A 57,671-nucleotide genomic window follows, 5' to 3' on the forward strand; every position below is an offset into this window, starting at 1 on the left:
CATCCCAAGTAAGCGAGAGTTTAACATTGAAAATTAGATATTGTTAATGTTGTTCTAGTCTCATTTTGTATCATAAAAGAGAAGTGAAACTGGAACTTTTACCATCATTGTTAACATCCAATTAAACATTCACGGGTAAATAGAACATATAAGATATTCTTCTCCAGTTGAAAATTAGGGAAATCCCTATAAAAGCAAGAAAAATTACTATATCAAACAATAGGGATTGCCCTATATTTAAAGCGTTCACATAATATTCAAGAAGATATAAATTTATCGCAATAAATAATATCTTATAATTGTAATTGAACGAAGTTAGGCAGATAATGAAAGTACAAAGTTAATAAGTGGAGGGAACTTAATATGTTAACTGAATCAGAAATTCAAACAATTAAAGATACAGTACCATTATTACAAGATAAAGGAACTGAGATCACTTCAATATTTTACCCTAAAATGTTCAACAACCACCCAGAACTTCTCAATATGTTTAACCAAACGAACCAGAAAAAAGGTATGCAATCAACTGCACTTGCTCAAGCAGTATTAGCTGCAGCGATGAATATCGAGAACTTAGGTGCAATTGCTCCAGCGATCATGCCTGTTGCATATAAACACTGTGCACTTCAAGTATATCCTGAACATTATCCAATTGTTGGTGAGAACTTACTCGCTGCAATCCAAGATGTAACAGGACTTTCTGAAGACGACCCAGTAATTCAAACTTGGGCGAAAGCTTACGGCGAAATTGCAGATGTATTCATCAAACTTGAAAAAGAAGTTTATGACCAAATGATGTGGATGGGCTTCAAACCATTCAAGATTACTAAAATTACTCAAGAAACACCAGACATTAAAGCATTTACTGTAGAAACAAATGACTATGATTTAAGTCAATACAAACCTGGTCAATATATCACTGTTGACGTAACAAGCGACAAACTTCCTTACCGCGCTAAACGTCACTACTCAATCGTAAGCGGTGACGAACATTACCTTACATTCGGTGTACGTCGCGACGTTGTTGATGGTCACGAAGGTGAAGTTTCTACAATCTTACACGATGAGTTATCTGAAGGTGACACAATCAACTTATCAGCGCCTGTAGGTGGATTCTTACTCAATAACTTAGAACAACCACAACTCTTCATCGGTTCAGGTGTCGGTATCACACCACTCGTTTCTATGTTTGATGCTGCATCTAAAGAAGGTAGCCAATCTCAAATGATTCAAGTTGCACCATCTGAAGATCAAGTACCATTCAAAGAAATGATTGAAGAGATTACACAACGTGATAACGCAAACTTACACTTACACCTTAAAGATTCTGAAGGCTATTTAGAAAAAGATGAATTAACTCAATATCTATCTGAAAGCCCAGAAATCTACATTTGTGGTGGTACTTCATTCTTAAACTCAATTATGGAAGCTCTTAAAGAACTTGAATACGACATGTCTAAAGTACACTACGAAGTATTCGTTCCACGTTTAAGTGTTGAAGTTTAATCACAAGTTATAACCGCTCAAATTTATTGAAATCACTTAGCACTAGCAGTGTACATGCTGAAATTAAATAAGCATCTCGAGTATGAGATATACGAGGAGAATGAGAAATCGTTATGGTTGCTCATTCTTCTCTTTTTTTATGAATGTTGAAGTCATTGTTATGGGAAAAATACCTAATTGAAATTGTAAACGTTTTATAAAGCATATATCTTGTGGAATCGACTCGTGTTCGTCATCATATATTTATATATCAACTTCTTAGGGTATAATATAGCGTCCGTGTATCAAGAAGCGGACGTGAACTAAAAGTGTAAAAGAAACCATAAACATAAAAATTGCATAAGTTTATGGTGAACGAGTAGAATGAAAAAGTTGGTTTTTTACTAGATAAGAAAGAAAAACAGATATATTAAAAGCTAAGACGTCTACGTAGACAATCTTATCTAAATAAACATGTATAACAAAAATGATTGAAAGTCTTAGCTTCGTTTTGAGAAAAAGTTAAGAAGAAAGAAGGGTTATATGTGGCGGACAATTCAACTTCAAGTATGAAACAGAACATCCCATTGTTTATCGTCTTACTTTCAGGGGCGTTTATCACAATCTTAAACCAAACGCTCCTCGGTACAGCACTCCCGCCAATCATGAAAGATTTAAAGGTAGATGAGAACACGGCCCAATGGCTACAATCTATCTTCATGCTCGTCAATGGTATTATGATTCCAGTCACAGCGTTCTTAATTGAGCGTTTCACATCACGACAACTCTTCCTATCAGCAATGGCCATCTTTGCGGTAGGTACAGTCTTCTGTGCTGTGGCACCTGAATTTACAACGATACTTATCGGTCGTATCTTACAAGCGGCTGGTGCCGGTATCATGATGCCACTCATGCAAACATTACTCTTTATGTTGTTCCCTAAAGATAAACGCGGAACAGCGATGGGCTTATTCGGTCTTATCATCGCCTTTGCGCCAGCGATTGGTCCAACATTATCAGGTATTCTTGTAGAACATCTTACTTGGAGAAGTATCTTCTACATTATCTTACCAATCGCAGTGATCAACATTATCACAGCATATTTCTTATTACGTAACGTGACTGAGTTGAAACATCCAAAACTCGACAAACTCTCAGTTGTGTTATCTACACTCGGTTTCGGTGGCTTGTTATATAGCTTCAGTAGTGTCAGTGGTGCAGGTTGGCTCAGCGTTCAATTTATCCTGCCACTTATCGTTGGTGTGGTTGCACTTTACATCTTCATCACACGTCAGCTCAAGCTCAAACAACCGATGTTGGAATTCCGCGTCTTTCAACATAGCATCTTCACGCTAGGTACGATCATGAGTATGATTGTGTTTGGTGTCATGATTTCAACGAACGTCATTCTGCCACTTTATATGCAGAACATGTTACAGTTCAGTGCGCTTGAATCGGGTCTCGCTCTTTTACCAGGTGCCGTGATTATGGGTGCGATGAACCCACTCACAGGTTATATGTTTGATAAGTTTGGTGGAAAATGGCTCGCAAGAGTTGGATTATTTATCTTATTCGCTTCAAGTATGGCTTTTATTAACTTAGATAGTCATACAAGCTTTACTTATCTTGCAACGATGAATGCGGTTCGAATGATTTCTATCGCAATGGTTATGATGCCGATGACTACACTATCTATCAACCAGTTACCGAATGAACTCATTCCACACGGTACAGCGATGAATAACACCTTCAGACAAATGGCTGGTGCGATTGGTACAGCTGTCTTTATTACGATTATGTCAGTCGGTGCAGATCCATCACGTGGTATGGACGGCGTTATCCACGGTGTTAACATGTCCTTCCTTGCGTCAGTCGTCTTAGCAGGAATTGCTTTCTTAATGTCATTTAAGTTAAAAGATGAGAATGACGATGGAAAACGCACACGTCGTAAATATGCCAATTAATGGTAAGTGAGGGAAGTCTGCCCGCAGTATAAAAGTGATTAATTGAGCAGTGAGAAGCTCATTAAATTCAATAATTAAAGTGAAGAAAAGTCGCTCTAGCAACTTCATGTTGGAGCGACTTTTTAATATTGAAAGATAATGCATATGCTTTGAAGATGCTACTTAGATTTAAAACCATGAATAATAATACTTAAGCACTAAATTGAACTTTCTAGTAATCCTAAGATTATGTGTTGGTAAAAGATAATACATTCAGTGATGAATAGTATTTCTACCAAGCATTACTCCCATGGTTCATCATAGCGAAAAGAGAAATGAACGTGTATCATATGAATTAAGAATTATGATGAAAAGTCGAGTTCAAAGGAGTTCATCTCATGAAGATATTAATCATTGAAGATGACTTGGTCATCGCTGAAAGTTTACAAGCTGAATTAAATAAATGGCACTACGAGGTTGATATTGCACGAGATTTCAGTGCGATTATGGAAGAATTTGAACAAAGTAATCCACATCTTATCTTATTAGATATTAAATTACCGTCATTCAACGGTTTCCATTGGTGCCAGGAAATACGACGTCACTCTAATGTGCCAATTATCTTTATTAGCTCGCGTACGGATAATATGGATCAGATTATGGCAATTCAAATGGGTGGCGATGATTTTATTGAGAAGCCCTTTGATATGTCATTGACGGTAGCTAAGATTCAAGCTCTGATGCGACGGACGTACAACTTTACAGTAGACCACAATCGTCTTGAAGTTCAGAACTGTCAGCTATTGATTGATGAAGCGAAGGTCAGCTATCAAGGGCAATCTGAGAAACTATCCTTTACTGAGTTACAAATTATGCAGTCATTATTTCAAAATGAAGGAAAGTATGTGAGTAAGACAGATTTAATTGAAAAATGTTGGGAATCTGAACATTTTATCGATGATAATACGCTAGCGGTTAATATGACGCGTATTCGCAAGAAACTACAGAATATTGGCTTGCCTCATTTTATTGAAACGAAGAAAAATGTTGGCTATCGGGTAAATTAAGAGGTGAAAGAGAATGAATTTCTTAAAAACCATCAGTAATGAAGCACTGATTATTTTACTCATATTAGTGTTATTCTTATTCACATTCTTTGTCTTTTCATTACCTATGACGCCGTTTCTGTTAGCTTTAGCGATTATCGTCTTTGTCTTCGCAATTTATGTATTTTACCGTTATATCAGCTATGAAAAGCATCAAAGTCTTGAGGAAGAAGTAGAAAAGTTAGAACAAAGTCTGCATAATGTACGAAATGAACAAATTGAATATAAGAAGGAAGTAGAAGCTTACTTTCTGACGTGGGTGCATCAAATGAAGACGCCAATCACTGCGTCTAAGCTTCTGCTCGCTAGAAACGAAAAGGGCATGGTGAATCAACTGAGACAAGAAATACTTCAAATTGACAACTATTCCAACTTGGCGCTAAGCTATTTGAAATTATTGAATCATAATACGGATATGGTGCTCGCACCTGTCACGATTGATGAGTTGATTCGTCCGCTTATTAAAAAATATTCAATTCAATTTATCGAGAATCAAACGAAGATTCATTATGAGAAATCGACTGCTAAAGTAATCACTGATGCACGTTGGTGTTCTATTATGATTGAGCAACTCTTGAATAATGCTTTAAAATATGCGCGAGGACGAGATATTTGGATTAATTACAATGAGAACGAGCAGAAACTTGAAATAAGAGACAATGGTATTGGGATTAGTCGTGCAGATTTACCGAAAATCTTCGACCAAGGTTATTCAGGATACAATGGCCGTTTGCATGAGAAATCAAGCGGTATAGGATTGTTTATTGTGAAGCGGATTTCTAAGCACCTGAATCACTTTGTGGAGGTGGAATCTGAACTAGGTAAGGGTTCACGATTTACTATTCAATTTCCTAATAGCGGCACAAAACGAGGATAACAAGAAAGAAGCGACTACACTTATAAGAAAGAGAGAGAAGTGTAGTCGCTAGATAAAATAATTTATGGAATTTTGTGAGTCCAAAGGAACGAACTGGTCTCCCTTGTCAAAAATATTGTGTGTTAGAGATTGATTTCGAACATCTTAGAAGTGCACTTAGCCATTAATCTTAAACTTGTTGTTAAAAAATATTAATAATAATGCAATGTCAAAACAGATTTATAAAAAAAGTAAATGTGCAAACTTTTTGATAACTAAAACGTGAGTTTCGAATTTATATAATAGCTAATAAGGATAAATATTCGGCTCCCATAAACTAGTCTCATTTCCTTTAATTTAGAAAAGGTAAAGTTTGTAGTCACACAAAAATTCTGACTTTAATTTAAGTTCTTCTTCCTTTGGACACTCTTATCATATAACATTTTTGTGATTCCGGATATAGTCAATTTTATACTATTTTTATATTTCTATCTCATACTACTTAAATAATATAAAAGGTTTTGCTAAATTAGTTAAAATTTGAATGGTTAAAATAAGATAAATGGAGTTGGACAAGAATACTTGAAATTGTCATTAAAATTTTAACGCTTTCAAATAGCATCTTTAATTTTACAATTTTACTGACTATGACTTCCTAATTTCCAACTTTTCACCAAAAAAATCACCCCACAAGCGATCGAACTTGTAGAGTGATTTCAACTACTCAACTATCTTATTTTAACGTCTCAATTTCCACTACAATATTAATACACATCACGTTGATAACGCTGCTCTTTACGCATTTGTGTGACATACTTCTCGGCATCTTTCTCAGAGAAATGCCCTTCTTTCTGTAATACCTCAATCAATGCATCATGTACACCTGTAGCCATTTGGTCTTTATCGCCACAAACGAAGAGTGCTGCACCATTGATAATCCAGTTATAAATCGTTTCGCTATTCTCCAATAAACGATGCTGAACATAAACTTTCTCATCTGTATCACGTGAAAAGGCTAAATCTAATTTGCTCAAATAGCCTTCCTTATTCCAAGTTTCTAATTCTTCTTGATAAAGATAATCTGTTGCTTTGTATTGATTGCCAAAGATAAGCCAACTATCTTTTTTCAACTGTCGTTCTTCTGCCTCTTGTAAATAAGCACGATAAGGTGCAATTCCTGTACCCGCACCAATCATAATGATCGGTGTATCATCTTCAAACGGGAATTTGAAGTTCGGATTTTTACGGAAATAAATTGGAATGTGATCGCCAGGTTGTAAACGATCGGCAATTTGTACCGAACATACACCTTCTCTAGAGCGACCATGTGCTTCATAACGCACCGCACTCACTGTGATATGAACCTCGTTCGGCGTCTTCCGGTTACTGCTAGAAATAGAATACTCACGTGGCGGAAGTTTACGTAACAATTGTTGTAACATCTCAGGCACCAATTGTTGGGGCGGATAATCCGTGAGTAAGTCAATTAAATCTCTTCCATAAGCATACGATTTCGCCCAACCGTCATCTAATAAGTGCTCTGATAAATCTGGATTATCAAATATATCTCCGGCAGTCGTAAGCAGAGTAGGTGTTAATTTCGTGATTTCGAAATGATAAAGCAAGGCTTCTCTAAGCGTAGCCGTTTCACCTTCGTGATTCACTGGTACTTCAACATCTTGATCCCAACCGAGTTGCTCAATCAGTTCGTCTACGAGTTCAGGATTGTTGGCTGGAATAATAGTTAAGATATCGCCAGGTTCGTATTGAGTTTGATTCCCGTCAATTTGCAACTCGAGATGGTGTACTTCCTTGTTAGAGCCGGGCTGTGTAAGCACTTCATTATTGAGAACGGTAGATTGGAATGGATTAGCTTTCGTATATTGTTCAGACGGTGTAGCAACATCTCCACGAGTAACTGAATCTTCTGGCGCTTGAGTGATGACACAAGCTGAACCATTGGGGTCGTGTACAGCTTCATTCGTTGTGGACGTTGAAGTCGCGCCATTTTCTACGCTAGTCGTCGTTTCAGTTGTGGCCTGCGCCTTTGATTTACCAACACTTTGATTATCAGTGGACTCGTCCGTAACATTCTCATCAGTTTCCGCATCAGTAGCTGTCTTATCGCTATCTACAGGATCAATCGCGTTGAGTACTTCAAGCATTTTATCCATCCACTGTTCTGCCGTTTCTTCAAAGTCGAAATCGCAATCCACACGAGGAGCGATGCGGTTACCGCCTAACTCTCCAAGAATGTGGTCGAAATCTTTACCTGCCTGACAGAAATTATCGAAGTCCTGATCACCTAATGCGAGCACTGCAAAGTCTACAGCTTCCATGCTTGGCGCATCATCGCCGTGCAAGTATTCGTAAGTGTCCAACGCATTGATTGGTGGCTCGCCTACACCTTGCGTAGAACAGATGACGAATAAGGGGGAAGTCTGCGGGAGGTCTTCCGTAGTAAATTCGTCCATCTCATAGAGTTCAGTATTAAAGTCATGGGCTTGTAATTTCTCTTCAAAGTCCTCCGCTACACACTCTGCGTTCCCTGTTTCTGTACCGAAGAGGATGGTAATCTTCTCAGGTCGCTCTGAAAGTGAGCTGTGACGCTCACTTGCGCCTTCGCTCGTTTCTGCTACCTCTTCTTTTGCATCCTCGTTTGAGGCCATATTCGTTTCGTTGGCCGTTTCAGTTTGCGCCTGTTGTTGCGCTGCATGGTCTTCTTCCACTTGGTCTTTCTCAGATTGACTCAAGAGATAGCCACTTAACCAATTCTCTTGTTCAGGCGTGAGTGTAGGTAATATTTTATTTAAAAGTGTGAGTTGTTCTTCACTAAAGGGACTATTTGTTGAATTGAGTTGCAATCCATATCACCTCTCATTGCTATTGTAATCCTATGATTGAGTGGGTTAAACTAATTCGTTCGCGTCAAATTGTAAATCGTTATATGTACTATCAGTATACATGATTTAGTGATTGAGTTGGTTAGGTTAAAAGGAGCTGGAGTATCGTTGAGAAGTTTTATGCTGAGCCTAACTCGCTCATTTTTATAAAATGCAAACCCGCTCCTCTTAACCCACATCATAGACAAAGGCTTAGACGCGTTGGTACACACGTTTAAGCCTCGTCTCGTATTACTATTCTTTAATCGCAAAGGCGCGGACTGGGAAGCCTGGTGCATCTTTCGGTTTTGGACTAATCGTGTAAATGATAGCACCACGCGTAGGGAGTTGATCTAAGTTCGTTAACAGTTCGACTTGGAACGTATCTTGCCCAAGTACATAACGTTCCCCAACGATATCGCCATTGCGAGCAGTGTCGACAGAAGCGTCTGTATCAAACGTTTCATGGCCGATTGCTTTGACACCGCGTTCTTCAAGGAGGAACTTCAACGCATCAAGTCCCCAACCAGGCAAGTGTTGGTTACCGTCCTCATCTTTATTCTCAAACGCTTCAGTATCTGGCCAACGCTTAGACCAATCTGTACGTAAAGCTACGAACGTACCACTTTCGATCGCACCGTGTTTAGACTCCCATTCGAGCAAATGGTCACGCGTGAGCACGAAATCGGCATTCTCTTCTGCTTCTTTAGCGTAATCTAACACGATAAGCGGCAAGACAAGTTCTTGTAAATCAAGATCGTTTAAATAGCGTTTATTCTCGACGAAGTGAATAGGGGCATCGATGTGTGTGCCGTACTGAGTGACGATATTCCAACGTTGCACGAAGAATCCGTGTTCTGGCACTGTGAATAGCGTTGATACTTCTGCCTTTTCAAAGTCACTGAAACGAGGAATATCCTCATCAAAGGTATGGGTTAAATCGACCCACGTCGCTGATTTCAGTTGCTCAAGTTGTTTCCAAAGTGGATAGCTCATGTGTATCACCTTTCTTTTTATTAAAATGCGTCAATAATTACTGATAGGGCATTTCTTACCTAATCGTTGAATGTAGAGATGGTGAGGATTCATGAAACGTGTTAACTATCGTAAATCCTCATCAAACTTGGAGAGTGTATTCACTCTATCTCAATCAAGACGTCTCCTCTAAATTATCTTCACGTAAATGACGTACTGCCTCTACTAGCACACTCAAAGCGTCTTTCACTTCTTCTTCTTTACGTGTCTTCAAGCCACAGTCCGGGTTCACCCAGAACAATGAGCGGTCAATATTCTGCAAAGCACGCGTAATCGCCGACGTAATTTCACTTTCTGTAGGAATACGTGGACTATGAATGTCATATACGCCAAGTCCAATTCCTAAATCATACGTAATGTCTTCAAAGTCTTTGATTAAATCTCCATGACTACGTGATGTTTCAATAGAAATCACATCTGCATCTAGCTCACGGATAGCATGAATAATTTGTCCAAACTGAGAATAGCACATATGCGTATGAATTTGTGTCGCATCCGCCACTGAAGACGTTGCTAAACGGAAGGAATGGACAGCTTTCTGTAGGTAATCTTCATGATATTCAGATCGGAGCGGTAAACCTTCACGCAAAGCAGGTTCATCGACTTGTATAATACGTATACCCGCTTCTTCCAATGCGAGCACTTCCTCATTTATAGCGAGTGCAATTTGATCTTGTACACGTGAACGAGGAATGTCTACACGTTCAAATGACCAATTCAAGATCGTCACAGGCCCTGTTAACATACCTTTGACCGGGTGAGCCGTGAGACTTTGCGCATACTTCGTTTCAGCCACCGTAATCGGCTCTGTCCATTTCACATCACCATAGATGATAGGTGGTTTCACAGCACGAGAACCGTAAGATTGCACCCAACCGTATTTCGTCACGAGGAAGCCTTGAAGTCGTTCACCAAAGTATTCCACCATGTCATTACGTTCGAACTCACCGTGGACGAAGACGTCGAGTCCGATATCTTCTTGAATGCGAATCCAGCGCGCGATTTCTTGTTCTAAGAACGTACGATATTCTGTGTCGGAAATGCGCTGATTCTTCCAATCTGCCCGTTGTTTACGTACCTCAGTGGATTGAGGGAATGAGCCAATCGTTGTCGTAGGTAAATCCGGCAACTGTAAGTGTTCTTGTTGTGCGACGCGGCGTGTTTCAAATGGAGATTGTCGTGTCGTGCGTACAGCATCGAAATCGTATTCAGCATTTTTGAAATCTTGTTGGTTAAAGCGTTCATAACGCGCTTGTAATGTGTTGAATTTGTCAGCATCGTTATCATTGAAGAGGCGTTTTAAAGCGTCTAATTCATCGAGCTTCTCCGTCGCAAAGCTTAAACCTTCTACGATAGCTTCTTCGAGTTGTTCATCATCGAGTGATACAGGAACGTGTAAAAGGGAAGATGACGGCTGAATTACGAGTTCGTCTGTATAATCTAGTAACGTCTCAATCAAGTGCTTTTTATCCTCTAAATCTGCAGTCCACACGTTGCGACCGTCAATAATTCCAGCATAAATGGCTTTCTCCTTATCGAGATAACCAGACTGAATTTGCGCTAAGTTGTAGCCATTATCGTGTACAAAGTCTAGACCATAACCTTTCACTGGTAAGGTGTTCAGAAATTCGATGTTCGCGCGTTCAAAGTATGTTTGAATGACGAGTTTGTCGCCTAACCCCGCTTCAGCAAAGTCATCATAGGCACGTTTCGTTATCGCCTCATATTTGGCACTATCGTCTGTCACGAGAATAGGTTCATCGATTTGAATATAAGATGCACCTGCTTCAACAAGCTCTGTTAATACTTGTCGGTACAACGGAAGTAACGTTTCCACTTTCTCTTCAAACGATTGCGTACCGCCTTTCGATAAAGCCACAAATGTAATAGGACCGAGAATCACAGGATGTGCCTCGACGTTAAGAGATTGCGCAAATTCGTACCTTTCAAGCAATGTATTGTGCGTCACTTGCGGCTCGACGTTGTCCCACTCTGGAACGATGTAGTGATAGTTCGTGTTAAACCACTTAATCAAAGCGCTTGCGACGTGTTCTTTATTACCACGCGCGATATCAAAGAGTAAATCCGTATCGACAGGGCGCCCTTGGAAACGTTCAGGAATAATATTGAAGAGTAGAGATGTATCTAACACGTGATCATAGAGTGAGAAGTCTCCTACAGGAATACTGTCGAGATGATAGTGTTTCTGCAGTAAGAGATTCTCTTTGTGTAATGCATTGAGCTGTTCGTGAAGTTCATCGAGCGAAATACGTTGTGCCCAGTAACTTTCAATGGCTTTCTTCCATTCTCTCTTTCTACCTAGTCTTGGAAATCCTAAATTTGATGTTGTAATTGTCATGATAATGCCTCCTGTTTCGTTGAAGTGATAGTTTGTGAATAGTGTGCGAGTTCAATGGTCAAGTCCACGCGTTGAAATGGTGTGATGAGATATAGGCCATTAAAGTAGCGATGTACAGTCTCAATCAATGCTTTCGAGAGTTTGAGACTTAGTGCTTTCGTCTGTGCTGCGTCATCTTTTACCGCTTCAAACTGCTCCAAGATGTCGTCGGAGAGTGTGATGCCTGGGACTTCATTGTGTAAAAATAACGCATTGTTGTAGCTCGTTATCGGCATGATACCGATGTAGAACGGTGTCTCTAAATGTTGCGTTGCTTCATAAATTTCTTGAATCTTAGCGCTACTGTAAACGGGTTGCGTAATAAAGTAATGTGTCCCGTGCTTGATCTTCTGTTCCGCCCTTTTAACGGCGTGGTCTAAGCGACGGACGTTAGGGTCAAAGGCACCAGCGATGTTAAAATGCGTGCGTTGCTTCAACTCTGCCCCGTCTGTATTGATGCCTTGGTTAAAACGTAGAGCCATCTCAGTGAGCCCTCTCGAATTCACATCATACACGTTAGTAGCGCCGGGAAGATTTCCGATACGTGCAGGATCGCCGGTAATCGTCAATATTTCGGTGATATCGAGTAAAGATAGACCGAGAAGATGAGACTGTAAGCCGATTAAATTGCGGTCCCGACAAGCGATGTGCACTAAAGGCTCTAGGTTGTATTGCTGTTTGATGATGCTTGCCGCTGCGATGTTGCTGATACGCACAGTGGCGAGCGAATTATCAGCTAAAGTAATGGCGTCGATGCCAAGTTGATCGAGCTGTTCGACATTGTCGAAGAAAGTGGACGTATCCAGATGCTTCGGTGTGTCTAATTCGACGATGATTGATGGTCGTTGTTTAACGATGGACGTCAGATTCTTCTTACGTGTAGGTGCCAGTTGATTGCGTTCGCGTTTCTTAATCGGTATGACATTTTTACGTGTGACCGGCGACAAATCTTTGACCGCTTGCTTGATATAGCGCACATGTTCAGGTGTCGTACCGCAGCATCCTCCAATAAGACGGACGCCTTCGTTGATGAGTTTTTGAGCCATTTTACCGAAATAAGCAGCATTATCGCTATAACGTATTTCTTGGTTCTCAATATCGAGCAGACTCGCGTTCGGATAACACGAGAGATAAGCGTCTTGCGGCAGGTCGATGTGAGAGAAAGACTGCTGCATGTGATGTGGACCGTGATGACAGTTAAGTCCCACGATATTCGTACCACATTCGACGACGTGCTGAATCGCTCGGTTAATTTCAGTGCTATCTTTCAGATAATGCGTGTTGGAAGCAGTGAGTTGCGCGATAATCGGACGGTCGGTCATCTCTCGGGCAAGCTTGACGACAGCAGTCAGTTCCTCTAAGTCGTAGTACGTTTCAAAGAGTAGCGCATCGACACCAGACTGGATTAAGGTCTCGATTTGGAGCTCAGTATGATAGAGAATCGTCGACAAGCTTAAATCTTCCTGCGTTACACTGCGAAAGCCTCCGACAGTACCGAGGATAATCGTTTCAGGTTGAGCTGCACGTTGAGCAATCGCTACCGCAGCTTGATGGATGTGTTTCACTTTGTGCTCCAAGCCGAATGCTTTCAACTTCTCAAAGTTTGCGCCGTACGTGTTGGTTTGGATGACGTCCGCCCCCGCTTCAATGTAAGAACGGTGAATCGCTTCGATCTTCTCAGGGTGAGTGAGGTTGTAAGCTTCTGGGCAGGTATCCAACCCTTCTGTGAAGAGGATCGTGCCCATTGCGCCATCACCGACGAGTACTTGTGTCTGTAGTTTGTGTAATAGTTTAGTCATCACATCCCTCCTTTAAAGCGTGATTGAGGTCGGCAATCAACTCAGTTGGATCTTCAAGCCCAACGCTGAGTCGAAAGAGTCCCCACGTGATCTGTCGTGCTTCACGAATCTCTTGTGGAATCGCTGCGTGTGACATCGTAGCTGGGTGAGACAAGATCGTTTCTACGCCACCCAAACTAACTGAGACGAGTGGGAGTGTGAGCGCATCGACGAAAGCTTGTGCGCGTGTTTCATCTTGAAGTCGAAATCCGAGTACTGCACCACCATGGCGTGCTTGGGAAAGATGAAGGTCACTATTCCCGGGATAGTACACTTCACTCACTGCAGGGTGTTGTTCTAGAAATTGAACGACCTTGTGCGCGTTAGCCACAGATTGGTTGTAGCGGACGGGCAACGTTTTTAAATGTTTCGCTAGAGTCCAGCTATCTTGGGCAGATAATGCAGTTCCTGTCCCATTTTGTAAAAGGTAAAGTTGCTCCGCTAAATCGTTGCGATTAACGATGACGGCGCCTGCGATTAAATCACTATGACCGCTGAGAAATTTCGTCGCGCTGTGAATGACGATATCCGCGCCTAACTGAAGCGGGGATTGCCCTAAAGGTGTCATAAACGTATTATCTACAGCCACATCGATGTGATGACGATGTGCGAGTTCTGTCGCAAGTCGAATGTTCGTAATCTTAAATTTCGGGTTGGACGGTGTCTCCAAATAGAGGAGTCGTGCCTCCGGTCGAATCGCACGTTGAATATTTTTAATATCTGTCGTATCCACGATAGTGAAATGAATGTTAAAACGATTCAGAATTTGACGTGTAAGTCGAAAGGTGCCGCCATAGACGTCGTCAGGCAGGATGACATGGTCTCCTGATTTAAGCGATAAGAAGACGGCTGTAATTGCTGCGATACCAGAAGCGAAAGCAAAGGCGTGAGTCCCACCTTCAAGTCGCGCGAGTTTCTCTTCCAATAGTTGACGGTTAGGATTACCACTGCGCGCATAATCATATTTTGTAGCTCCACCCAAGATACGTTGATGAAACGTCGACGAATCATACAGTGGCGGATTAGCTGAGTTGTACTGGTGACCTCTATGTGAATCAAAGAGGACTTCTGTTTCTGGCGATAACGTCATGCGACCACTCCTTTCTGTGCTTGATTTAATGCCTGGATAATATCTTGTTCAATATCGTCGTAATGTTCAATGCCGACTGAGAGGCGAATTAAATATTCGTCGATACCTCTCTTGGCTTTTTCTTCATCAGGCATATCGACGTGCGTTTGTGTGTAAGGGAAGGTGATAAAGGTTTCTGTCCCGCCCAAACTTTCAGCGAAGATGCAGGTTTTGAGATTTTTTAACAGTAGTCCAACATCGTAGTGAGGATTCAGCCGTAAACTCAACATGCCCGTCTGTCCGCTATAGAGGACCTCGCTAATCGCTTCCAACTCCTTGCAACGTTCTGCTAAGCGACGGGCATTGGATTCTGCACGCTCCATCCGTAGATGTAGGGTCTTTAAGCCACGTTGTAAGAGATAGCTATCAAAGGGAGAGAGCGTTGCACCCATCATGTTGTGATAACTCCCTAACGTTTCTGCTAAGCTATCATCTTTCACCGTCACTACACCTGCGAGCACATCGTTATGACCGCCGATATACTTCGTCGCCGAGTGAAGCACGATATCTGCACCTTCCACTAATGGTATAGAGAGATACGGGGTTAAGAACGTATTGTCGATAATCGTGAGCAAGTCATGCTGACGTGCGAGTTTGTAATACGGTTGTAGGTCAATCGCAATCATCTGTGGATTGGAAATCGGTTCGATAAACAATGCACGTGTCTGTGGTGTAATCGCACGTTGCACTTCGTCATAGTTCGTGAAATCCACATAGGTAAAATGAATGTCGTAGTGCGATTCGTAATGTGCGAACAGTCGAAAGGTCCCGCCATATAAATCAAAGGATACGAGCACTTCATCACCAGGTTGGAAGAGATGGCAAATGAGTTGAATTGCAGCCATGCCGCTCGATGTCGCGAATGCTGCCGTACCAAGTTCAAGTCGGGCAAAGGCCTCTTCAAACGCTGAACGCGTCGGATTCTTGGTTCGCGTATAGTCGTAGCCTGTCGATTCACCTAGATGTGGGTGCTGATAAGCGGTCGATAGATGAATAGGGTTCGCAATTGCACCGGTCGTATCTTGAGTGAGCGCAATTTGAGCGAATTCAGTATCTTTCATGTGTGAACAACCTCCTTGTGAGTAAAATAAAAAAAGCTTCCGTCCTTTAAACCCGATTCGAATCGGATGTAAAGGACGAAAGCTTCGGTTTCGTGGTACCACCTCTATTTGTCACTTTATCGCTAAAGTAACCTCAACCAGTACGCTAAATGTTAAAGTCGCGAAAGGTTGAACGAATCAACCTCTTACCGAGCGCATAATAAAAACCCATTTCGTTTGTACAAAATGAGTATCAACACGGTTGAGGACGTGGAAATCCAGTACGCCATTTAACAAATGTTAATACTGTCTCGCTATAACGGGCGAACCCGTTGACACCTCATATTGGCATCAACACTCAAAGGCCATTTTCAAACTTTCTTTCTGGATCTTCTTTCAGCAAACGAAGACTCTCTGTGCCAGCAGTGTAAGTTCTACTTTCCTTATTGCTGTGTTTCAGTGCGTTGTGAACTTGTTATCATTAAGTGTATAGAGCGGATAATAATTTGTCAACAACTTTTCTGAAAATTGTGATTTGGTGTAATAAGAAAATGATGGAGAAGTCTTGCTGTATATAGGATAAATACTTGTTTCTTCAGAGAGAAATTTTTTACAATAAAGAGTAATGAATCATACATGAGGGAGTGCAAAGCATGGCGCTATCCAACGATGAACGCATCGCGCAACAAGCAGATGAGAAAGTCCAATCTATACCTATTCAGAAGATTAAACCGAATCCGTATCAGCCACGTAAAACGTTCGATGAAGCGAAGTTAAATGACCTCGCTGATTCTATTCGCCAGCATGGCATTCTACAACCTATCGTGTTAAGCGAGAGTGTGCAAGGTTATTATATCGTCGTAGGAGAGCGGCGTTATCGTGCTTCACAGCTTGCCGGTTTGACTGAAATGCCAGCGATTGTGAAAGCTCTGACTGAGACAGATATGATGGAATTGGCGATAATCGAGAACTTGCAGCGTGAAGATTTAAATGCGATGGAAGAAGCGGAAAGTTACCAGAAATTGATGGATGATTTACATATTACGCAACAAGATGTCGCGAAACGTTTGAGTAAGTCTCGGCCGTATGTCGCAAATATGTTGCGATTATTAAACTTGCCTAAATCAGTGGCAGATATGGTAAGAACAGGCGAAATTTCGGGTGGTCATGGACGTACATTGCTGGCGGTTAAAGATGCGCAGGCGATGAAGCGGTTAGCCAACCGGGTGTCTAAAGAACACTGGAGCGTTCGGTATTTAGAAAGCTATTTAGCTGACAATGAACCTAAAAAGCAAACATCTCAGAAAGCGACTAAGCAAGCGAAACCGCGCTTTATTCAAAAACAAGAACGACAGCTCAAAGAACAGTACGGCACGGATGTGACGATTTCGACACGTAAACAGAAAGGGCAAATTACTTTCGACTTCACCTCAGAAGAAGAATTTAAGCGCCTTATCCGACAATTGAATCGAGAAAGATGAGGGCGCTGTAACTGTGCGAGCAAGATGAATCGCTTGTCTAAGTGAAAGTGGAGTGAGTATGATGCAATCACTCTTTTCTTACTAGACAAGCGATTTTTATGCTATCTTCTTTGGTTTAAAGCACGATTGATTTCTGCGACATATTTTTTATTTCGCTGATATTGAATGAGCCAAATGATGCTATAAATGATAATGTAGAGAACGACAAAGCTTACAATGGGAGCGACTTTGAGTGGAAACCATCCTGCTAAAATAGCTAGAGGGAAGAATCCACCAAGCATCAATATGAAATGGACTATGGTAATCTTCCATAATGACCACTCAGTACGTTCATATAACAGTCCACCTACAAAGAATAGGATACCGACAAGCGCCCAGAGGATGATCGAAATCAACATAATCATAGGCTCATTCAAGTGTGCATAGTAAATCTGCCCCATTGTGGAAACAGGTGATTGAGGATAGTAGTGATCGTGCCCAAAGATAAAGCTAAAGATGAGCGACAATCCAAGACCGATCATGATGCCTAACATACTACTTCTTAAGATTCCTCTCATAACGATAATCTCTCCTTAATCATTTTAAGATAGCGACGCGATGAATGCGTATAATCGATATTATTGAAATAAATGCGAATTAACCCGTTGGCTTGAAGTTGTAACTTATAAATCGCATCGATGTTCACAATTTCTGATTTTGAAATACGCACGAACTGTGTAGGAAGTGCTGATTCAAGTTCGTATAAACGATAAGCGACGCTATACTCTGTATCACGTGTGTAAGCATAAATTTTCTTATTCAGTGACATAAATGACCGAATGTCCTTAACATTGAGAAAGTAAATATCGTCCTCAATGCTTCCTTTGATTTCTGTTAACCTACCTAAGTCATCGACATACGAGACGAGCTGTTGAATCTCTTCTGTCATCTCAGGTCCCTCAATCGAGACACATTCTTCAGGATAGGCGTTGCCGATATTGAGTCTGAGTTTCACATTCACCTCTCCTTTGTCCATTTGTTAAGTATAGTAAAACACATTTTTGGTGCTGATAGTGGCTGCTTAGACAACTGGTAGGAAAGACGGGATAAGTGGTCGTTTAAGGTAACTCATTTTACATATGATGAGTAGTAAAATGTACGATAGGACGCACTTATTGACTATATAGGTGAGTTATTTTATATTGAATTCTTGATAAGTTACGCTAAGAGTAAGGGTTAAGCCCAATTTGAACATTCTAACGTACGTCAAACTGATTAAGTGAGCAGGATCTCCGCTCATTTCGAACCCAGGATGGAGGGCAAAACTTGAGTGAAGGTTTAAACTGATGAGTAGATATTAGAGGAGGTCTTTCTTTGAATCAGGTATTAAGCATCTTAAAGTCCATCGCTGAACCGTTAACGAAACCTGAGACGTACCAACACTTCACCTCTAAAGCGATTATGGTCATCGTCTATCTTATCGTCGCATGGATTGTCATCAGAATCTTAAACAAGATTATTCAACAGTTCTTTAAATTACAGAACAGAGGTAATAAAGGAAATAAGAAACGTTCGAAGACGCTCGCTCGTTCAGAACATCGTCAGTTACGTCGTATGGTTTATCGTCATTACGACCATCTTGAAGAAATTTGGTATTAGCGTCGAAGGTATCATCGCCAGTGCAGGTGTCGTAGGTCTGGCTGTTGGTTTCGGTGCTCAAACAGTCGTGAAAGACATCATCACAGGTTTCTTCATTATCTTTGAAAATCAATTCGATGTCGGTGATTACGTGAAGATTAATAGTGGCGGTACTACGGTCGCAGAAGGTACTGTGAAGTCTATCGGCTTACGCTCTACACGTATTAACACGATTAGTGGTGAACTCACTGTCTTACCAAATGGTAGTATGGGTGAAATTACCAACTATTCAGTGACAAACGGCACATCTATCATTGATATTCCAGTTTCTCCAGAAGAGAATATCGATAAAGTGGAAAAACAACTCAGCGAATATTTAATTACGATTCGTTCAAAATACTATTTATTCGTTTCTGATCCAACTGTCATCGGTATCAACTCACTCAATCGTGATGAAATCGTGCTCGGTATTACAGCTGAAACGATTCCAGGAGAAGGTGCAGCAGGTGGTCGCATTCTTCGCAAAGAGATTTATAATTTCTTTAAAGTAAAAGGGATTAAAATGCCTAAACCGCTTATGGTACAATATGACCCGGATAAAGAATAATTCCGCTCGCGAATTCGGAGGAGTGACAGCTTAATGAATAACTACGGTTTAAATGATATTATAGAAATGAAGAAGCAACATGCATGTGGAACAAACCGTTTTAAGATTATTAGAATGGGCGCAGATATTCGAATCAAATGTGAACATTGTCATAGAAGTATTATGCTTCCACGTCAGACTTTTAATAAAAAAATCAAAAAAGTACTTGAATCTCATCAAGATACTGAAGAATAAGGAGAATGAAACATGGCTTTAACAGCAGGTATCGTAGGCTTACCTAACGTCGGGAAGTCTACCCTTTTCAATGCAATAACTAAAGCAGGGGCGCTAGCAGCGAACTATCCTTTCGCAACAATCGACCCAAACGTGGGTATCGTTGAAGTGCCTGACAGTCGCTTAGGCGTCTTAACGGACATGGTAGAACCTAAGAAGACTGTTCCAACTACTTTCGAATTCACTGATATTGCAGGTATCGTGAAAGGAGCTTCTAAAGGTGAAGGTCTCGGAAATAAATTCTTGTCTCATATCCGTGAAGTAGACGCGATTTGCCAAGTCGTGCGTGCGTTTGATGATGATAATGTGACGCACGTTTCAGGTAAAGTCGATCCAATTGATGACATCGAAGTGATCAATATGGAGCTTGTGCTCGCAGATTTAGAGTCTGTTGAAAAACGTTTACCTAAACTTGAGAAGATGGCACGTCAAAAAGATAAAAATGCTGAAAATGAAGTGCGCATTTTAACGCGCATTAAAGAGACGCTAGAAGCGGGCCAACCCGTGCGTAGCTTAGAATTTGATGCAGAAGATCAAAAATTTGTGAACCAAGCGCAATTACTTACATCTAAACAAATGCTATACATTGCGAATGTCGGCGAAGATGAAATTGGCGACGACGATAACGAAAAAGTGAAAGCGATTCGCGAGTATGCAGAGAACGAAGGCTCTACAGTCATCGTAATCAGTGCGAAAGTGGAAGAAGAAATCGCAACATTAGACGATGAAGACCGCGACATGTTCTTAGAGGACTTAGGTCTAGAAGAACCAGGGCTCAACCGTCTCATTCGCACAACATATGACTTGCTCGGTTTAGCGACGTACTTTACTGCAGGTGTGCAAGAGGTACGAGCATGGACATTTAGAAAAGGTATGACCGCACCACAATGTGCCGGCGTCATCCATACAGACTTCGAACGTGGCTTTATCCGTGCCGAAGTCACAAGCTATGAAGATTATGTTGAATATAATGGCGAGAATGGTGCGAAAGAAGCAGGTAAGCAACGTTTAGAAGGTAAAGACTACATCATGCAAGATGGTGACGTTGTCCACTTCAGATTTAACGTGTAAGTCTTTCTGGGTCTAGCGTAATCCGAATGCTACAGAAGCTCACTTTCCGTATATGGAAGGTGGGCTTTTTTGTGTGTGGAAGGAGATTTTGTGGAAAATAAGACAGCCGGGTGTCTAAAAATTTGAGAGTTTGTCAAGTATTTGAAGCGCTTATGAGCAGTGTGTAGGCGCACTTTAGAATATAATAGATTTATAAGTTAACACAATAATCAGAAAATAAGAGGTGGATAACATGATGAGCGATTGGTTGATGTACATATTGATTATTGGAATGATGTTGCCAGAAATGATTATTGGAGTAAAAAAGTTATATCAAAAGTTCAAAGGAGAGAAGACAACTAAAGAATAAAAAACAGTGAAGCCTTCCATAAACTGGAAGACTTCACTACATCTTTAGCACTCAATTTATGAAGTGAACCATTGTGCATTCACGTTAGAATCGAGATAGTTGGCATCCACATTCTGTTGTAATTCAGGTGAATAGTAACTATCTGTGTACTGCCATAATACTTTCTCGCGTGACGGTTCTTGGTTCGTGTAAGAAGCCATCCAATAGCCGTCATAGTCACCTACTGAGTTCGCTGCATTTTGTAACATGAAGTTCTCATAAGAGTAGAAGAGGACTTTCTTGTTACCAGCCAGGCTCTTCATTTCGTCGTACCAAGCAGAAGTCGCTTCGTCCGTCGTACCTGAAGTCACTGAATTCTGTTCGAAGTCATTCACGTAGAAGCTTGCTTTAGGTGCGCGGTTGTAAAGTGTTTGCGCTTCGTAGCGTGCATCTTGCGCATTCTCGTACATGCTGTATGAGTACACGCCGAATTTCATTCCTGCTTGGTCGAGGAGTGCAGAGTTGTGTTCTAACGTCTTATCGACATATTCAGAGCCATATTGGCCACGGATGATGATGAAGTCATAGTTCTTCTTCAATTGATTGACTTGCGCTTGAGTGAGCTGTCCTTGCCATTCAGAGATGTCTAATACGCGTTCACCTGAAGCGGTTTGACCACTTTCAGCTGAGCGGAATGGTGAACCGTTCTGATCGTTTGAGTCAGGTTTTTGAGCTTTTTCAGGGTGTTTTTGTAAGTATTCTTGATAACCAGACCCCATTGTCCCTTTGTGTTGTTCTGCTGCGTGTGAAGTTGAAGTGATTGCGAGTGTCGATACGCCGAGGATTCCTGCTGTGACAAGTCCTTTTTTGAGTGATGAAACCATGTATGATACTCCTTTATACTTATTTTTGGATAAAATTAAAGTAAAGCTAGTCTTATATATAAGTGAGAACATATTTAAATTCCAAATATAATAGTAATCGTAAAAGATTAAATACCGTTTGACAACCGTCCGCCCCAATTTTATAACAACTCGTAATACCTGTAATCGCATTGTAAATAGTTGGAGTAGAAAAATCGTCTTAAATCAAGGTGAATAGGATTGTAAAAAGTGAAAGTGTCTGATATAATTCTAGATTGGAACTAATGAAAATTATTCCTTGGGATGAAATGACTGAAGTAAGGCACTTCGGTGTCTGAATTGAGTCACGAGATTCCCCGCATAGACCATAAGGAGGTGCAATACACATGGCAGCAACATACGAAGTAATGTACATCGTTCGTCCTAACATTGAAGAGGATGCGAAGAAATCAGTTGTAGAACGTTTCAACGGCATCTTAGCTTCACACGGATCAGAGGTTTTAGAAACTAAAGATTGGGGCAAACGTCGTTTAGCTTACGAAATCAATGACTTTAAAGAAGGATACTACAACATCGTACGTATCAAGACTGATAACAACGAAGCTACTGACGAATTCCAACGTTTAGCTAAAATCAGCGATGACATCATCCGTTACATTGTTATCAACGAAGACGATGACAAGACAAGAAAATAATATGGGGGCGCTTAAATGATCAATAGAGTTGTTTTAGTAGGTCGCTTAACGAAAGATCCAGATTATAGAACAACACCCTCAGGCGTGAGTGTAGCGACATTCACTCTTGCCGTCAATCGTACTTTTACCAATGCGCAAGGTGAACGCGAAGCTGATTTCATTAACTGCGTTGTCTTCCGTAAACAAGCAGAGAATGTGAGCAACTATCTCTTTAAAGGTAGTTTAGCTGGCGTTGACGGTCGTATTCAATCACGTAGCTATGAAAACCAAGAAGGTCGACGTATCTTTGTGACTGAAGTGGTTTGTGACAGCGTTCAATTCCTTGAACCTAAAGGTCAGAACCAACGTCATCAACAATCCAACAACAACTTCCAAGACTTCGGTCAAGGACAAGGGTTTGGTGGCCAACAGTCAGGTCAGAATACGTCGTACAACAATAACTCATCTAACAATAATCAATCTGACAATCCATTTGCGAACGCGAATGGCCCGATTGATATCAGTGATGATGATTTACCATTCTAAAGTAAACGAACGGATATAAATAACAAATAAGAATAAGGGAGGCAGTTAACCATGGCAGGTCCAAGAAGAGGCGGACGTCGTCGTAAAAAAGTATGCTACTTCACAGCAAATGGCATTACTCACATCGACTACAAAGACACTGAATTATTAAAACGCTTCATTTCAGAACGTGGTAAGATCTTACCTCGTCGTGTGACAGGCACATCTGCTAAATATCAACGTATGTTGACTACAGCAATCAAACGTGCGCGTCAAATGGCGTTATTACCTTACGTTAAAGAAGAAAACTAATACTGAGATAAGATGAACCTCGTAGGCATGTGCTTGCGGGGTTCTTCGCTTATTATCGTGCACTGAGATGGCTTTGGTTCGAGTACGGGCTGAGCAGTGCAATGAGAGAACGCGCCGAAATAAGTGAGCGTGGTGAGTAGGTGAGTTAGTGGAGTGGAAGCATGGTGCAGACGAGCGCTGAATTCATCCTAGTGTGCAGAATGAGCTCTCCGCGAAGCACGAAACCATTTTACCATTACTAGAAAAAGCGTCATTAATACATACAGAATAAGGAATATCACACTTGCTATTCACGACGAACCTCGGGTTATGCTATGTTAAACCTAAGCACGTAACATGAGATTAATGTTATATTGAGAGTGAGAAAGATAAAGAAGGTGAAAGAATGAAATCTTATGCGAAAATCACTGCACAAGGGGCTTACGTACCTGAAAAAGTGATGACGAACGAAGATTTTGAAGAAATTGTAGAGACCTCCGATGAGTGGATCCAGCAACGTACAGGGATGAAAGAGCGACGTATTGCTGCGGAGGACGAATACTCTAGCGATATGAGCTATAAAGCTGTATTAGACTTACAGGAGAAATATGACGTCGATCTATCTGACGTGGATATGGTCATCAACGCGACGCTCACACCGGACCACAAGACGCCGAGTGTGGCATCATACGTTCAAGCGAGACTTGGTTTAGAACATGCAGGGGCTTTCGATGTCAATGCGGCATGTGCAGGCTTTACTTACGCTTTAAACCTAGCGAATGGCTTGATCTCTTCAGGTCAGAACAAGAAGATTCTCGTAATTTCTTCAGAAGTGTTATCTAAGATTACTGATTATACTGACCGAACAACATGTATTCTCTTCGGTGATGGCGCGGGCGCATTCCTCGTAGAATACACTGAAGATGACCCAAGCTTTATCGCAAGCACATTCGGTTCAGACGGTGCGAAAGCGCCAAACTTATATTGTACTGAGCACAATCAGACGATGTTTGGCGAAGATCTAGAGAACCCAGGTAAGATTGTTCAGAACGGCCGAGGCGTCTATAAATGGGCAGTAGGCAAAGTACCTAAGATTATTGAAGAAACATTGGCTAAGACAGATTATACGACAGATGATTTAGCTTGGTTCGTACCTCATAGTGCCAATGCACGTATGGACGAATCCATTTGCGAACGTGCAGGTCTCGATAAAGAGAAGCTATTGATGAGTCTAGAGTACTTTGGTAACACATCTTCTGCTACCATTCCATTGGCGATTGACTTAGCGATGCAACGTGGCCAAATGAAGAAAGGTGACTTAACATTACTCGTAGGCTTTGGCGGCGGTCTCGCTTATTCTTCAACGTTGATTAAGTGGGATTTGTAGGCGAAGAGTGGTATAGTGCGCGTTTTAAGTAAGTTTGAGTGTGATGAACTCACTGCTTAAAGCGCGTATTTTTATAAAAGGAAAGGGGGAAATGGGATGACAAAAGATGAAATTCAACAACGTATCAGAGCGATTTATCAAGATATACTCATTGACTTGAAAGTGGAATGTATCGATGACTACTTTGCGACGGATTACACGCAAGTAACGGATCATGATAAAGTAGATTTAGCTGGATTTAAAGCGCATTTGAGTAAGCTGAAAGAAGTTGTGGAGAAGTTAACGGTTGAGTCATTTAAAGATGAGTTGGTTGATGAGCGTCAGCGTAGTGTGTTTCTGAGATATGATGTGAAAGTGTTGAAAAAGGACGGCTCAGAAGGTGTCGTCGAAGTGTATGCGATCTTTAAGTTTAATGAAGAGGGGAAACTGGTTTCCTGTCGAGAGCTGACACAAGAGAGCAATCGAGATGTACAGGGTCTCGGAAGTATTTCATAAGTATAGTAAAAAGCGCGTGTTTACTTGGTAATGAGTGAAATCAAGTATCCACGCGCTTTTAATTTGGTCTGAGATAGGAGTGATTACATAGAATATTGGACCACATCCTCAAAGTCGTATTTCTTAAGTAACGTACAGCCTAGTGGGTGTTGACCTTGGTCCACATGCATATTGATGTCTTCAAGTACGTCTAAGATTTCGTATTCCGGCGTCGTAATGTCGAATGTGTATTGGAACAAATGGCCTTGTGTAGACATTACTGTAGCAACGAGCTCTTGGCCTTCCATGTTATAGTCTAACAATTTCATACTTAACCCTCCTGTTAAAATGTAGTATGTGTTTACAGATTAGAATTATTATAATCTATAAGCTATTGTACTGTACTATACCACGAATTTAAAGAGTTATGCATGAATTTTAGGGATTAATTTAAAATTATTCTAATCTAGTGAGAGTGGTTATCAGTTAAAACGTTTTCGTCATTATAGAGAAGGGTGAAGTCGAACTTTAAAGAGATAATAGGGACAATAGGAGATAATAAAAAAAGGTGGCTACGAGAGCCACCCTAAGAGTAATATGTTCATGAATATAAAAGACTAGTAGTTAAACTAACTACACTTTCATTCTAGCATAAAAATGTGAGCAATACCATGTTCGATTCTATAACTTTTTGTATTTAATAAGATTCAAATTGTAATATTGCCAAAATTAGAACTTAAAGGTATAAGTGTAATTTTAGACTTATTATATTGGTTATAGAGTTTATTATTGATAGAATGTTATTCGTGTGGAGGTGAAATAATATGGAAGAATTAGGTTCATTTATTATTATCAGTTTATTAATTATTATTGTTCCTGGTCCTGACTTTTTTATCGTCATGAAAAACTCAATTTCAGCAGGGAAGCGTAATGGCTTAACAGCAGCAACAGGAATTGCGACAGGACATCTCGCATATTCACTACTCGCAGTGTGTGGTCTCATCGTGATTGTCAGTAAATTTCACTGGCTCTTTGTGACAGTTAAATTATTTGGTGTGGCTTATTTAGTTTATTTAGGCGTACGCAGTATCATTAGTGCGCGTCAAAGTATGAACTTCTCAACACGCGGCATTGAACAACATGAGACGAAGTATTTCACTTCTTTCCGTCAAGGCTTTCTTAGTACGACCTTGAATCCGAAAGCGTTACTTTATTATCTCAGTATCTTACCTCAATTTATTAACACAGGTGAGGGCTTGAGTCTGCATATTCTAATATTATTAGGTAGTTTAATTATTTCGATTTGGGTATGGTTTATCTTCTGTGTTTATGTATTTCAGTACATCAAACGTTTCTTCGCCAACCGCGTATTTAAAGCGATTTTTGACTATGCAGTCGGCTTTATCTTAATTGGCTTATCTATCAAGTTATTGATTGGCTAATGAGTATTTTGCTTGTTGTAAAAGTCGTTGAAGTAGACTCAAGAAATCGAGGATAAGGCAACTTTAAGCGAGGATTCTAGAAAGCGCTAGATGCTTTTTAGAATCTCAAAGCTCGCCATTTTGGTCGCTTTTGTAAAACGAATTCATTTATACATATCATTTACTAAAAATGCTCCGTTTCGAGATGCAATTACTTGAAACGGAGCGTTTTATAGTTATTTATTATTAATTAATTGAACAACCCCACTGATAATCATGACGATAGCGGTTAAAGCTGTGACAAGTCCAGGAATATAGTTTCCAGTGAAGATCATTATGATTGGTAGCAAGACGAGCAATATTGCACATAGAAAATGCCAAATCGCTGAAATAATACGGCAAGGTAAATTTTTAAAATAAGCTAAAACCACGGCAGGTAAGAAAAAGATAATAAACGTAACCACATTTGCGACGAGCTCTTTTGGTTGATCTAAGTTTACGGCATTCGTACCAGGTGGGTTAGAAGCGGCTGTCACAACTTGTGTAACTACGATAAGTACAAGAGCTAATAGTGCCCAAGATATGCGAGAAATCATTAAAGAACCTCCTAAGATATTAAAATAAAATGCTAACCTTATTCTTACGAAATTAAATTATTTTGTCAAAATAGAATTGAAATTAATAAATATATGAGGGTGAAATTTAGAGCGCTCGTCATATTAGAGGTTTGTACTTGGTAGATTAGTATATAAGTGATGTCACTATTATGAAATCAGACGATGCTTGTAAGGAAAAGACAACGAAACCAAACAGATTTCTGTGTTTCTCCAAAAAAAGCAGGACAGAAATCCAACTGATTTCTATCCTGCTCCTCATTACTATCGTTAATCCCTATAAGTGCAATATTTAAATCAACAAGTGAATGCATTAGAGCATCTTAGGAAAGATGAAAGAGATAATTGAGATTATCTAAGAAACTTCCTAATAGTACTGCTAGAATCACTGTAGTTACGCTTAGGAACACATGTAGTGGTCGCATTTCATTCTTCTCTTGTTTGTCGAATAGTACAAAAGCGATGAAGACAGCAGTAATTGCTCCAATGAGAATCGTTAAGACCATAGATCTGCCTCCTCAGTACTAACGTAAGCCCTTGTTGTTAGTTATTGTATCAAAGCAGATCTATAAGAATAAAGCGAATTTGACGCAAAAAACCTTACAATCATGTAAGGTTTTTTACACATATTTAACAATGGTGACAGACCTAAAAACGATAATTCTTTCATCACAAGGTTTCATACGATATTATAGTCTGTCATATTTGTAATATTTGATAATAGCTAGTTGGATTTTTGAGAGCAATTTTTGCAGCATTAAACTTATTTATCTACTGCATCTGTTTTAATATCTTTAGATTTTAAGAATTTCTTGATCTTCTTCTGTTGTTTACCATTCACATCGCCTGCATATTTCGTAGAAACATCGACAACATTGAGCTCGTTCTGAGGCTGGTAATCAAGTTCTTCAATATCTTTATCTGCATCTTTAATTGTGCTGTTAAGAGCAGTGAAATATTTAATGATACGGTCTACGTTATCTTTATATCCAGCTGGAAGCGTGTTGTTTTTCATATATTTCTCGAAACGTACATCGTTTTTAATAGACAGGTGAGATAGGTTAGTAAGACGATCTGCTTGTTTATCTGTAATCTTCTTATCCGAACCATACTGTCTATCTAATTTATATTGCATCAAGTATTTATTATCAAGAATATCAGAGTTCACATCCACATATTTTTGAATCGCTTGATTGGCTTCTTTCTCTGATAACTTTTTACCTTTCGTCTGGTCTTGGAAGATGTCCTTTTCAGATAGTTCTTTCACGTTTTTAGGCGCGTTTCTAGAACTATGATCTTGGTGATCTTCATCTTTGTTGTTACATGCTGCTAGAGTGAGTGTAAGTATCATTATTAATCCGAGAATCAGACTTTTCTTCATTGTACAAGAATCTCCTTTAGTGTCCGTAATTACATAAGGTTCGCACCTTTAAGGGTACCATGATTTAGAGGGTAAGAACATTAATTTTAACCGCAGATTCATGACATCTTCTTGAACGAATGATGAGTATCATCGCAGTTAAATCTTCTTCATAAAATTAAGACGCATAGAAGAACTTCACATTCTCCTATACGTCTTAGTGCATTTTCTTTAAAATAAAACTGCCGGACGTCTTATTTTCTAAACTTATCAAATTGAATCACGTTACTTTTATGTTTAGAGGCTTCTTCAAGATTACTATATTTAATATTACTATAAATTAAATTCGTAAAAAATAAAAAGAGAGCCTCATTCGCTTTGAGACTCTCTTTATCAATCGCGCATATTCGTATTAATAAATGATAGGTGGAATATGCATTAATTACGAATTATATAATCGAATGCATTGAGTGCAGCGTTTGCGCCTGCGCCCATAGAAATAATGATTTGTTTGTTGCGATCGTCTGTCACGTCACCAGCTGCAAAGATACCTGGTACGCTTGTGGCATTCTTACGATCAATCATTACTTCGTTACCTTGGTTTAACTCAACATAGTTGTCGAGCCATTCCGTATTAGGGAGTAAACCGATTTGAACAAAGATTCCGTCGAGTTGAATCTCGTGTTCTTCACCTGTTTCTTTGTCTTGATATTGAATGCCTGTCACGCTATCTTCACCTAATACTTCAGTAGTTTGGGCATTTTTAACAATCGTTACGTTTGGTAATTCTCTTAAACGTTCTTGTAATACATTATCTGCTTTCAATTCAGGATTACGTTCGAGTAATGTTACATTTTTAACAATACCTGCTAAATCGATTGCGGCTTCAACACCTGAGTTACCTCCGCCGACAACTGCGACATCTTTACCTTCGAATAAAGGACCGTCACAGTGTGGACAGAATGCAACACCTTTGTTAAGCAAACGATCTTCGCCAGGAATTTGTAATTTACGCCAACGTGCACCTGTCGCGATAATCACTGTCTTACTCATTAACTTCGCATCATTGTCTAACGTCACTTCAATGCCATCGTCTGTCTTCTCAATACCTTTAGCTTGAATACCTTTCATCACATCGACGTCATATTGGTTGATGTGATCTTCAAGTGCAGATGAGAACTGAGGTCCTTCTGTTTCTTTCACAGTGACAAAGTTCTCGATAGTAGCTGTATCGTTAACTTGGCCACCGATACGGTCAGCGACGATACCTGTACGTAAACCTTTACGTGCTGTGTAAATCGCTGCAGTACCGCTTGCAGGGCCACCGCCTACGATAAGTACGTCGTAAGGGTCTTTGTCATTGAATTCAGAAGGGTCAGCTTTACTGCCGAGTTGGTTCAGAATATCTTGAACAGACATACGTCCGTTGCCGAATTCTTCACCGTTTAAAAAGACAGCAGGCACAGCCATGATATCTTCGGATTCGTCTTTAAAGACTGCACCGTCAATCATAGTGTGGGTGATGTTAGGGTTCACGACACTCATCAAGTTGAGTGCTTGGACGACATCTGGACATTTCTGACAAGTCAAACTGACGAATGTCTCAAAGTGAAGTGGACCTTCTAAAGATTTGATTTGGTTGAGCACACTTTGCTCTTCTTTAGGTGGACGACCACTTACTTGTAGTAGTGCGAGCACGAAAGAGTTAAATTCATGACCCATTGGGATACCGGCGAAAGTGATGCCAGTATCCTCGTCAGGGCGATTAACAGTGAAACTTGGTGTACGTTTAAGGGATGCCTCTTCAACTTGGATTTGAGATGACATCGCTGATACTTCGTCTAACAGCGCTTTAAGTTCGTCAGATTTATCATCAGAACCTAAACTTGCGCGTAAGACAACGTCACCTTCCATGAGTTGAAGTAATTGTTGTAATTGTGACTTTAACTCATCATTAAGCATTTAAATCAATGCCTCCTTAGATCTTACCAACTAAATCAAGGCCTGGTTGTAATGTTTCAGAACCTTCTTCCCATTTAGCTGGGCAAACTTCGCCTGGGTTCTTACGTACGTATTGAGCAGCTTTAATCTTACGTACTAATGTGCTTGCGTCACGGCCGATACCTTCAGCATTGATTTCAGCAGCTTGTACCACGCCGTCTGGGTCGATGATGAATGTACCACGGTTAGCTACGCCGCCTTCTTCGTCTAACACGTCGAAGTTACGAGTGATAGTTTGAGAAGGGTCACCGATCATTGGGTATTGTACTTTGTTGATTGCTTCTGAATGATCGTGCCAAGCTTTGTGTACGAAATGAGTATCTGTTGATACAGAGTAAACATTTACGCCAAGTTCTTGTAATTTGTCGTATTGATTTTGTAAGTCTTCTAATTCTGTAGGACATACGAATGAGAAGTCAGCAGGGTAGAAGCAAAGGATACTCCAAGAACCTTTTAAATCTTCATCTGATACTTCGAAGAATTCGTCTTTCTTAGGATCATAAGCGTTCGCTGTGAATGGTAAGATTTCTTTATTGATTAAAGACATAGATAAACATCCTCCTGTTTCGTAATCTGTTTTTTTGAATTAGAATTACCAAGCCTTGTTATTAACGCTTGTTTATAATAATTCTAATCTCTTAAGTCTAATTATCACATGGTAATATCAATTCGTCAATATAAGCGCTTTTGAGTAAAAGTGTTGAAATGATAGGAATTTTAAATGTCTCTTAACAGAATTTAACCTCGTTTAACAAAATTATCATAAATTCTAAGAGAAATCGTGATGATTGAGACGGAATTTCAATTAGAGATAGTGATTCTCAACTGAGGGTGCATCTGAGACAAATTGTAAATATCTAATTTTTAATGTTAAAACGCTCGTTTACTTGGGAGCAGGACAGAAATCTGGTTGCTTTCGTAGTACCTCACCTGTAAGAAGAGCTAAGTTTCATAAGAGTTTAAGCCATTAAGAAGTCAGATAGCTACTACGTTTTTTAACTCGTCTAAATTACGAATCCATCATAATATAAACAATAAGTCGTCTAATCTCTTAGTCTTAGGTTAATTAAAGAAATTTTAGATTTAATTCTTACGAAATCTATACCGATGACAACCTAACATAAAAATCAAACTAACAATCAACCATATTATTAAATATATAAAATTAAAATAATGCTGATGTTCAATTTCTAATGTGAGATTTCCGGGTAGGTATTTGCTAAATTGCTTTAAAGAACTTAAAGATTTCATTTCTGGCATCGCTGTAAATAATGACATCATTCCAAATAAAAACAAAGAAATTAAATTGAAAAAAGTAGCCTTTCCTATGGTTTGGGCTAGGAATCCAAATCCTACACCAATGCAAGAATAAATAAAATAAATTAATACTATTCCTATATATGTGGACCATCTCAAGTAAAGAGGGTGGTTAAATATAAAAAGGCTAATTATTATTGATAATAATGTAATGATTAATATAATAAATATTTTAGAGATAATAATTTCAATTAAAGAAGCGGGTGTTTTAATTAATCCTTTAAGCGTTCCTTTATCATTCTCTTCAGCGAATAAATTCATTAACGTCGATAAACTAATCATTACAAGAGTAAGATTGATAAGCATCAGTTGAAACATTTGAAGTATATTTTCGGGTATATCTTTACCGAAGGCAACACGCCACATATAAGATAGTCCAATTATGACGATAGGCATTAATATGATAGAAGGATTTCTGATTGCCTCTTTGAAATCTTTTTCAAGTAAAGCAGACATTCTCTGAGCATTCATACTAAACTAACTCCTTTCCGGTAACTTTAATAAAGATTTCATCAAGATGTGGTAAATCTGTAGATATATACTTTAGATTATTGTCGTGTATTAAAGTTTTAATATATTCTCCGGTTTCTTCTGTAAGTGGTAAATATTTAATCTCATTCTTACAATTGATGACTTTAATTTGTTGGTTACTAAAGCGATATCTTAAATTTTCGGGTGTATCTAATAGCTGTATTCTACCCTCATTGAGTAGAGCAACACGATGACAGAGTTTAGTTGCTTCCTCCATATTGTGAGTAGTTAGAAAGATAGTCGTACCTTGTTTATTTAGTTGAACTAACCCTTTATGAATATATTCCATTGTTGTAGGGTCTAGAGAAGCTGTGGGCTCATCTAAAAAGAGCAGTTCCGGGTTGTGTAGTAAAGATCTTCCTAAAAGGACACGTTGTTTCATTCCTTTAGAAAGGTTCTTGAATAGTGTTTTCTTCTCTTTGTTTAAATTAATAAAGTCGAGAATTTCTTCAGCCTTTTTTATTGATTGGTTATATAATTTAGCAAATATTTTTAAATTGTCCCACACGCTTAGTCGTTGGTATGCTGTGCTCTCATCGGAAAGTATACCGATTTTAGATAAAAAAGCTTTATTTCCAATACTACTTCCCGTAAAGTCCATCACATTTAGACTGCCCTTAGACGGAACGGTGTTTCCTGTAAGCATATTAATTGTAGTAGTTTTTCCAGCTCCACTTGGACCTAGAAATCCAAAAATTTCTCCACGCTTAACTTTAAAATCAAGATGCTCAATAGCCACCTTATTTCCGAATCTCTTACTTATATCTGACATGTGTATAATATTATTCAAAAAAGTCGCCTCCTTTTTTCTAACTTCAAAGTAATTTATGAATACTAAGAAGTCTATAAAAGGAAGGCGAAATGTACTGTTATAATTATAAATTGTAACTATGAGATATCGAAGAATCGTTCTATATCCTTAGATTTCTGACGCGATAAAGGGACAAGAGTATCTTTATCATGATTGAGACGTATAGAGTAATTATTTTTAGACCAAGAAATAACTTCACTTACTTTTTGCAAGTTAACAATATATGAACGATGGCATCTATAAAATCCATATGGCTCTACTTTGTCAGATATAGATTGAAGTGTATCATCGTAAACGTATTCCTCATTATTAATATAAATAATAACCTTTCCATTCTGGCTCTCTATAAAATCTATATCTATTGGATCAATGAATAAAGTTTTCTCACGTGTTTTAACCACTAGTCTTCTCAATTTTAGATTTTTTACAGCGTAATCATCTTCTTGTACTTTTGAATGATTATCTTCAAAGGTAGATATTGGCTTTATGATATCTCTATTTAATCTATAACAACAATCTGTAATGAGTAAAGCTTCTTTTGCATTGTTTGTTAAGACCATTATAGAGGATGACTCACCGTACTTTTTCAATAAGCTGATTACTAATTGAGTTCCATTTATACTCAAATTTTGAAGAGGCTCTTTAATGATAAATGTAGGATGTGGATGTATTAGGATTTGGGTGAGAACTAAACGTTTATATACATCATGATTAATATTTTTAACCCAGTGTCGACTTTGTTCATTTAAATGAAATAGCTTTAAAATTTCTTCAACTGAGTAGGAGGAATTAAACCATTTTATCCAGAATTTAATAATCTCTCTAACGCTAAGTCGTTCAGGTAGGGGGTGTTCAAAATCTATAAATGAAATCGAAGAATTATCTCGATTATAATTTAATAAATCCTCTTGATATTGACGCTCAGTAACAATTGTTGTGAGATTTGGTGGTATAGTGAATTTTTTATTTGGGTTAATATAGAGTGTCTGTTCAGTCATTTCAATTCTCTCCGATAAAATTAATCATTGTATCATGCGAAATTACTTTAAGTTTAACATAAAAAAACACGACAACCCTCATCTACGGGCTGCCGCGTTTCACTATCATCTCGCTTATCTTTCTCGATCCCAATAACGTACACGTTCGAATGCTTGAACGATAGCTGTTGGGTCGTCAGAAGTGATGACACCTGGCGCGTCAAAGTTCACTTTACTATTAGCCATTTGTTCTTTCGCTTTCTCATTTACAACAATTGGTTTGTTGTGTTTGTAAGCGAGTTCCGCAAACTCTTCAGCTGCAGGATGCATATCTGAACCATCTGAGATCACGATCAAGCTATCGAAGAGTGTTGGATGTGCAGTGTCATATGTTTCAGTGATACCGAAGTCTTCTGAAATTGCTTTAGGGTGCGGACCGACAAAGGCATAGTTAAGATGCTTGTCTGCAAAGACTTGCGCATAAGATTTCAATGTTTCTTCACTGATATCACCGTTTGTCGCTACTGCTACTGAGTGACCTTCGAGTGGAATGTTGTATTTCGTCATTGTAAGTTGACTATCTTTCGCATCTGTTTGAACTTCTTCATTCTCTTCAGGAAGTTCAACACCAACATTCTCTGCAACGCGTTCTGCGAGTTCACGGTCAACTTTATTCAATTGATTTACCGCATTTTGCTTAACGCCAATGTCTTTACATTTACCGATTTCGAATGAGAAACCATCAACAGTATGATCGAATTCAGGTTGCGTTAAACTGTTGAGATACAGTTTCGCTTGAGTGTAGTAGTCTTTAAAGCTTTCACTACGTTTGCGAATCTTGCGACCTTCTACTTTCTCTTGATAGTGCTCATAACCGCCTTCTTCACGTGGTGTCGTATGAGGGTCATTGTTGTTAAGGTAGTTTTTATGATAAGCTGTTTGACCTTCGTGCTTGTTCATTTGATGCATACCGTCACGTTGGTTATTATGCACTTCGTTTACTGGGCGGTTGATAGGGATTTGGTTAAAATTAGGTCCGCCAAGTCTTGAAATTTGTGTATCTGTGTATGAGAATAAACGACCTTGTAATAATGGGTCATTTGAGAAGTCGATACCAGGAACGATATGACCAGGGTGGAAAGCAGCTTGTTCTGTTTCATCAAAGACGTTCGTTACGTTTTGATTTAAAGTCATCTTACCTACGATCTTCACAGGAACTTGATCTTCTGGCCAAATCTTAGTTGGATCTAAGATATCAAAGTCGAAATCAAATTCTTGTTCTGGACGGATGATTTGTAAGCCTAACTCCCATTCAGGGTAGTCGCCTTTCTCGATAGATTCGTATAAATCTTTACGGTGGAAGTCGACATCTTTACCGTGAAGGATTTGCGCTTCGTCCCAAACTAGAGATTCAAGACCTTGTTTCGGTTTCCAATGGAATTTCACGAAGTAAGATTGACCTTCTTTATTCACTAAGCGGAATGTGTGAATGCCGAAACCTTCCATTTGTCTGAAGTTCTTAGGAATACCGCGGTCACTCATTGCCCACACTGCAGTATGAGTAGACTCAGGGTTCTGAGCGAAGAAATCCCAGAATGTATCGTGCGCTGAACCACCTTGAGGTACTTCGTTATGAGGTTCAGGTTTAACCGCATGAATTAAATCAGGGAATTTAATTGCATCTTGGATAAAGAAGACTGGAATATTATTACCTACGAGGTCAAAGATACCTTCGTCAGTGTAGAATTTCGTCGCGAAACCGCGTACGTCACGCACTGTATCAGGTGAACCTTTAGAACCTTGAACAGTTGAGAATCTTACAAAGACAGGTGTTGTTTTTTCAGGATGAGTTAAGAAATCAGCTGATGTATATTCAGATAAGTCCTCATATACTTGGAACTCACCGTGTGCACCGAAACCACGCGCGTGCACGATACGTTCAGGAATACGTTCGTGGTCGAAATGCATGATTTTTTCTCTGAAATGGAAGTCTTCAAGTAGACTTGGACCACGATCGCCGACTGTTAATGTGTTTTCATCTTCACTAATTTTCACGCCATTGTTCGTCGTCATGGCTTGTTGATCATTATTTTTACGAAATTGTTGCAATTGTTCTTGCTTTTTATTAGACATACTATTCCTCCACTTTCTTACTCTTTTTTATTCCACGATTATTAAAAACAAAACGTTATTCAAAGCGACAGTGAATTGAAATGGAGAGTTATTCGTTGTGTGATTAAAAGGTTTGTTTGCTAGTTGTCGAATACTTTTACAATTGATATAAAAATACCCAGCTAAGACTGCAATAGCTGAGTACTAAAGAATATAGTATATTTTGTTTTTTTGACGAGCTTTCGCTTGCTTAGGGGGCTGCATTCAACTAATTCTTATCGCTCAAAGAGCTCTAAGAATGGATTTTCATTGCAGCCTTAATCCCTCAAGCGTCTCAAGCCGTCTTTAAAACAAAGGTTAATATAGTTATTTAAAGAAATATTAATAGTTTTTGCTTAGTAGTATTACAAGAATAAAATTGCCTAGAATATCTACTCAATTCAAAAAATTAACTTACTTCATTACAATCACAATGGATTAAATTCAACCTTGTCTTTGTCTTTTATTTAAGAGTAATAAAAGAGAATGAAACAGAAATCTATTTAATTTCATTGTTTCATTCTCTCAAAAACATTATTTAAATGTCACTTTCACACTACCGACATCAGTATAAGATGCTTCGTAAGTGCCTTTCTTAACCGGAATTGGAGAGATAAAGGTACCAGAGGAAATCACTTGTCCGGCTTTCAAATGCTTGCCATGATCGGCGAGTTTCTTCGCTAACCATTGTACAGATTTCACTGGATTGCCAAGGACTTCAGTTGAGTCTCCAGTTTCGATTTCTTCACCGTTGAATGATAAGGATAATTGAATTTCAGCGAATTTATCGTAAGAGAGTGGTGCAACTTCTTCTCCAACGACAATTAATCCTGTAGCCGTGTTATCCGCAAGTAAGTCTCCGAGTGTGAAGTTAGGGAACCAGTCTTGATAGCGTGCGTCTGGTACTTCGATGCCAGGTGCGATGCGTACGCTATCTAATACTTCTTCGGCACTAGGGTCTTGAGGTAAGTCTGCCGTCAGTATAAACATGATTTCTGGTTCGATAAGTGGGTCAAATAAATCAGAAACTGCGATTTCACTCTCATGTTTAAAGACTTTATTCGACAATATTGTGCCATATGCAGGTTCGTGTGTATTAGCGATGCTTTGGGTATCGGCACTTGTCATGCTGACTTTGTAGCCGGCCACCTCTACGTTCTGTGCATCTTTAAGTTGCTCGATGAGTAAGTCTTGCGTTGCGTAAGCTTCAGGTTCAGAAAGTTCTACACTTTTACTAATAAAAGGGATCGGTTCGTGATCCTGAAAAGCTTTGAATAATTGTTGTGCAACCGCTTGATTGCCTTGTGTCATATAACATCTCTCCCGATTTAGAATTCTGAAAATTGTTACTAATATCTTAACGATAAATACACAATTATGCAACGGAAGAGCCAAAATCGACCGTGTAATATTGAATTTAGCTCACATTTTACCGGAAGAAGAATTCGCTTTCGCAGTTTGTTTAGCGGTTAAATAGGGTAAAATAATATCAATCATCACCCGATAGAAATTGGATGCATAAAGGAGTGAAAGCATGGGGGACTATGTTTACAACTTATTAACACAACATCACTCAGTCAGACGGTTTAAAGACCAACCGCTCCCTGAATCTGATGTTCAACACATCGTGGAAGCAGGCCAAGCAGCTTCAACTTCCAGCTACTTACAAACCTACTCTGTCATCGGTATTGACGATCTTCAAGTCAAAGAGAGCTTGAAAGAAGTTTCTGGACAGCCATATGTAGAAGATAATGGCTATTTATTCGTCTTCGTCATGGACTATTATAGACATTCAGTCATGGACGATGAACGTCAAGAAGACTTGGAAGAAGCGTTTGGCTCTACTGAGAACCTACTCGTAGGATCTATCGATGTCGCGCTACTGGCTCAGAACATGGCGGTAACCGCAGAAGATATGGGCTATGGCATCGTCTATCTTGGCTCATTGCGTAATGATGTTGCGCGTGTGAAAGAAATCTTAGACCTCCCTGACTATACCTTCCCGCTATTTGGTATGGCAGTAGGTGTGCCGGCAGATAACGAGAATGGTTCACCTAAACCGAGACTTCCTTTCGAAGCGGTCTTCCATAAAAACAAATATATTCATGATAAGACACAACATCGTCAGTTATTGAGACGTTACGATCAAACGGTAAGTGATTATTACCGTCAACGTACGAATGGAGAAAGAACGGAAACTTGGTCTAACCAAGTGATCAACTTTATGAGTACGAAACAACGTCTTGATATGTTAGATGAGTTGAACAAATCAGGATTTGTGAAGAAGTAAGAAGATAGAGGACTCTGTGTAGACGTTTGATAAAGCGGAATAGCAACGGATACGCCGAGTTCTTTTTAAACATATAAGCCTCAGAATGATTGAAACTGTGCCTCTACAGTGAATGCTATCCAATCGTTATCACTACTTAAGCTATATTCAACGCAAGGAGTTGAGCCTTATGTCGCTACTACAACAACTCTATCGAAAGCTACACGACGCCCTGAATGGCTCTGTGACTCGCAACCCGTTTGCGGATTATACAGAACCTAAGATTAGCACGGAAGATTTAGAAGAAGGGTGGAAGAAGTATACACGTAAGGTCGCGATTAGTGTCAGTACTTGCGTGGATAACACGGCTGAGCGTATCTTTATCCTCATTTCCTTTAAAAAGCACCAACCGAATATGGATATCTTCTTTCAAATGAATGGGCGGCTGATGATGTGGAATGATTTAGATGATCCGACGTATAAGCAACGTCTGTATGATCAAGTGATTTCGCAAGCGCCTAAATTGGTGGGGTTAGTTCAGAAAGCCTATCGACGTTCTCACGCGACACCGCTCACTTATACTCAAATCCAATATGAATTTGAGTCAGGAACGATTTATTCACGTGATGTCACGTCAAAGTGTGTCGAAAGCCAGCTTGATCGCACACCTGCGTTTCTACAATGGTTTGACGATGTGGAGGAGGAATCTAGACGTTTAACCTTAGATAGTCAGAAGGAAATGACGTGGGGACCATTCCAATCTCATTATAAATAACAAGCACTCTAACAAAGGGTCATGGTCATGTGACGATCACCTAAGTTAGAGTGCTTTAATTTAATCTATAAGATTATGAGTTCTGAGAAGACAATTCGTCGTAGTGACGACTATTGTAAGTCTCTTTGTCTAAGTGATTTGTTAATTTCGCTGTACCTGCACCTGCAAGCATAGAGTCGTTAACGTTTAATGCGGTACGACCCATGTCGATGAGCGGTTCAACTGAGATGAGTACCCCAGCGAGTGCTACTGGTAAGTTTAAAGCAGAAAGGACGATGATAGATGCGAATGTCGCACCACCGCCGACACCTGCAACACCAAATGAACTAATGATAACGATACCGATGACACTCAAGATAAATTGAGGTGTGATATCGACATTGGCTGCTGGTGCTACCATTACTGCGAGCATTGCTGGATAAATACCTGCACAACCATTTTGACCGATAGATAAGCCGAATGATGCAGAGAAGTTAGCAATACCATCAGGCACACCTAAACGTGCTTTCTGAGTTTGGATGTTAAGTGGTAAAGCACCGGCACTTGAACGAGAAGTAAATGCGAACAAGAGCACTTCTGCAGTCTTTTTAACAAATGTGGCAGGGTTTAAACCAAGCAGTGACACGATGAGTAAGTGAATGAGGTACATCACTATCAACGCTGCATAGGATGCGATGACGAATTTACCTAGCGTCCAAATCGCACCGAAGTCACTCGTCATAATCGTATTCGCAATAATTGCCAAGATACCGTATGGTGTAAGGCGCAATACGAAAGTTACGATAGACATCACGATAGAATAAACTGCGTCGATACCGCGTTTGAGTAAGTTACCATGCTCAGGCTGTTTACGCATCACACGTAAGAACGCAAAGCCGATAAATGCCGCGAAGATTACAACTGCAATCGTAGACGTAGTACGTTGACCTGTGAAGTCTAAGAATGGATTAGATGGTAGTAACTCTAATATTTGTTGAGGTAACGTATTTGCCGTCATATCTTTCGCTTGTTTAGCGATTTCGCTACCACGAGAATGTTCAGCACTACCGAGATCGATACTAGATGCATCGAGGTGGAAGATGAGCGCTGATAAGATTCCGATAATTGCAGCGATGGCTACGGTACCAATTAAGAAGATAAAGATAAATGTACCGATCTTCGCGAATTTCTCGCCAATCTTGATCTTCGTAAAAGCAGAAACGATAGAAATAAAGATGAGTGGCATAACGATCATTTGAAGTAACGCCACATAGCCGTCACCAATGATGCTAAACCAATCTGAAGTTTGTTTAGTAACGTGAGAATCCGCACCGTAAATTAAATGTAGAATGATACCAAAGATGATACCAATTGCTAACGCAGAAAAAACACGTTTAGGGAATGAAACGTGCTTTCTTGCCATTACATTTAAACCGATAAGGAAAGCCACGAGTATAATAATGTTAATAATAATTAATAACGTATTCATTATTAATCAACCCACGCTTTCTATTTATATTATGGTTAAAGGGGTAATTCCGATATACATACTAAGGATAATACTTTGCATATCGTAAATCAAGAAGAAATTTTATGAGAGAAGGAGAGTAGTCTGTGATTGCGTAGTCTTGTCCCAGCGAGGTTGACTAGAATGCAAAAAAGGATTTGCTCTTTTTGAACCTATCCAACTACCATATTTCTCTCAGTCAATTTTGCCCTGTACTAACAACAATACAAGGCGCTTACTCAATGAACCTCAATTTGTCTGTACATTTAGACAGTATACAAAAGTCACTCTGTGGGATGTTTCGCGTAAGAATATCGGATGGAGCGCGAGACATTGCAGAGTGACTTATTGTTAATTTGAGAAGATACACTTCATTGTGAAACAGAAATTGAAACTAAGGCTTAGTCAATTAACGGATGTATCTACTCATCATATTGAAACTAATTTACTTCTTCACCGCATGCACGATATAGTTCATATCTTTCTTATATCGTTTCATCGTTCTAAACATCGTAAAGAACATGTTGCGATTCTCTTTCTTCAGTGCATTTTTAACAATCTTCATCGTGCCAAAGAGCCCCTCGTCATACAACATCCCAGCTGGTGTCATGAGTGTGAGTTCGCCGATGTGAGATTCAATTTGACTGAAGCGGCTATCTTTAAAGAGTTGATACCACTCTGCGGTAGGGAGCGGCGTGACTTTCACATTGATCGCAGAACTCAAATTCTCGACAATTTCTTCTTTCTGAGCGAGATTTATAATAGCGATATCATGCGTTAAGAGCATACCGCCTGGTTTCAACACACGATAGTATTCTCTCAGTGCTTGAACTTTCGCCTTTAAAGGTAACATCGTCAACATTGCTTCATTAAGAATGATGTCGAACTGCTCGTCTTCGAAAGGTAGATTCATCGCATTCGCTTTCTGTACATGTATGAGATGCGAGAGTTGAGCATTCTCTACGTTCTTCTGACCTTGCTGTAACGCTTTCGCATTGAGATCGACGCCTTCGATGTTACAACCGTACGTTTTGGCTAGTTGAATCGCCGTCGTACACATGTTGCATCCCACTTCTAAGACACGTTTATCTTTTGTAAAATGCCCCTTCTTAATGAGCCAGTCGGTAGCTTTGCGACCACCGGGTCTAAGACGTTTTTTACCTAATTTGGCTAAAAATGTATGGCCAGCTTCTTTCTTCATTGCGCATCATTCCTCATTATCCATTAGCTAATGGTTGATATTTCTTAAACAAGACGTGGTTTTCTAAGTGAACGTGTTCGTGCGTTTCGTGTTCTAAATGCTCTAAACGATGATAGACGAGACGCCATGTGCCACACGCTTCAGCAGGAGGTTGATAATCGTTAGTGATTGAACGAATATCTTGTAATAATTGACCTACTTCTTTATGCTCATCGACTAATTCGTTGATGATTGTCGAAGGTTCAGCTACCTCTTCGCCAGCGGATAAAGCGCGTAGTTGAGGGAATGATTCTTGATCTTCCTCCTCAATATGACCTAACAGCGCTTCTTTGAGTTGTGTATAGAGTGATTTTAACTCCACAAGATAAGGATGATTTGGACCATGTACTTTCGCTAACTTCGTAACGTAAGGGGTCAAATTCTTAAATTCCTCTTTAAGGGGTTGGTGGAAGCGGGCTTGAATATATTGAATGAGAGATGGGCCGTCTAAATATTTCACATTAATCGTACCTGGCTCTTCAGTTTGATCAATACTGTTTAACTCTTGTAACAACGTGTCTAAATCGACCCTTTTGTTATTGCGTGCGGCTTCTTCGATAGGAATGTCACCACCACAACAGAAGTCGATACCATAACGACGAAAGATGTCAGCGCTCTTAGGAACTTCTGTAACGACATCTGCAACGTGCTGTGTTTGTTGAATCATGTTATGTCCTCCTCACTAGATTATGGGTTCTTTCTATAACTTAAGTATATTACATGAGAATGATTATCAATATTAGGGAAAACCATAATTATAGTGAGGGAATGACCTTAACAGTTGATAGTTAATGCTGTTTTTATACAAATGAGTAAGGGTAAAAGTGCATTTTAGGTGACGGAGGCGGTGTAGTCAGAGAAGCGTGTTTGAGTTAAAGATAAAAATAAAACGAGCCCCGAATACCAATGAATGTCCGAGACTCGTTACTATTTCGAAGTTAGGATTATAAACCGAATAAACGAGCGAAGAATCCTTTATTCTCCTGTTTAGGCTGCTCTTCAAGCAATTTAGATGTATTTTTAGCTAATTCGCCTTGTTCTTTTTGAAGTTTCTGCATGTCAGATTGTGTAGATTGAATATCTGATGCAGATGTTTGTAATTCTTTTAATGATTTCGTATTATCATCCAACTTAGACGTCATTTGATCTTGGAGCTTTTTCAATTCGTTCTGTTGTTGATGGACTTGGTTAATCATTTGCCCAAGCATGTGACGTTCCTCACGCATTTGTTGGATTTCAGTACGGAGTTCGCTCATTAAATTAGAAACGTTAGGGTCAGCCGGTAACTGTTCGTCTTCATCTTTAACGAGGACTTGGAGGAAGTCTTTCTCCTGTTCTAATTCATCAAATGCGAGCTCGTAGCTATTCGTTTGCTTTACTTTCTCAGCAATTTCATTGAATAATTCAATATCTTCTTCGGTAAAATCAGTAGCTTCTCTACCACGATATTCCGTTTTATTAAGATGGTAACCACGTTCTTCTAAATGTTGTACAATTTTACGGACTTGTTTTTCACTGAGATCGACGCGTTGAGCGAATTCTTTCGTTAACATAGATACAATTCCTTTCATTAGATAAGATGATGAATTATTAAGACTGGCGTCTGTCTGCGGTCAGTGATACGTCAGTCTAACCTCTATGTTAGTTTAAACCGTTTAGCGCCGTATTTCAAGTGTGTTAGGCAACTTAAGAGGAGTGGGGTGCTTTGCGTAAGTTCATTGTTTCTAATAATGAATAAATATATGAGCGAGATAACTTGTTCGCAAAGACATATTTAAGAATATAGTTAGACTTCACGCTCGTCCCATAAATATCCTTCGTGAGTTCAAGATTTGGTTTGATATATAGGTCTTTAGGGATACCTGGTGATGTGCCATCGAAGTCAGGTCGAAGATAAGGGATCTCATGTTGCTTTTCAAAACCATGACGGTTTAAGAAAGTTTGACGATCGCGAATAATCTGATCCGTTTCTTCATCTAGTTCTTCTGGCTCTTTCGGCACTTCGAACATAATAAAGTTTACATCACGTTCATGTACGCGATTGGCTAATTTATTAATTTCTGACTTCACTTCTTCTAAAGTGAGATCCATCAACGTATCATGCTCTTCCGTGTTACGAGCAATCAAGTAGATGAGAAATGAAGAGTTTGTCGTCGCTTCATAATGTGCAGTCGCTAAGCTAACTACTTCACCTTCTTCAAGTCCTACAAGAAAGATATAGTCATCCTTCGTATATTGATTCTCCAACGATTGTCTAAAGATTTGTTCATCTTCATAAAGTGAGATATCCAACTTCTCATCATATAAAGATAAAGCTTCTTGATATAATGGCTCCTGGCTCGATTTCACAATCGTAAATTCCATAATATTCCCCCTAGTATTAACAGTGCGGCATTCAATAATCCGTAAATTCAATAGTGATACTTAAAATAAATGATAATCTATTTTAACTCGCTCGCCAACCAGATTTTTTGTAAAAAAAGTCCCAACACACTCATCATCGTATGTAAGAGGTGTTGGGACAAACTTTAAAGTAGACTCAGTATCCCATATTGATTATCTTGCTGAGCATGTATCAATATGGATGTGTGTTGAGTTCAATTAAGACTTAGGGCCTTCTGATTCTTCAGCGTAATGTTCATCTCTGTTTTGATCATTCACTTCTTCGTCAGTGTAAGCTGCATTGTTATCTTCTACTTCTTTGTGATTAGATTCATCTTTAGAAGCAACTAAGATTAATTTGTCATTAAGGATTTCTTTTTTATAGCGTTCTTGTTCTTCTTCACTTAAGTCGTAATTCGCAAGCACTGCACCTTCAGAGTCTTCACCAGTTAACATTTTAGCCATAGCGTCACTGAACGTACCGCTTGTGACGATTAAGCTGATTTCAGAATCATGAATGCGCTCATCTTTTAACTTTGTACGGCTTAACACTGTCAATTCGTAATTCTCGTAGCCTTCAGAACGTTTTTTGTCGATTTCATTAAATAATTCATCTGTGTTATTAACGATTGTAAATTGTGTCATTGTGTTTTCCCTCCATCTTTTTGAGCGACGTATATTATTATTCCTATACCCTATGTAAAGAGTTTAGAAACGATTCAATTTAATTATATTACTTTTACAAATTTCTGACAAACACGCTCAGTCATCGTCTTTATAGAATATCCACACATTTTACATAATCATTCCAAATTGTAGGAGAGAATCTATATTTAACACTCTGAACATATTGAAAAATCCGTCTAAATTTGCTATCATTAGTAAATAATTTTATTTAACTCATATAATCTAAAGAATAGGGCTTTAGAAGTTTCTACCATGTTGCCATAAACAACATGACTATGAGTAGCAATTCAATACATAAACAAAGCAATTCGCTTTAAACAAGCCTACTTAGACGACGCGCACACTTACCGCATCATACCTACCCCAACGTGTGCACAGGACTTACCGTCGTCGCATGAGTAGAGAGGTGTACCGTGCTAAGACGGATGCTTAATTGTATTGCATGTTTACTCATAGTTCCTAACTTGCGAAAGTTTAGGAATTTTTTTGTATCAAAAATAGGAGGGCTAGAAGTGGATTTGTTAAAGCAAAAAGTTAAAGAAGATGGTGTCGTTATCGACGAGCGCATACTCAAAGTCGATGGATTCTTGAACCACCAAATCGATGCCGAATTGATGTGGGAAGTAGGAGAAACATTCTACGATCAATTCAAGGACGAAGGCATCACTAAGATTCTGACGATTGAAGCGTCAGGGATTGCTCCGGCAATTATGGTGGCGAAACGATTCGGCGTACCTTGTCTCTTCGCAAAGAAAGCGAAACCGAACACGTTAAACCAAGATGCTTATACGACAGATATACACTCATTTACTAAGAACAAAACATCTCACGTCATGATTTCTAAAGAATTCTTAGATGAGAATGACCGTATCTTAATCATCGATGATTTCTTAGCGAATGGAGATGCTTCTCTAGGCTTGAACAATCTCGTAGAGCAGGCGAAAGCACAGACTGTCGGCATCGGTATCTTGGTTGAGAAATCATTCCAACCTGGACGTCAGAAATTGAACGAAGCAGGACTCAAAGTTTCATCATTATGTGAAGTGGCGTCACTCGCTGGCAACAAGGTCACTTTAGTAGGGGAAGAATAACTGATGAGAACATTTATCCTTAGCGTTCAACACCTCTTAGCGATGTATGCTGGAGCGATCCTCGTTCCAATCATCGTGGGCACAAGCTTGAAATTCTCTACTGAAGAGATTGCTTTCTTAGTCACAGTCGACATCTTTATGTGTGGGGTGGCGACATTCCTACAAGTTTGGAAAGGCACAGGGACAGGCTTGCCTATCGTGCTCGGTTGTACCTTTACCGCAGTGGCGCCGATGATTTTGATCGGACAGACGAAAGGCATTTCAGACCTGTATGGTTCACTCTTTCTATCAGGGATTCTCGTCGTGCTCATCGCGCCGTTCTTCTCATACTTAGTGAAGCTCTTTCCACCGGTCGTTACTGGAAGTGTTGTAACGATTATCGGGATTAACCTCATGCCTGTTGCGATGAACTATCTTGCAGGTGGTGAAGGGGCGAAAGATTACGGTGATGGTAAAAATATTCTTCTCGGTTTAATCACTTTAGTCATCATCTTAGTCATTCAGCGCTTTACGACAGGCTTCTTGAAATCTATCGCGATTCTCATTGGGCTCGTACTCGGAACAGTCATCGCGGCTTGGTTTGGCATCGTAGACGTGAAGCAAGTAGGAACTGCGCATTGGTTCTCTTTACCACATCCATTTAGATTTGCACACTTTAGTTTCGACTTTGGCGCAACACTTGTCTTCTTTATCGTGGCCTTGGTCAGCTTGATTGAATCGACAGGTGTGTACCATGCGTTGAGTGAGATTACTGGCAAGCAGCTAGAGCGTAAGGATTTCCGTAAAGGTTACACTGCGGAAGGTCTAGCGATTATCCTCGGGGCGATCTTCAACGCCTTTCCTTACACGGCATATTCTCAGAACGTTGGCTTAGTCTCACTTTCCGGCGCGAAGAAGAATAAAGTGATTTACGGTATGGTCATCTTACTCGTCATTTGTGGCTGTATTCCGAAACTGGGTGCTTTAGCAAACATGATTCCGTTACCTGTACTCGGTGGCGCGATGATTGCCATGTTCGGTATGGTAATGGCCTATGGTGTGAGTATTTTAGGGACAAGTGATTTTAAAAATCAAAACAACTTACTCGTCATCGCCATTTCAGTCGGACTCGGGGCAGGTATCAGCGCTGTGCCCGATGCATTTAAGTCGCTAGGAGACCACTTCTCTTGGCTTACTCAAAACGGAATTGTAATCGGCACAATCTCAGCAATTCTCTTGAATTTCTTTTTTAATGGTATAAAGTATCAACAAAAGCAAGAAGATATGAAATAATGTAACTAACAATTAATAATAGGAGGCTGTAATTATGTGGGAAAATAAATTTGAAAAAGAATCTTTGACTTTCGACGACGTGCTACTCATGCCAGCAGAATCTGATGTCTTACCGCATCAAGTAGATTTAAGCGTCCAACTTTCAGAACGTATTAAATTAAACATTCCACTCATCTCTGCAGGAATGGATACGGTAACTGAATCTAAGATGGCGATCGCTATGGCGCGTCAAGGTGGACTTGGTGTCATCCACAAGAACATGAACATCGAAGATCAAGCAGATGAAGTACAAAAAGTTAAACGCTCAGAGAATGGGGTTATCACAAATCCATTCTTCTTAACTCCAGACGAGAAAGTATTTGAAGCTGAAGCGTTAATGAGTAAATACAGAATTTCTGGTGTACCTATCGTTGAAGATGCAGAAACACGCAAATTCGCAGGTATTATTACGAACCGTGACTTACGCTTTATCGAAGACTTCTCTATTAAAATTTCTGATGTGATGACGAAAGAAGATTTAGTGACTGCACCTGTAGGGACTACGCTTTCTGAAGCGGAAGAACTTTTACAAAAACACAAAATTGAGAAATTACCATTGGTTGAAGATGGCCGTTTGGAAGGCTTAATTACCATCAAAGACATTGAGAAAGTATTAGAATTCCCTCATTCAGCTAAAGATGAAAGTGGTCGCTTGCTCGTAGCTGCAGCTATCGGTATCGCGAAAGATACAGACATCCGTGCTGAGAAACTCGTTGAAGCAGGTGTAGACGCACTCGTTATCGACACAGCACATGGTCACTCTAAAGGTGTGCTCGAACAAGTATCACATATTAAAGAGAAGTTCCCACAAGTTACACTCATCGCAGGTAACGTAGCGACAGCAGAAGCAACGAAAGCACTTTACGAAGCAGGTGCAGACGTAGTTAAAGTTGGTATCGGACCTGGTTCAATCTGTACAACTCGTGTCGTTGCAGGTGTCGGCGTACCTCAAATTACAGCAGTATACGACTGTGCAACAGAAGCGCGCAAACATGGTAAAGCTATCATCGCTGACGGCGGTATCAAATTCTCAGGCGATATCATCAAAGCATTGGCAGCAGGGGGCCACGCAGTTATGTTAGGTAGCCTCTTAGCAGGTACTGAAGAAAGTCCGGGCGCAACTGAAGTCTTCCAAGGTAGACAATACAAAGTATATCGCGGTATGGGCTCACTTGGCGCTATGGAAAGAGGTTCAAACGACCGTTACTTCCAAGAAGACAAAGCGCCGAAGAAATTCGTTCCAGAAGGTATCGAAGGTCGTATCGCATACAAAGGACCTTTACAAGACACAGTTTATCAACTCATGGGCGGTGTAAGATCTGGTATGGGTTACACTGGCTCAAAAAATCTAGAAGAATTGAGAGAAGAATCTCGATTCACACGCATGGGTCCTGCAGGTCTTGCAGAAAGTCACCCACACGACGTGCAAATTACGAAAGAATCACCAAACTATTCATTCTAAGCTAGACACTAAAAGGAGATTTAAGAGTTATGGAAATGGCGAACGAGCAAGAGCTCATACTTGTCCTTGACTTTGGTAGTCAATACAATCAACTCATCACACGCCGTATCCGTGAGATGGGTGTCTACAGTGAGCTTCACGATCACGAGCTTTCTATTGAAGAGATTAAAGAGATGAATCCAAAGGGTATCATCCTATCTGGTGGACCGAACTCTGTATACGCAGAAGATTCGTTCACTATAGACCCAGCAATTTATGACTTGGGCGTACCTATCCTTGGTATTTGCTACGGTATGCAATTGACGACGAAATTACTCGGCGGCAAGGTGGAACGTGCTAATCAACGTGAATACGGTAAAGCGACGATTAATGCGAAATCCGACGAACTCTTCTTCGGTTTACCTGAAGAACAAACAGTTTGGATGAGTCACTCTGACAAAGTCATCGAAATTCCAGAAGGCTTTGAAGTGATTGCAGATAGTCCAAGTACCAATTACGCAGCGATTGAAGATAAAGAACGTCGTATTTACGGCGTTCAATTCCACCCTGAAGTCCGTCATACTGAATTCGGTAACGATTTACTTCGCAACTTCGTCCGTCGCGTCTGTGAATGTACAGGCGAGTGGACGATGGAGAACTTCATCGAGCTTGAAATCGAGAAGATTCGCGAACAAGTCGGCGACCGCAAAGTCTTATGTGCGATGAGCGGTGGTGTAGACTCTTCAGTTGTCGCTGTTCTACTACACAAAGCGATTGGCGACCAATTGACATGTATCTTTGTGGACCATGGCCTTTTACGAAAAGGAGAAGGCGACATGGTAATGGAACAGTTCGGCGAAGGATTCAACATGAATATCATTCGTGTAAATGCACAAGAACGTTTCATGAGCAAATTAGAAGGCGTTTCAGACCCAGAGAAGAAACGTAAGATTATCGGTAACGAATTCGTGTACGTGTTTGATGATGAAGCGGCGAAATTGAAAGATGTCGATTTCCTCGCACAAGGTACACTTTATACTGACGTCATCGAATCTGGTACGAAGACTGCACAAACAATCAAGTCTCACCATAATGTGGGTGGTTTACCAGAAGATATGGAATTCGAACTTATTGAGCCAATCAATACACTCTTTAAAGACGAAGTTCGTGAACTCGGTATCGAATTGGGTATCCCTGAACATCTCGTTTGGAGACAACCATTCCCTGGTCCAGGACTAGGTATCCGCGTACTCGGGGAAATCACAGAAGATAAACTAGAAATCGTACGTGAATCTGACGCGATCCTTCGTGAAGTCATTCGCGAAGAAGGTCTCGAACGTGATATCTGGCAATACTTCACAGTCCTTCCAGGTATCCAATCTGTAGGTGTCATGGGTGACTATCGTACGTATGACCACACAGTAGGTATTCGTGCCGTAACATCCATCGACGGTATGACAAGTGACTTCGCACGTATCGATTGGGAAGTACTACAGAAGATTTCCAGTCGTATCGTTAACGAAGTCGATCACGTGAACCGCGTTGTTTACGATGTGACATCTAAGCCACCAAGTACAATTGAGTGGGAATAAGAGTATAGATATGAATGTTGCGACCCCTTGGGCTAATTGGCCTGAGGGGTTTTGTGTGTGGGGGGGAGGGCTTAGGTTGTAGAGTGGGGCTTGGTAGGTGTGGGAAGTGTGACTAGCTAGGTGTGGGAAGAAAGTATAAAAGAGGCAGTATGTGAAATTTTCAACGTTTTAAGCATAAAAAAGACGGACATCAATATATCCGCCTAGAGTGAATACTCTGTGTATAGTTGATATGAGCGTATAGCTCTTTGTGTGTTTATATTAGTATAAAAGTGTTGGGTAGTCAATTATAAAGTGAATCGTTCAATGATAGCTTTATCAATATCATTCAAATTATCATTTGAAACTTTAATTTTGCCAGAGGGGTCATATTTATTAATCGACTGTATTTTTAACTTACTTATTGTCTGAATGTTATTAACATCAGCATAAGTATTCTTTTTATATTTTGTGTACATTTGTATTACTTTTTCAAGTAAGTTTATTTCCTTTACATTTTCCATTATTATCGCATAAACATTGATAAATTCTAAAAAACCAACTAGAAAATGAGATATTAAAAATTTTTCACAAGATTTATTGCTTGATAATTCAATATAATTTTTTGGTATTTCCATTCTTTTATATATTTCGTTTAACTGCATTTTAAGATGCTCAGTAGCGTTTTTTATTACTGTGTTTTCGAGTGCAATATAAAAATCTTTACACTTTGATGTTAATGGAACTACTGTTATAACTGGTTTGAAAATTGTATCGTTTTTATTTATTACTACTGCAAAATGATGTCCTGATATTTCGCTACCAACATTAACGCCAAAATTTATAAAAACGATAGATCCTCTTTTTAATTTAACGAATCTTTTTTTATTGCTTCCTTTATATTCTTTTTTGAACCAATATGCTTTTGAATATTGCCAAGACGGTAAATATTTGAATTTTTTGTTATTTGTTTTACTTAAAAAATCGAAATCTTTCATAGCGCTATGTAATTTTTTATCCATTTAATTTTCAACTCCGCTGTTCTCTAATTTATTCATCATACCTTTTATCTATATGTTCAGTAACATGGTTATATATTTATGATGTAGTCTTATGGGAACCATTATCGTACGCGGTGCCCACCTAGTTGCGATAGTAAAGATATATTGTTTTAATACATGGTAGAACTTATTATATACTTTTCTATCTCTAAATTTTGTTTAGCTATTTGTATATTTCTAGAAATTGATGTAAAGGGGATAAGATTGTCTCTGTAAGTTGTGAATATAGAATTCTATCCGAATATTGGTGTGCTCGTTAAAAGTTAGGCTTAAAAGTCTTACTTTCTATGGTTCATCAGTATTATTAGATGGTAATTTTTAGTATCTATAATTATTTTATGTGTAGATATATTTTGATTTCTTTGATTTTTTTGAATAAAATATACCAAGATATTTAAAATAAAGTTTTCCCGTTATAATCCACAGCAATATATACGCAATAATGAGACATATATATAATATATTATTGTCATATATGTGTGATAGATCTTTAGAAATGGCGTTAAACGTTTGAAGTTTAAGTAAGCCAAGGTATGTTAAGTTTATTTGAATTAGTATTAGAGAAACGAAAACCTTATAAATAGCTTTAATAACTTTTTTATTCTCTTCTTTTAAAAAAATCAGCAATAATTCAAAAATTGAAACGAGCAGTAAATTCATAATTATTGATAGTAAAGGGAGCATGAGAGCATTGGTTTGCATAAAATAAGGCATTTCTATTTCATTGTAGCTTATAAAGTTATTACTGATTTTCATTTCGAATTTATCATAGATATATACCGTAATAAGAATCATTAAAATGAACCTTCTAATAGAGAAGAATTTCTCGCTCCAGTTTTGGATTGTCTTTTCATAATTAATCATTAGTAGAACTCCAATCCTAAAATTAGCTTTCTTGTAATATTTCGGATTGTATTATTAAGTGTAACGCCTAAAAAATTTTATAAAGAATGCCCATAATTGGCACTTTGTTGTAAGATGTTAATACACCACTAAAAACAAATACAAGGGAGTGCCAATATGAGCTATTTACATCTTACTATATATGAGCGTTCAAGTATAGAGACACTAAAAAAGAAAACTATTCTATGAGAGCGATTGTTGAATATCTTAATCGTTCAGTCTCTACAGTTTCTCGTGAGATTAAGCGTAATATGACTGAAGGGGGCGACTTAGCAAAAGTAACTTAGAAAGAAGTAAACTATGTTTTCAGCGTAATTAATCATAGACTAGAAAGAGTCTTAATGAGTGGCTTATGAAATTTTAAACACAGAAGTGTTGAGCGTAAATTAACAATTCATTAGAAAAAAGAGGCAACCGTCGCAACAGTTAACCTCAAATACACGCCACAGATATGTACCGCTATTTGTATTTTATTATCCCTCTTTATTTCATATAAAGCAAGTGAAATTATGATTCTAATGTTATCTCTTCTTTTCACTCACACACGTCCATACCTAAATACTTCTCAAAGGCTTCCTTTCCTTTTCGAGTTACCTCAAGGCAGCGATTTGTATCCGTTTCATAAATCCATGAAAGTTTGAATAATTGTCTAGTAATCCTTAAAGCTACAGGACCGGCGATGTGATGTTTTCGTTCGGTCCAATCAATATGCTTTGGAATAGGTTTCGCATACATACTTTTTTCAGTTTCGAGTCCTATTAAATTAAACCAATCTTTACCTTCGCGGGTTAATATATAATATTCTTCAAACTCTTTAATGTAGCCATTTTCTAGTAAAGATTCAGTAAATCTCACTCCAATCTTTCCAGCAAGATGCCCATAACATGAACGCATATAGGATAACTTTTCTTTTTTAGTCGTTTCCCTTAAGGAGTTATTATTTATTGAAGGAGAAATCACTGCTAAAGCATTTATCGCGTTTATAATCTTATCGTTAGTAATTTTGTAATATCTGTGGCGCCCCCATGATTCTACTGAAATTAAATTTGCTTTCACTAATTTTGAGAGATGTTCGCTTGCTGTCTGTGGTTTCACATGTGCTAATCTCGCTAGTTCTCCAGCGGGAAGTGCTTTTCCACTTGAGAGCTCTATTAACATAGTAAGTCGCGTCTTGTGACCTATGAGTAAAATGTTCTCTGCAAAATCTGAATACATCGTCTCATCCTCTCTGCTTTCACTCTTTATCATAACTGATTATTAATTCGGTGCTAACCGAAATATTAGAACGATATGCTTAAAGTAGTGAAGAGGGAGGGGGATTAGATGAACGTTGTTTCTAAGTATTTTGAACGAATCGTTGTTTTTACCGCTGGAATGGGTATGTTTTTATCAACGTTAGATACAGGCATCATTAATGTCGCATTACCCACTTTAGTTAAAAGATTTCATGTGGATACAACAACTATAACTTGGACTGTTACGTTGTACACTTTGTTATTAACAGGCACAATTATTGTGTTTGGAAGACTAAGTGATCGATATAATCGACTTAATATCTATAGCATTGGACTACTCGTATTTTTGATAGCTTCCGTTTTATGCGGAATTTCTACTCATATTTTACAATTAATCATGTTTCGTGGTTTACAAGGTATAGGAGCAGCAATATTACAAGGGACGTCCACTGCTATAATTACTACTAATGTTTCAGAAGAACGACAAGGGTCTGCACTTGGAACTGTAAGTATCATACTGGGAATAGGGCCTGTACTAGGGCCAAGCCTAGGGGGATTATTGCTATAGATTGCGAGTTGGCGATGGATATTTTGGATAAATATTCCATTTGTGTGCATAGGATTAGTAGGCTGGTGGTTATTGAAAAAGCATGTAGTACAAGAACGGAACACTTCTGTTTATTTAGATTTACGTGGCAACGCATTATTATTTATATCGGTTTGTTGTTTGTTACAAGGTTTGAGTTCGTGTGCTCATCAATCTATAACGAATTTCTCATTTTATGGATTTATACTCATTAGTATTATAGCTTTTTGTGTATTTGTTAAATGGGAGCTAAAAGTTCAGCATCCTATCCTGAACTTACGGTTATTTAAAGACTTCTCATTTTCAGTTTCGATGTTGGCTATACTTGTATTTGGTGGTGCTACGTCTTTAGGATTCATTGTACCTCCCTATATTTTAGGAAAATTAAGTCACCTCTCGTCATGGCAAATAGGGATAGTTAACTTAGCTTCTCCATTAGGATTAGTTCTTATTTCGAAAACTGCAGGTAAATTAATGAATCGGATTAACAATATCATATTGATGTCTGTTGGATTAGGCTTTATGACTATAGCGTATGGTAGTTTAGGGCTGTTTCAAAGTAGTTTAACACCAGTATTGATCTTTGGACTCTTATTCATTTACGGGGTAGGCGGAGGTTCGTTTCTCCCGTCTAACACTTCGACACTAATGAACTCTGTATCTCGAAGTATGCAAGGAACAGTCGGGTCAGCGCAGAGAATGGTTCAAAATATAGGCATCGCGTTATATACGGCCATCACTTCGCTATTTATCGATCATTCTTCGTCCAAGGCTAAATTGATATTGGGGGCAAGTGAAGCGTGGTTGTTCGCATCTCTAACAATTCTATTGACGCTCATGACGTTTATAGTAAAATATTTAAAAGAAATAAAAGAAAAACACTAAGATATTGATTAGTATAAAATGCGAAGGAGATTAACCATATGAGTATAAAGGAAATTTGGAATTATTTATTAAACAAGAAGTGGCATTCTAGCGAACTCTTGAGGCTAACATTATACGTGATAATAGCTAGTATACTTACTACACCTTTACTTGGCATACCTATTGGGGTCATTGCTTATTTGTATTTGGATGATGACGAGTTTAAATAAGTTTTGAAAAAGAGTTATATAAAACTTCATAAAGCATTATAAATGCACGCCTTTATTGGCAACTTGCTAATAGGGATAATCCGAGTGTGATTACCCCCTTATCATAAAATATTATTTCAAAAATAAAATGAAAATAATCCCCATTATTATACCTACTATAAACATAATCCATATTAAATGGGGATTAAATCTCCAATCATTTGTATATGTTTTAGTTATTTTCTTTGTGTACCAAATATCTAATGCTTTAATCAAAGCAAAAGTTAAACCAAATAATAAAGGGTATATAACAAAACTCATTCAATCATACCTTTTTCGATGTTCACCAGTTTTCTAGCGATTTTATCTATATTAATATCAATCATTTCTCAGCACATATACCTTACTATTTACTAATAGCATTGCCAAATTAAATTAATAACGTACGAAACATTAAACCACTTAGATTTGTTACTTTGCGACCGACATTGATGTCGGTCGCAGAATTATTTATAGGAAAAGTGATTGATTCCATTTACTGGTATAAATAATAGAAAGCTTTTTCTATCTATATAATAACTTATTGTACTACTTAACTTACATAATAAATACAAAGAATACTACTATAATGATGGCATTAATTGGTAATAAGGAGACGCAGAACTTTTTAGCTTTCTGTTGCAAGGTGTTTCGTTTATTTAAAATCATCTCCACTACGAATGTGCCAAACAACACTTCTAAAAAGAGAATTGAGTAGAATAATAAATTAGTGGTAAAGATATCAGTCATCGGAAAAGCGAATAGAATTAAAATGGTCGCAAATGTAATGGTAAAATAATATTTATCTAATAGTTTTCTCATACCTGTCACCTGCTTAATGCTAGAGTATATAATGCAACGAGTATTTTAATAAGATAATAATCTATATAATTAATATAGCAAAATTCTCACAACTAATAAATAATTCGTAATAATCCAAGAAAGTGACACATATGAGCCTTGGTTTAACTATCTATAACTAGGAGGTAAATATGCGACTTACTAAGGAAAAACTAGAAGCTAAAGACTATCATAAAGCATTAGATGTATGGGAAAAATCTGTGCTTGCAACGCATGATTTTTTAGCTGAAAAAGATAGAAAAGAATTAGAAACAGAGATTCCAACTTATTTGAAATATGTCAATGCGTATCTGTGGTATAAAGAGAACGAATTAGTTGGTTTCTCAGGTACAAACGATGAAAACTTAGAAATGTTATTTCTCGATACACAGTATTTTAATAAAGGTTATGGAACAGAAATACTACAGTATCTCGTAAATGAAGAAAATATTCGCTATGTTGATGTTAATAAAGATAATGTCCCAGCGATGCAGTTTTATCTAAAAAATGGCTTTGAAAAGTATAGTGAATCTCCGCAAGATGGTCAGGGCAGGGATTATCCTATTTGTCATCTTCAACTTAAGTAAATGATAAATTCGATGACCATGTGTTGAGAAAATCAAAAAGTAAGACGTCGGGCAGACTCACCTTAGAAGTGGTTTGTAAAAGAAAGAGGGGAAACTTATGATATTTGTGATGGACGTGGATGGGACGATTTGTTTCAACGGTATGTATATAGAGGAACCGTTGCGGAAAGAAATTAAGAATATTGCTACAAAGCATCAAGTAATCTTTGCTTCTGCGAGACCTATTCGTGATTTGCTTCCAGTTGTAAGAGGTTTTGAAGATCATACATTAATCGGAGGAAATGGTTCGATTATTTCACAAGATAATCAAATTTCAGTTGTGAAAAGCATTTCTGAAGACTCTTTTAACCATATTAAATCACTGATTCATAAGTACAATTTACAATATATTGTTGATGATTCCTTTGACTATGCGGCTAATGTTAGTGCTGACAATGCGATATTTAAACAACTCGATCCATCACATTTAGCTAATCGTCTTACTATAGAGGATGTTGAAAAGCCAATTAAAGTGATACTTGTCGATCTCGACGAGCAGTTGTTTGAGTTAGTTCAACAAGAATTGGAAAAATATGAGACGTTACTCTCAATTCATTACCATCATCGTG

The 57,671-nt window shown here is 38.9% G+C and carries 50 protein-coding genes, 3 pseudogenes, 1 riboswitch and 1 other annotated feature (1 of these 55 running past the window's edge); of the genes and pseudogenes, 25 read left to right on the plus strand and 28 right to left on the minus strand.

The features are described from left to right. The first annotated feature begins 363 nt into the window (after positions 1 to 363). The 4 genes from CD039_RS10900 to CD039_RS10915 all read left to right on the plus strand — a co-directional run bounded on the left by CD039_RS10900 (position 364) and on the right by CD039_RS10915 (position 5,411). Positions 364 to 1,506: a globin domain-containing protein gene (locus tag CD039_RS10900; RefSeq protein WP_103372335.1), complete on the plus strand. Its 1,143-nt coding sequence runs from the start codon at positions 364 to 366 to the stop codon at positions 1,504 to 1,506. Positions 1,507 to 2,030: 524 nt separating this feature from the next. Then, positions 2,031 to 3,449 (plus strand): MDR family MFS transporter, encoded by a 1,419-nt coding sequence (locus tag CD039_RS10905; RefSeq protein ID WP_103372336.1) that lies wholly within the window; start codon positions 2,031 to 2,033, stop codon positions 3,447 to 3,449. Positions 3,450 to 3,826: 377 nt separating this feature from the next. After that, entirely contained in the window at positions 3,827 to 4,495 is a 669-nt protein-coding gene (locus CD039_RS10910) for a response regulator transcription factor (protein WP_103372337.1), read from the plus strand. 13 nt (positions 4,496 to 4,508) lie between these two features. After that, positions 4,509 to 5,411 (plus strand): sensor histidine kinase, encoded by a 903-nt coding sequence (locus CD039_RS10915; RefSeq protein ID WP_103372338.1) that lies wholly within the window; start codon positions 4,509 to 4,511, stop codon positions 5,409 to 5,411. Positions 5,412 to 6,154: 743 nt separating this feature from the next. Here CD039_RS10915 and CD039_RS10920 read toward each other — a convergent pair. From CD039_RS10920 to CD039_RS10945, 6 genes are all read right to left on the minus strand, one after another. Next, complete coding sequence (locus tag CD039_RS10920; protein ID WP_103372339.1) at positions 6,155 to 8,254, minus strand: diflavin oxidoreductase; 2,100 nt, start codon at positions 8,252 to 8,254, stop codon at positions 6,155 to 6,157. Positions 8,255 to 8,527: 273 nt separating this feature from the next. After that, entirely contained in the window at positions 8,528 to 9,268 is a 741-nt protein-coding gene (locus tag CD039_RS10925; RefSeq protein WP_103372340.1) for a cyclase family protein, read from the minus strand. Positions 9,269 to 9,422: 154 nt separating this feature from the next. Further along, on the minus strand, positions 9,423 to 11,669 hold the full coding sequence (metE, locus tag CD039_RS10930; protein WP_103372341.1) for a 5-methyltetrahydropteroyltriglutamate--homocysteine S-methyltransferase: 2,247 nt from the start codon (positions 11,667 to 11,669) through the stop codon (positions 9,423 to 9,425). Beyond that, positions 11,663 to 13,504: a bifunctional homocysteine S-methyltransferase/methylenetetrahydrofolate reductase gene (locus tag CD039_RS10935; RefSeq protein ID WP_103372342.1), complete on the minus strand. Its 1,842-nt coding sequence runs from the start codon at positions 13,502 to 13,504 to the stop codon at positions 11,663 to 11,665. Before CD039_RS10935 ends, metE begins: the two co-directional genes overlap by 7 nt. Continuing rightward, positions 13,497 to 14,633: a cystathionine beta-lyase MetC gene (gene metC / locus CD039_RS10940; protein ID WP_103372343.1), complete on the minus strand. Its 1,137-nt coding sequence runs from the start codon at positions 14,631 to 14,633 to the stop codon at positions 13,497 to 13,499. Before metC ends, CD039_RS10935 begins: the two co-directional genes overlap by 8 nt. Then, entirely contained in the window at positions 14,630 to 15,733 is a 1,104-nt protein-coding gene (locus tag CD039_RS10945; protein WP_103372344.1) for a PLP-dependent transferase, read from the minus strand. Before CD039_RS10945 ends, metC begins: the two co-directional genes overlap by 4 nt. A 68-nt stretch (positions 15,734 to 15,801) precedes the next feature. After that, positions 15,802 to 16,171 (minus strand) — a binding site (T-box leader). Between the two features lie 194 nt (positions 16,172 to 16,365). On the opposite strand from CD039_RS10945, the gene CD039_RS10950 reads away from it, so the two are divergent. Next, a complete protein-coding gene (locus CD039_RS10950; RefSeq protein ID WP_103372345.1) occupies positions 16,366 to 17,193 on the plus strand; it encodes a ParB/RepB/Spo0J family partition protein in 828 nt (275 codons plus the stop codon). A gap of 101 nt (positions 17,194 to 17,294) precedes the next feature. On the opposite strand, the gene CD039_RS10955 is transcribed toward CD039_RS10950, so the two are convergent. Continuing rightward, a complete protein-coding gene (locus tag CD039_RS10955; RefSeq protein WP_103372346.1) occupies positions 17,295 to 17,750 on the minus strand; it encodes a DUF3021 domain-containing protein in 456 nt (151 codons plus the stop codon). Next, positions 17,747 to 18,187 carry a LytTR family DNA-binding domain-containing protein gene (locus CD039_RS10960; RefSeq protein WP_103372347.1) on the minus strand — a complete coding sequence of 147 codons (441 nt, stop codon included), beginning with the start codon at positions 18,185 to 18,187 and terminating at the stop codon, positions 17,747 to 17,749. The genes CD039_RS10955 and CD039_RS10960 overlap by 4 nt, the downstream gene beginning before the upstream one ends. Positions 18,188 to 18,546: 359 nt before the next feature. On the opposite strand from CD039_RS10960, the pseudogene CD039_RS10965 reads away from it, so the two are divergent. From CD039_RS10965 to ychF, 3 genes and pseudogenes are all read left to right on the plus strand, one after another. Then, positions 18,547 to 19,417 (plus strand): annotated as a pseudogene (locus CD039_RS10965) (mechanosensitive ion channel family protein). 33 nt (positions 19,418 to 19,450) lie between these two features. Then, positions 19,451 to 19,651, plus strand: a complete 201-nt coding sequence (locus tag CD039_RS10970) for a DUF951 domain-containing protein (protein ID WP_002472788.1) — start codon at positions 19,451 to 19,453, stop codon at positions 19,649 to 19,651. A 12-nt stretch (positions 19,652 to 19,663) separates the two neighbouring features. Continuing rightward, positions 19,664 to 20,761 carry a redox-regulated ATPase YchF gene (ychF, locus tag CD039_RS10975; RefSeq protein WP_049405377.1) on the plus strand — a complete coding sequence of 366 codons (1,098 nt, stop codon included), beginning with the start codon at positions 19,664 to 19,666 and terminating at the stop codon, positions 20,759 to 20,761. A gap of 405 nt (positions 20,762 to 21,166) precedes the next feature. Here the strand turns inward: ychF and CD039_RS10980 are convergent, their stop codons facing one another. Then, the gene (locus tag CD039_RS10980; RefSeq protein WP_002472751.1) at positions 21,167 to 21,973 is read right to left on the minus strand and encodes a GH25 family lysozyme; all 807 of its coding nucleotides are present in this window, start codon (positions 21,971 to 21,973) and stop codon (positions 21,167 to 21,169) included. A gap of 365 nt (positions 21,974 to 22,338) precedes the next feature. Between CD039_RS10980 and rpsF the strand changes: the two genes are divergently transcribed. The 5 genes from rpsF (at position 22,339) to CD039_RS11005 (ending at position 25,324) form a co-directional block, all read left to right on the plus strand. Next, a complete protein-coding gene (gene rpsF / locus CD039_RS10985) occupies positions 22,339 to 22,647 on the plus strand; it encodes a 30S ribosomal protein S6 (RefSeq protein ID WP_002472759.1) in 309 nt (102 codons plus the stop codon). 15 nt (positions 22,648 to 22,662) lie between these two features. Next, positions 22,663 to 23,172: a single-stranded DNA-binding protein gene (gene ssb / locus CD039_RS10990; protein WP_002472790.1), complete on the plus strand. Its 510-nt coding sequence runs from the start codon at positions 22,663 to 22,665 to the stop codon at positions 23,170 to 23,172. Between the two features lie 51 nt (positions 23,173 to 23,223). Continuing rightward, positions 23,224 to 23,463, plus strand: coding sequence for a 30S ribosomal protein S18 (gene rpsR / locus CD039_RS10995; RefSeq protein ID WP_049405376.1), 240 nt, complete (start codon positions 23,224 to 23,226; stop codon positions 23,461 to 23,463). A 385-nt stretch (positions 23,464 to 23,848) separates the two neighbouring features. Beyond that, the gene (locus tag CD039_RS11000) at positions 23,849 to 24,829 is read left to right on the plus strand and encodes a ketoacyl-ACP synthase III (RefSeq protein ID WP_103372348.1); all 981 of its coding nucleotides are present in this window, start codon (positions 23,849 to 23,851) and stop codon (positions 24,827 to 24,829) included. Between the two features lie 96 nt (positions 24,830 to 24,925). Continuing rightward, positions 24,926 to 25,324 carry a hypothetical protein gene (locus CD039_RS11005; protein WP_103372349.1) on the plus strand — a complete coding sequence of 133 codons (399 nt, stop codon included), beginning with the start codon at positions 24,926 to 24,928 and terminating at the stop codon, positions 25,322 to 25,324. Positions 25,325 to 25,407: 83 nt separating this feature from the next. Here the strand turns inward: CD039_RS11005 and CD039_RS11010 are convergent, their stop codons facing one another. Further along, on the minus strand, positions 25,408 to 25,632 hold the full coding sequence (locus CD039_RS11010) for a hypothetical protein (protein WP_002472778.1): 225 nt from the start codon (positions 25,630 to 25,632) through the stop codon (positions 25,408 to 25,410). 495 nt (positions 25,633 to 26,127) lie between these two features. Here CD039_RS11010 and CD039_RS11015 point away from each other — a divergent pair, with 495 nt between their 5' ends. Next, on the plus strand, positions 26,128 to 26,745 hold the full coding sequence (locus CD039_RS11015; protein ID WP_002472774.1) for a LysE family translocator: 618 nt from the start codon (positions 26,128 to 26,130) through the stop codon (positions 26,743 to 26,745). A 215-nt stretch (positions 26,746 to 26,960) separates the two neighbouring features. Here CD039_RS11015 and CD039_RS11020 read toward each other — a convergent pair whose 3' ends face one another. From CD039_RS11020 to CD039_RS11065, 10 genes are all read right to left on the minus strand, one after another. After that, positions 26,961 to 27,320: a hypothetical protein gene (locus CD039_RS11020; RefSeq protein WP_103372350.1), complete on the minus strand. Its 360-nt coding sequence runs from the start codon at positions 27,318 to 27,320 to the stop codon at positions 26,961 to 26,963. Positions 27,321 to 27,661: 341 nt separating this feature from the next. After that, the gene (locus CD039_RS11025; RefSeq protein WP_002472733.1) at positions 27,662 to 27,844 is read right to left on the minus strand and encodes a hypothetical protein; all 183 of its coding nucleotides are present in this window, start codon (positions 27,842 to 27,844) and stop codon (positions 27,662 to 27,664) included. Positions 27,845 to 28,101: 257 nt separating this feature from the next. Further along, on the minus strand, positions 28,102 to 28,719 hold the full coding sequence (locus CD039_RS11030) for an NDxxF motif lipoprotein (protein ID WP_103372351.1): 618 nt from the start codon (positions 28,717 to 28,719) through the stop codon (positions 28,102 to 28,104). A gap of 417 nt (positions 28,720 to 29,136) precedes the next feature. Further along, positions 29,137 to 30,660 (minus strand): alkyl hydroperoxide reductase subunit F, encoded by a 1,524-nt coding sequence (gene ahpF, locus CD039_RS11035; protein WP_103372352.1) that lies wholly within the window; start codon positions 30,658 to 30,660, stop codon positions 29,137 to 29,139. Between the two features lie 16 nt (positions 30,661 to 30,676). Continuing rightward, positions 30,677 to 31,246, minus strand: coding sequence for an alkyl hydroperoxide reductase subunit C (gene ahpC / locus CD039_RS11040; RefSeq protein WP_002472723.1), 570 nt, complete (start codon positions 31,244 to 31,246; stop codon positions 30,677 to 30,679). A 536-nt stretch (positions 31,247 to 31,782) separates the two neighbouring features. Continuing rightward, positions 31,783 to 32,487 (minus strand): ABC transporter permease, encoded by a 705-nt coding sequence (locus CD039_RS11045; RefSeq protein ID WP_103372353.1) that lies wholly within the window; start codon positions 32,485 to 32,487, stop codon positions 31,783 to 31,785. Position 32,488: 1 nt separating this feature from the next. Beyond that, a complete protein-coding gene (locus CD039_RS11050; protein ID WP_103372354.1) occupies positions 32,489 to 33,337 on the minus strand; it encodes an ABC transporter ATP-binding protein in 849 nt (282 codons plus the stop codon). A 98-nt stretch (positions 33,338 to 33,435) separates the two neighbouring features. Beyond that, the gene (locus CD039_RS11055) at positions 33,436 to 34,356 is read right to left on the minus strand and encodes a LytR/AlgR family response regulator transcription factor (protein ID WP_103372355.1); all 921 of its coding nucleotides are present in this window, start codon (positions 34,354 to 34,356) and stop codon (positions 33,436 to 33,438) included. Between the two features lie 114 nt (positions 34,357 to 34,470). Then, complete coding sequence (locus CD039_RS11060; RefSeq protein ID WP_103372356.1) at positions 34,471 to 36,468, minus strand: catalase; 1,998 nt, start codon at positions 36,466 to 36,468, stop codon at positions 34,471 to 34,473. Between the two features lie 552 nt (positions 36,469 to 37,020). Next, positions 37,021 to 37,797, minus strand: coding sequence for a 2-keto-4-pentenoate hydratase (locus tag CD039_RS11065; RefSeq protein ID WP_103372357.1), 777 nt, complete (start codon positions 37,795 to 37,797; stop codon positions 37,021 to 37,023). Positions 37,798 to 38,020: 223 nt separating this feature from the next. Here CD039_RS11065 and nfsA point away from each other — a divergent pair, with 223 nt between their 5' ends. Together nfsA and CD039_RS11075 are read left to right on the plus strand one after the other, a co-directional pair. Then, entirely contained in the window at positions 38,021 to 38,776 is a 756-nt protein-coding gene (nfsA, locus tag CD039_RS11070; RefSeq protein WP_103372358.1) for an oxygen-insensitive NADPH nitroreductase, read from the plus strand. A gap of 169 nt (positions 38,777 to 38,945) precedes the next feature. After that, entirely contained in the window at positions 38,946 to 39,530 is a 585-nt protein-coding gene (locus tag CD039_RS11075; RefSeq protein ID WP_002472370.1) for a hypothetical protein, read from the plus strand. A 73-nt stretch (positions 39,531 to 39,603) separates the two neighbouring features. On the opposite strand, the gene CD039_RS11080 is transcribed toward CD039_RS11075, so the two are convergent. From CD039_RS11080 to CD039_RS11105, 6 genes are all read right to left on the minus strand, one after another. Further along, positions 39,604 to 40,998: an L-cystine transporter gene (locus CD039_RS11080; protein WP_103372359.1), complete on the minus strand. Its 1,395-nt coding sequence runs from the start codon at positions 40,996 to 40,998 to the stop codon at positions 39,604 to 39,606. 463 nt (positions 40,999 to 41,461) lie between these two features. Beyond that, on the minus strand, positions 41,462 to 42,217 hold the full coding sequence (locus CD039_RS11085; protein ID WP_103372360.1) for a class I SAM-dependent methyltransferase: 756 nt from the start codon (positions 42,215 to 42,217) through the stop codon (positions 41,462 to 41,464). Between the two features lie 16 nt (positions 42,218 to 42,233). Beyond that, positions 42,234 to 42,923, minus strand: coding sequence for an iron-sulfur cluster repair di-iron protein ScdA (gene scdA / locus CD039_RS11090; RefSeq protein ID WP_103372361.1), 690 nt, complete (start codon positions 42,921 to 42,923; stop codon positions 42,234 to 42,236). Positions 42,924 to 43,200: 277 nt separating this feature from the next. Beyond that, on the minus strand, positions 43,201 to 43,809 hold the full coding sequence (locus tag CD039_RS11095; RefSeq protein ID WP_103372362.1) for a DNA-binding protein: 609 nt from the start codon (positions 43,807 to 43,809) through the stop codon (positions 43,201 to 43,203). Between the two features lie 133 nt (positions 43,810 to 43,942). Continuing rightward, complete coding sequence (locus CD039_RS11100; protein WP_103372363.1) at positions 43,943 to 44,620, minus strand: hypothetical protein; 678 nt, start codon at positions 44,618 to 44,620, stop codon at positions 43,943 to 43,945. Between the two features lie 237 nt (positions 44,621 to 44,857). Then, positions 44,858 to 45,283, minus strand: coding sequence for a general stress protein (locus CD039_RS11105; protein ID WP_103372364.1), 426 nt, complete (start codon positions 45,281 to 45,283; stop codon positions 44,858 to 44,860). Positions 45,284 to 45,518: 235 nt separating this feature from the next. Then, positions 45,519 to 45,621, plus strand: a riboswitch (purine riboswitch). 216 nt (positions 45,622 to 45,837) lie between these two features. Between CD039_RS11105 and xpt the strand changes: the two genes are divergently transcribed. The 4 genes from xpt to guaA are packed head-to-tail and all read left to right on the plus strand — an operon-like array spanning position 45,838 to position 50,760. Further along, the gene (xpt, locus tag CD039_RS11110; protein WP_002472337.1) at positions 45,838 to 46,416 is read left to right on the plus strand and encodes a xanthine phosphoribosyltransferase; all 579 of its coding nucleotides are present in this window, start codon (positions 45,838 to 45,840) and stop codon (positions 46,414 to 46,416) included. A 3-nt stretch (positions 46,417 to 46,419) separates the two neighbouring features. Next, positions 46,420 to 47,688, plus strand: coding sequence for a xanthine permease PbuX (pbuX, locus tag CD039_RS11115; RefSeq protein ID WP_103372365.1), 1,269 nt, complete (start codon positions 46,420 to 46,422; stop codon positions 47,686 to 47,688). A 34-nt stretch (positions 47,689 to 47,722) separates the two neighbouring features. Next, on the plus strand, positions 47,723 to 49,189 hold the full coding sequence (gene guaB / locus CD039_RS11120) for an IMP dehydrogenase (protein WP_002472346.1): 1,467 nt from the start codon (positions 47,723 to 47,725) through the stop codon (positions 49,187 to 49,189). Between the two features lie 29 nt (positions 49,190 to 49,218). Then, a complete protein-coding gene (guaA, locus tag CD039_RS11125; protein ID WP_103372366.1) occupies positions 49,219 to 50,760 on the plus strand; it encodes a glutamine-hydrolyzing GMP synthase in 1,542 nt (513 codons plus the stop codon). Between the two features lie 287 nt (positions 50,761 to 51,047). On the opposite strand, the gene CD039_RS11130 is transcribed toward guaA, so the two are convergent. Further along, positions 51,048 to 51,761, minus strand: a complete 714-nt coding sequence (locus CD039_RS11130; RefSeq protein ID WP_103372367.1) for a type II toxin-antitoxin system PemK/MazF family toxin — start codon at positions 51,759 to 51,761, stop codon at positions 51,048 to 51,050. Positions 51,762 to 52,820: 1,059 nt separating this feature from the next. On the opposite strand from CD039_RS11130, the pseudogene CD039_RS12125 reads away from it, so the two are divergent. Next, positions 52,821 to 52,954, plus strand: a pseudogene (locus tag CD039_RS12125) (helix-turn-helix domain-containing protein); the annotation flags it as partial. 283 nt (positions 52,955 to 53,237) lie between these two features. Here the strand turns inward: CD039_RS12125 and CD039_RS11145 are convergent. After that, complete coding sequence (locus CD039_RS11145; RefSeq protein ID WP_103372370.1) at positions 53,238 to 53,918, minus strand: ArsR/SmtB family transcription factor; 681 nt, start codon at positions 53,916 to 53,918, stop codon at positions 53,238 to 53,240. 108 nt (positions 53,919 to 54,026) lie between these two features. On the opposite strand from CD039_RS11145, the pseudogene CD039_RS11150 reads away from it, so the two are divergent. The 4 genes and pseudogenes from CD039_RS11150 to CD039_RS11170 all read left to right on the plus strand — a co-directional run. After that, positions 54,027 to 55,409, plus strand: a pseudogene (locus tag CD039_RS11150) (MFS transporter). 38 nt (positions 55,410 to 55,447) lie between these two features. Continuing rightward, positions 55,448 to 55,618, plus strand: coding sequence for a VraH family peptide resistance protein (locus CD039_RS11795; protein ID WP_142384391.1), 171 nt, complete (start codon positions 55,448 to 55,450; stop codon positions 55,616 to 55,618). Between the two features lie 1,010 nt (positions 55,619 to 56,628). Further along, positions 56,629 to 57,063: a GNAT family N-acetyltransferase gene (locus CD039_RS11165; RefSeq protein WP_103372373.1), complete on the plus strand. Its 435-nt coding sequence runs from the start codon at positions 56,629 to 56,631 to the stop codon at positions 57,061 to 57,063. Positions 57,064 to 57,160: 97 nt separating this feature from the next. Next, positions 57,161 to 57,671, plus strand: partial view of an HAD-IIB family hydrolase gene (locus CD039_RS11170; RefSeq protein ID WP_103372374.1) — the 5' portion only. It continues 233 nt past the right edge of the window; only the first 511 of its 744 coding nucleotides appear in the window; the start codon lies at positions 57,161 to 57,163; its stop codon lies off the right edge, out of view.

The organism is Staphylococcus argensis (assembly GCF_002902305.1).
Taxonomy (GTDB): Bacteria; Bacillota; Bacilli; order Staphylococcales; family Staphylococcaceae; genus Staphylococcus; species Staphylococcus argensis.

Bases quoted from the DNA above. Each gene is read 5' to 3' on its own strand.
- CD039_RS10900 (WP_103372335.1), top strand. From the start codon at position 364: ATGTTAACTGAATCAGAAATTCAAACAATTAAAGATACAGTACCATTA.
- CD039_RS10910 (WP_103372337.1), top strand. From the start codon at position 3,827: ATGAAGATATTAATCATTGAAGATGACTTGGTCATCGCTGAAAGTTTA.
- CD039_RS10915 (WP_103372338.1), top strand. From the start codon at position 4,509: ATGAATTTCTTAAAAACCATCAGTAATGAAGCACTGATTATTTTACTC.
- CD039_RS10925 (WP_103372340.1), bottom strand. From the start codon at position 9,268: ATGAGCTATCCACTTTGGAAACAACTTGAGCAACTGAAATCAGCGACG.
- CD039_RS10935 (WP_103372342.1), bottom strand. From the start codon at position 13,504: ATGACTAAACTATTACACAAACTACAGACACAAGTACTCGTCGGTGAT.
- metC (WP_103372343.1), bottom strand. From the start codon at position 14,633: ATGACGTTATCGCCAGAAACAGAAGTCCTCTTTGATTCACATAGAGGT.
- CD039_RS10945 (WP_103372344.1), bottom strand. From the start codon at position 15,733: ATGAAAGATACTGAATTCGCTCAAATTGCGCTCACTCAAGATACGACC.
- CD039_RS10950 (WP_103372345.1), top strand. From the start codon at position 16,366: ATGGCGCTATCCAACGATGAACGCATCGCGCAACAAGCAGATGAGAAA.
- CD039_RS10955 (WP_103372346.1), bottom strand. From the start codon at position 17,750: ATGAGAGGAATCTTAAGAAGTAGTATGTTAGGCATCATGATCGGTCTT.
- CD039_RS10970 (WP_002472788.1), top strand. From the start codon at position 19,451: ATGAATAACTACGGTTTAAATGATATTATAGAAATGAAGAAGCAACAT.
- ychF (WP_049405377.1), top strand. From the start codon at position 19,664: ATGGCTTTAACAGCAGGTATCGTAGGCTTACCTAACGTCGGGAAGTCT.
- CD039_RS10980 (WP_002472751.1), bottom strand. From the start codon at position 21,973: ATGGTTTCATCACTCAAAAAAGGACTTGTCACAGCAGGAATCCTCGGC.
- rpsF (WP_002472759.1), top strand. From the start codon at position 22,339: ATGGCAGCAACATACGAAGTAATGTACATCGTTCGTCCTAACATTGAA.
- ssb (WP_002472790.1), top strand. From the start codon at position 22,663: ATGATCAATAGAGTTGTTTTAGTAGGTCGCTTAACGAAAGATCCAGAT.
- rpsR (WP_049405376.1), top strand. From the start codon at position 23,224: ATGGCAGGTCCAAGAAGAGGCGGACGTCGTCGTAAAAAAGTATGCTAC.
- CD039_RS11000 (WP_103372348.1), top strand. From the start codon at position 23,849: ATGAAATCTTATGCGAAAATCACTGCACAAGGGGCTTACGTACCTGAA.
- CD039_RS11005 (WP_103372349.1), top strand. From the start codon at position 24,926: ATGACAAAAGATGAAATTCAACAACGTATCAGAGCGATTTATCAAGAT.
- CD039_RS11010 (WP_002472778.1), bottom strand. From the start codon at position 25,632: ATGAAATTGTTAGACTATAACATGGAAGGCCAAGAGCTCGTTGCTACA.
- CD039_RS11015 (WP_002472774.1), top strand. From the start codon at position 26,128: ATGGAAGAATTAGGTTCATTTATTATTATCAGTTTATTAATTATTATT.
- CD039_RS11020 (WP_103372350.1), bottom strand. From the start codon at position 27,320: ATGATTTCTCGCATATCTTGGGCACTATTAGCTCTTGTACTTATCGTA.
- CD039_RS11025 (WP_002472733.1), bottom strand. From the start codon at position 27,844: ATGGTCTTAACGATTCTCATTGGAGCAATTACTGCTGTCTTCATCGCT.
- CD039_RS11030 (WP_103372351.1), bottom strand. From the start codon at position 28,719: ATGAAGAAAAGTCTGATTCTCGGATTAATAATGATACTTACACTCACT.
- ahpF (WP_103372352.1), bottom strand. From the start codon at position 30,660: ATGCTTAATGATGAGTTAAAGTCACAATTACAACAATTACTTCAACTC.
- ahpC (WP_002472723.1), bottom strand. From the start codon at position 31,246: ATGTCTTTAATCAATAAAGAAATCTTACCATTCACAGCGAACGCTTAT.
- CD039_RS11045 (WP_103372353.1), bottom strand. From the start codon at position 32,487: ATGAATGCTCAGAGAATGTCTGCTTTACTTGAAAAAGATTTCAAAGAG.
- CD039_RS11055 (WP_103372355.1), bottom strand. From the start codon at position 34,356: ATGACTGAACAGACACTCTATATTAACCCAAATAAAAAATTCACTATA.
- CD039_RS11060 (WP_103372356.1), bottom strand. From the start codon at position 36,468: ATGTCTAATAAAAAGCAAGAACAATTGCAACAATTTCGTAAAAATAAT.
- CD039_RS11065 (WP_103372357.1), bottom strand. From the start codon at position 37,797: ATGACACAAGGCAATCAAGCGGTTGCACAACAATTATTCAAAGCTTTT.
- nfsA (WP_103372358.1), top strand. From the start codon at position 38,021: ATGGGGGACTATGTTTACAACTTATTAACACAACATCACTCAGTCAGA.
- CD039_RS11075 (WP_002472370.1), top strand. From the start codon at position 38,946: ATGTCGCTACTACAACAACTCTATCGAAAGCTACACGACGCCCTGAAT.
- CD039_RS11080 (WP_103372359.1), bottom strand. From the start codon at position 40,998: ATGAATACGTTATTAATTATTATTAACATTATTATACTCGTGGCTTTC.
- CD039_RS11085 (WP_103372360.1), bottom strand. From the start codon at position 42,217: ATGAAGAAAGAAGCTGGCCATACATTTTTAGCCAAATTAGGTAAAAAA.
- scdA (WP_103372361.1), bottom strand. From the start codon at position 42,923: ATGATTCAACAAACACAGCACGTTGCAGATGTCGTTACAGAAGTTCCT.
- CD039_RS11095 (WP_103372362.1), bottom strand. From the start codon at position 43,809: ATGTTAACGAAAGAATTCGCTCAACGCGTCGATCTCAGTGAAAAACAA.
- CD039_RS11100 (WP_103372363.1), bottom strand. From the start codon at position 44,620: ATGGAATTTACGATTGTGAAATCGAGCCAGGAGCCATTATATCAAGAA.
- CD039_RS11105 (WP_103372364.1), bottom strand. From the start codon at position 45,283: ATGACACAATTTACAATCGTTAATAACACAGATGAATTATTTAATGAA.
- pbuX (WP_103372365.1), top strand. From the start codon at position 46,420: ATGAGAACATTTATCCTTAGCGTTCAACACCTCTTAGCGATGTATGCT.
- guaB (WP_002472346.1), top strand. From the start codon at position 47,723: ATGTGGGAAAATAAATTTGAAAAAGAATCTTTGACTTTCGACGACGTG.
- guaA (WP_103372366.1), top strand. From the start codon at position 49,219: ATGGAAATGGCGAACGAGCAAGAGCTCATACTTGTCCTTGACTTTGGT.
- CD039_RS11130 (WP_103372367.1), bottom strand. From the start codon at position 51,761: ATGGATAAAAAATTACATAGCGCTATGAAAGATTTCGATTTTTTAAGT.
- CD039_RS11145 (WP_103372370.1), bottom strand. From the start codon at position 53,918: ATGTATTCAGATTTTGCAGAGAACATTTTACTCATAGGTCACAAGACG.
- CD039_RS11795 (WP_142384391.1), top strand. From the start codon at position 55,448: ATGAGTATAAAGGAAATTTGGAATTATTTATTAAACAAGAAGTGGCAT.
- CD039_RS11165 (WP_103372373.1), top strand. From the start codon at position 56,629: ATGCGACTTACTAAGGAAAAACTAGAAGCTAAAGACTATCATAAAGCA.